54 protein-coding genes (1 of these 54 cut by a window edge) are annotated in these 55120 nt (G+C 60.5%); 37 read left to right on the top strand and 17 right to left on the bottom strand.

Features of this window, described 5'->3' with window-relative positions:
- Nucleotides 1-668, top strand: the 3' portion of a protein-coding gene (locus AC1Q6I_RS22305; protein WP_024076040.1) for an acetoin reductase. It extends 127 nt beyond the left edge of the window; 668 of the gene's 795 nt are visible here — the last part of the coding sequence; the start codon falls outside the window, past its left edge; it ends in the stop codon at nucleotides 666-668.
- A 56-nt stretch (nucleotides 669-724) separates the two neighbouring features.
- Here AC1Q6I_RS22305 and AC1Q6I_RS22300 read toward each other — a convergent pair whose 3' ends face one another.
- Complete coding sequence (locus tag AC1Q6I_RS22300; protein WP_102625626.1) at nucleotides 725-2584, bottom strand: sigma-54-dependent Fis family transcriptional regulator; 1860 nt, start codon at nucleotides 2582-2584, stop codon at nucleotides 725-727.
- Nucleotides 2585-2893: 309 nt separating this feature from the next.
- Between AC1Q6I_RS22300 and AC1Q6I_RS22295 the strand changes: the two genes are divergently transcribed.
- The 3 genes from AC1Q6I_RS22295 to AC1Q6I_RS22285 are packed head-to-tail and all read left to right on the top strand — an operon-like array spanning nucleotide 2894 to nucleotide 6030.
- Nucleotides 2894-3871: a thiamine pyrophosphate-dependent dehydrogenase E1 component subunit alpha gene (locus AC1Q6I_RS22295; protein WP_024076038.1), complete on the top strand. Its 978-nt coding sequence runs from the start codon at nucleotides 2894-2896 to the stop codon at nucleotides 3869-3871.
- Nucleotides 3872-3910: 39 nt separating this feature from the next.
- Nucleotides 3911-4930, top strand: coding sequence for an alpha-ketoacid dehydrogenase subunit beta (locus tag AC1Q6I_RS22290; RefSeq protein WP_024076037.1), 1020 nt, complete (start codon nucleotides 3911-3913; stop codon nucleotides 4928-4930).
- Entirely contained in the window at nucleotides 4927-6030 is a 1104-nt protein-coding gene (locus tag AC1Q6I_RS22285) for an acetoin dehydrogenase dihydrolipoyllysine-residue acetyltransferase subunit (RefSeq protein WP_102625625.1), read from the top strand. Before AC1Q6I_RS22290 ends, AC1Q6I_RS22285 begins: the two co-directional genes overlap by 4 nt.
- A gap of 465 nt (nucleotides 6031-6495) precedes the next feature.
- On the opposite strand, the gene AC1Q6I_RS22280 is transcribed toward AC1Q6I_RS22285, so the two are convergent.
- Complete coding sequence (locus tag AC1Q6I_RS22280; RefSeq protein ID WP_069075791.1) at nucleotides 6496-7392, bottom strand: helix-turn-helix domain-containing protein; 897 nt, start codon at nucleotides 7390-7392, stop codon at nucleotides 6496-6498.
- 139 nt (nucleotides 7393-7531) lie between these two features.
- Between AC1Q6I_RS22280 and AC1Q6I_RS22275 the strand changes: the two genes are divergently transcribed.
- Genes AC1Q6I_RS22275 through AC1Q6I_RS22260 form a run of 4 tightly spaced genes read left to right on the top strand, consistent with a single transcriptional unit; the run spans nucleotide 7532 to nucleotide 11765 of the window.
- Nucleotides 7532-8890: a glutamine synthetase family protein gene (locus AC1Q6I_RS22275; RefSeq protein WP_041161242.1), complete on the top strand. Its 1359-nt coding sequence runs from the start codon at nucleotides 7532-7534 to the stop codon at nucleotides 8888-8890.
- Nucleotides 8891-8912: 22 nt separating this feature from the next.
- Nucleotides 8913-10001: a polyamine ABC transporter substrate-binding protein gene (locus AC1Q6I_RS22270; protein WP_024076033.1), complete on the top strand. Its 1089-nt coding sequence runs from the start codon at nucleotides 8913-8915 to the stop codon at nucleotides 9999-10001.
- Nucleotides 9998-11293, top strand: a complete 1296-nt coding sequence (locus AC1Q6I_RS22265) for an NAD(P)/FAD-dependent oxidoreductase (RefSeq protein WP_069075790.1) — start codon at nucleotides 9998-10000, stop codon at nucleotides 11291-11293. Before AC1Q6I_RS22270 ends, AC1Q6I_RS22265 begins: the two co-directional genes overlap by 4 nt.
- Before the next feature lie 55 nt (nucleotides 11294-11348).
- Nucleotides 11349-11765 (top strand): SRPBCC family protein, encoded by a 417-nt coding sequence (locus tag AC1Q6I_RS22260; protein ID WP_069075789.1) that lies wholly within the window; start codon nucleotides 11349-11351, stop codon nucleotides 11763-11765.
- A gap of 294 nt (nucleotides 11766-12059) precedes the next feature.
- Here AC1Q6I_RS22260 and AC1Q6I_RS22255 read toward each other — a convergent pair whose 3' ends face one another.
- Nucleotides 12060-13454 carry a sensor histidine kinase gene (locus AC1Q6I_RS22255; protein WP_069075812.1) on the bottom strand — a complete coding sequence of 465 codons (1395 nt, stop codon included), beginning with the start codon at nucleotides 13452-13454 and terminating at the stop codon, nucleotides 12060-12062.
- A complete protein-coding gene (locus AC1Q6I_RS22250; RefSeq protein WP_003219726.1) occupies nucleotides 13432-14115 on the bottom strand; it encodes a response regulator transcription factor in 684 nt (227 codons plus the stop codon). Before AC1Q6I_RS22250 ends, AC1Q6I_RS22255 begins: the two co-directional genes overlap by 23 nt.
- Nucleotides 14116-14620: 505 nt before the next feature.
- On the opposite strand from AC1Q6I_RS22250, the gene AC1Q6I_RS22245 reads away from it, so the two are divergent.
- Nucleotides 14621-15526: a hypothetical protein gene (locus AC1Q6I_RS22245; RefSeq protein WP_024076029.1), complete on the top strand. Its 906-nt coding sequence runs from the start codon at nucleotides 14621-14623 to the stop codon at nucleotides 15524-15526.
- Nucleotides 15527-15739: 213 nt separating this feature from the next.
- Here AC1Q6I_RS22245 and AC1Q6I_RS22240 read toward each other — a convergent pair whose 3' ends face one another.
- The gene (locus AC1Q6I_RS22240) at nucleotides 15740-16660 is read right to left on the bottom strand and encodes a MurR/RpiR family transcriptional regulator (RefSeq protein ID WP_024076028.1); all 921 of its coding nucleotides are present in this window, start codon (nucleotides 16658-16660) and stop codon (nucleotides 15740-15742) included.
- A gap of 284 nt (nucleotides 16661-16944) precedes the next feature.
- Between AC1Q6I_RS22240 and AC1Q6I_RS22235 the strand changes: the two genes are divergently transcribed.
- The 14 genes from AC1Q6I_RS22235 to AC1Q6I_RS22170 all read left to right on the top strand — a co-directional run bounded on the left by AC1Q6I_RS22235 (nucleotide 16945) and on the right by AC1Q6I_RS22170 (nucleotide 32561).
- Nucleotides 16945-18882 (top strand): bifunctional 5-dehydro-2-deoxygluconokinase/5-dehydro-2-deoxyphosphogluconate aldolase, encoded by a 1938-nt coding sequence (locus AC1Q6I_RS22235; RefSeq protein WP_102625582.1) that lies wholly within the window; start codon nucleotides 16945-16947, stop codon nucleotides 18880-18882.
- Between the two features lie 110 nt (nucleotides 18883-18992).
- Nucleotides 18993-19883 (top strand): myo-inosose-2 dehydratase, encoded by an 891-nt coding sequence (iolE, locus tag AC1Q6I_RS22230; protein ID WP_069075810.1) that lies wholly within the window; start codon nucleotides 18993-18995, stop codon nucleotides 19881-19883.
- Complete coding sequence (gene iolB, locus AC1Q6I_RS22225; RefSeq protein WP_102625583.1) at nucleotides 19883-20671, top strand: 5-deoxy-glucuronate isomerase; 789 nt, start codon at nucleotides 19883-19885, stop codon at nucleotides 20669-20671. The genes iolE and iolB overlap by 1 nt, the downstream gene beginning before the upstream one ends.
- A 23-nt stretch (nucleotides 20672-20694) precedes the next feature.
- Entirely contained in the window at nucleotides 20695-21510 is an 816-nt protein-coding gene (locus tag AC1Q6I_RS22220) for a TIM barrel protein (RefSeq protein WP_102625584.1), read from the top strand.
- A gap of 10 nt (nucleotides 21511-21520) precedes the next feature.
- Complete coding sequence (gene iolD / locus AC1Q6I_RS22215) at nucleotides 21521-23452, top strand: 3D-(3,5/4)-trihydroxycyclohexane-1,2-dione acylhydrolase (decyclizing) (RefSeq protein ID WP_102625585.1); 1932 nt, start codon at nucleotides 21521-21523, stop codon at nucleotides 23450-23452.
- 19 nt (nucleotides 23453-23471) lie between these two features.
- Nucleotides 23472-24482 (top strand): bifunctional inositol 2-dehydrogenase/D-chiro-inositol 1-dehydrogenase, encoded by a 1011-nt coding sequence (gene iolG / locus AC1Q6I_RS22210; protein WP_024076022.1) that lies wholly within the window; start codon nucleotides 23472-23474, stop codon nucleotides 24480-24482.
- Nucleotides 24483-24680: 198 nt separating this feature from the next.
- Nucleotides 24681-25709, top strand: coding sequence for a Gfo/Idh/MocA family protein (locus tag AC1Q6I_RS22205; RefSeq protein ID WP_102625586.1), 1029 nt, complete (start codon nucleotides 24681-24683; stop codon nucleotides 25707-25709).
- Between the two features lie 127 nt (nucleotides 25710-25836).
- Complete coding sequence (locus AC1Q6I_RS22200; protein ID WP_081730344.1) at nucleotides 25837-26016, top strand: hypothetical protein; 180 nt, start codon at nucleotides 25837-25839, stop codon at nucleotides 26014-26016.
- 48 nt (nucleotides 26017-26064) lie between these two features.
- Nucleotides 26065-27000, top strand: a complete 936-nt coding sequence (locus tag AC1Q6I_RS22195; protein ID WP_102625609.1) for a sugar ABC transporter substrate-binding protein — start codon at nucleotides 26065-26067, stop codon at nucleotides 26998-27000.
- A gap of 64 nt (nucleotides 27001-27064) precedes the next feature.
- Complete coding sequence (locus tag AC1Q6I_RS22190) at nucleotides 27065-28618, top strand: sugar ABC transporter ATP-binding protein (RefSeq protein ID WP_069075806.1); 1554 nt, start codon at nucleotides 27065-27067, stop codon at nucleotides 28616-28618.
- 58 nt (nucleotides 28619-28676) lie between these two features.
- The gene (locus AC1Q6I_RS22185; RefSeq protein ID WP_024076018.1) at nucleotides 28677-29699 is read left to right on the top strand and encodes an ABC transporter permease; all 1023 of its coding nucleotides are present in this window, start codon (nucleotides 28677-28679) and stop codon (nucleotides 29697-29699) included.
- 360 nt (nucleotides 29700-30059) lie between these two features.
- Nucleotides 30060-30464 carry a TraR/DksA family transcriptional regulator gene (locus AC1Q6I_RS22180; RefSeq protein WP_003191666.1) on the top strand — a complete coding sequence of 135 codons (405 nt, stop codon included), beginning with the start codon at nucleotides 30060-30062 and terminating at the stop codon, nucleotides 30462-30464.
- Nucleotides 30465-30559: 95 nt separating this feature from the next.
- A complete protein-coding gene (locus tag AC1Q6I_RS22175; protein ID WP_370531076.1) occupies nucleotides 30560-32242 on the top strand; it encodes a methyl-accepting chemotaxis protein in 1683 nt (560 codons plus the stop codon).
- Between the two features lie 115 nt (nucleotides 32243-32357).
- Nucleotides 32358-32561, top strand: coding sequence for a hypothetical protein (locus AC1Q6I_RS22170; RefSeq protein WP_024076016.1), 204 nt, complete (start codon nucleotides 32358-32360; stop codon nucleotides 32559-32561).
- 6 nt (nucleotides 32562-32567) lie between these two features.
- On the opposite strand, the gene AC1Q6I_RS22165 is transcribed toward AC1Q6I_RS22170, so the two are convergent.
- Together AC1Q6I_RS22165 and AC1Q6I_RS22160 are read right to left on the bottom strand one after the other, a co-directional pair.
- Nucleotides 32568-32804, bottom strand: a complete 237-nt coding sequence (locus AC1Q6I_RS22165; protein WP_024076015.1) for a DUF2789 domain-containing protein — start codon at nucleotides 32802-32804, stop codon at nucleotides 32568-32570.
- A gap of 74 nt (nucleotides 32805-32878) precedes the next feature.
- Complete coding sequence (locus AC1Q6I_RS22160) at nucleotides 32879-33109, bottom strand: hypothetical protein (RefSeq protein ID WP_069075805.1); 231 nt, start codon at nucleotides 33107-33109, stop codon at nucleotides 32879-32881.
- An 803-nt stretch (nucleotides 33110-33912) separates the two neighbouring features.
- Between AC1Q6I_RS22160 and AC1Q6I_RS22155 the strand changes: the two genes are divergently transcribed.
- Together AC1Q6I_RS22155 and AC1Q6I_RS22150 are read left to right on the top strand one after the other, a co-directional pair.
- Nucleotides 33913-34362 (top strand): hypothetical protein, encoded by a 450-nt coding sequence (locus AC1Q6I_RS22155; RefSeq protein WP_051448895.1) that lies wholly within the window; start codon nucleotides 33913-33915, stop codon nucleotides 34360-34362.
- 133 nt (nucleotides 34363-34495) lie between these two features.
- Nucleotides 34496-35506 (top strand): ABC transporter substrate-binding protein, encoded by a 1011-nt coding sequence (locus AC1Q6I_RS22150; RefSeq protein WP_102625610.1) that lies wholly within the window; start codon nucleotides 34496-34498, stop codon nucleotides 35504-35506.
- Nucleotides 35507-35705: 199 nt separating this feature from the next.
- Here the strand turns inward: AC1Q6I_RS22150 and AC1Q6I_RS22145 are convergent, their stop codons facing one another.
- Nucleotides 35706-37832: a TonB-dependent receptor gene (locus AC1Q6I_RS22145; RefSeq protein ID WP_024076009.1), complete on the bottom strand. Its 2127-nt coding sequence runs from the start codon at nucleotides 37830-37832 to the stop codon at nucleotides 35706-35708.
- Nucleotides 37833-37926: 94 nt separating this feature from the next.
- Nucleotides 37927-38316: a DUF2946 domain-containing protein gene (locus AC1Q6I_RS22140; protein ID WP_041160960.1), complete on the bottom strand. Its 390-nt coding sequence runs from the start codon at nucleotides 38314-38316 to the stop codon at nucleotides 37927-37929.
- Between the two features lie 92 nt (nucleotides 38317-38408).
- Between AC1Q6I_RS22140 and AC1Q6I_RS22135 the strand changes: the two genes are divergently transcribed.
- Nucleotides 38409-38846 (top strand): DUF3995 domain-containing protein, encoded by a 438-nt coding sequence (locus AC1Q6I_RS22135; protein WP_024076007.1) that lies wholly within the window; start codon nucleotides 38409-38411, stop codon nucleotides 38844-38846.
- 276 nt (nucleotides 38847-39122) lie between these two features.
- On the opposite strand, the gene AC1Q6I_RS22130 is transcribed toward AC1Q6I_RS22135, so the two are convergent.
- Together AC1Q6I_RS22130 and AC1Q6I_RS22125 are read right to left on the bottom strand one after the other, a co-directional pair.
- Nucleotides 39123-39542, bottom strand: coding sequence for a hypothetical protein (locus AC1Q6I_RS22130; protein WP_069075802.1), 420 nt, complete (start codon nucleotides 39540-39542; stop codon nucleotides 39123-39125).
- A 3-nt stretch (nucleotides 39543-39545) separates the two neighbouring features.
- The gene (locus AC1Q6I_RS22125; RefSeq protein ID WP_492618403.1) at nucleotides 39546-40307 is read right to left on the bottom strand and encodes a hypothetical protein; all 762 of its coding nucleotides are present in this window, start codon (nucleotides 40305-40307) and stop codon (nucleotides 39546-39548) included.
- Nucleotides 40308-40559: 252 nt separating this feature from the next.
- Here AC1Q6I_RS22125 and AC1Q6I_RS22120 point away from each other — a divergent pair, with 252 nt between their 5' ends.
- The 3 genes from AC1Q6I_RS22120 (at nucleotide 40560) to AC1Q6I_RS22110 (ending at nucleotide 43983) form a co-directional block, all read left to right on the top strand.
- A complete protein-coding gene (locus tag AC1Q6I_RS22120) occupies nucleotides 40560-43052 on the top strand; it encodes a TonB-dependent siderophore receptor (protein ID WP_102625533.1) in 2493 nt (830 codons plus the stop codon).
- Between the two features lie 129 nt (nucleotides 43053-43181).
- Nucleotides 43182-43511, top strand: a complete 330-nt coding sequence (locus tag AC1Q6I_RS22115) for a hypothetical protein (RefSeq protein WP_024076003.1) — start codon at nucleotides 43182-43184, stop codon at nucleotides 43509-43511.
- Nucleotides 43512-43722: 211 nt separating this feature from the next.
- On the top strand, nucleotides 43723-43983 hold the full coding sequence (locus AC1Q6I_RS22110; RefSeq protein WP_024076002.1) for a hypothetical protein: 261 nt from the start codon (nucleotides 43723-43725) through the stop codon (nucleotides 43981-43983).
- A 278-nt stretch (nucleotides 43984-44261) separates the two neighbouring features.
- On the opposite strand, the gene AC1Q6I_RS22105 is transcribed toward AC1Q6I_RS22110, so the two are convergent.
- Both AC1Q6I_RS22105 and AC1Q6I_RS22100 read right to left on the bottom strand, forming a co-directional pair.
- A complete protein-coding gene (locus AC1Q6I_RS22105; protein ID WP_102625532.1) occupies nucleotides 44262-45206 on the bottom strand; it encodes a sensor domain-containing diguanylate cyclase in 945 nt (314 codons plus the stop codon).
- Nucleotides 45207-45416: 210 nt separating this feature from the next.
- Nucleotides 45417-45557, bottom strand: coding sequence for a hypothetical protein (locus AC1Q6I_RS22100; RefSeq protein ID WP_024076000.1), 141 nt, complete (start codon nucleotides 45555-45557; stop codon nucleotides 45417-45419).
- A gap of 223 nt (nucleotides 45558-45780) precedes the next feature.
- Between AC1Q6I_RS22100 and AC1Q6I_RS22095 the strand changes: the two genes are divergently transcribed.
- From AC1Q6I_RS22095 to AC1Q6I_RS22080, 4 genes are read left to right on the top strand one after another with little or no spacing between them, the layout of a single operon-like run.
- Complete coding sequence (locus AC1Q6I_RS22095; protein ID WP_024075999.1) at nucleotides 45781-46092, top strand: YXWGXW repeat-containing protein; 312 nt, start codon at nucleotides 45781-45783, stop codon at nucleotides 46090-46092.
- A 32-nt stretch (nucleotides 46093-46124) separates the two neighbouring features.
- Entirely contained in the window at nucleotides 46125-46703 is a 579-nt protein-coding gene (locus AC1Q6I_RS22090; protein ID WP_024075998.1) for an RNA polymerase sigma factor, read from the top strand.
- Nucleotides 46700-47131: a hypothetical protein gene (locus AC1Q6I_RS22085; RefSeq protein WP_024075997.1), complete on the top strand. Its 432-nt coding sequence runs from the start codon at nucleotides 46700-46702 to the stop codon at nucleotides 47129-47131. The genes AC1Q6I_RS22090 and AC1Q6I_RS22085 overlap by 4 nt, the downstream gene beginning before the upstream one ends.
- The gene (locus AC1Q6I_RS22080; protein ID WP_024075996.1) at nucleotides 47128-47622 is read left to right on the top strand and encodes a periplasmic heavy metal sensor; all 495 of its coding nucleotides are present in this window, start codon (nucleotides 47128-47130) and stop codon (nucleotides 47620-47622) included. Before AC1Q6I_RS22085 ends, AC1Q6I_RS22080 begins: the two co-directional genes overlap by 4 nt.
- A gap of 23 nt (nucleotides 47623-47645) precedes the next feature.
- On the opposite strand, the gene AC1Q6I_RS22075 is transcribed toward AC1Q6I_RS22080, so the two are convergent.
- Both AC1Q6I_RS22075 and AC1Q6I_RS22070 read right to left on the bottom strand, forming a co-directional pair.
- Entirely contained in the window at nucleotides 47646-48179 is a 534-nt protein-coding gene (locus AC1Q6I_RS22075; RefSeq protein WP_024075995.1) for a hypothetical protein, read from the bottom strand.
- Between the two features lie 135 nt (nucleotides 48180-48314).
- Nucleotides 48315-48677, bottom strand: coding sequence for an NUDIX hydrolase (locus AC1Q6I_RS22070; RefSeq protein WP_041161240.1), 363 nt, complete (start codon nucleotides 48675-48677; stop codon nucleotides 48315-48317).
- Nucleotides 48678-48804: 127 nt separating this feature from the next.
- On the opposite strand from AC1Q6I_RS22070, the gene AC1Q6I_RS22065 reads away from it, so the two are divergent.
- The gene (locus AC1Q6I_RS22065; RefSeq protein WP_024075993.1) at nucleotides 48805-49785 is read left to right on the top strand and encodes a Gfo/Idh/MocA family protein; all 981 of its coding nucleotides are present in this window, start codon (nucleotides 48805-48807) and stop codon (nucleotides 49783-49785) included.
- Nucleotides 49786-49874: 89 nt separating this feature from the next.
- Nucleotides 49875-50516 carry a ribonuclease T2 family protein gene (locus AC1Q6I_RS22060; protein ID WP_024075992.1) on the top strand — a complete coding sequence of 214 codons (642 nt, stop codon included), beginning with the start codon at nucleotides 49875-49877 and terminating at the stop codon, nucleotides 50514-50516.
- Here the strand turns inward: AC1Q6I_RS22060 and AC1Q6I_RS22055 are convergent, their stop codons facing one another.
- Nucleotides 50517-51377: an AraC family transcriptional regulator gene (locus tag AC1Q6I_RS22055; protein ID WP_102625531.1), complete on the bottom strand. Its 861-nt coding sequence runs from the start codon at nucleotides 51375-51377 to the stop codon at nucleotides 50517-50519.
- Nucleotides 51378-51486: 109 nt separating this feature from the next.
- Here AC1Q6I_RS22055 and AC1Q6I_RS22050 point away from each other — a divergent pair, with 109 nt between their 5' ends.
- Nucleotides 51487-51897, top strand: a complete 411-nt coding sequence (locus tag AC1Q6I_RS22050; protein ID WP_024075990.1) for a hypothetical protein — start codon at nucleotides 51487-51489, stop codon at nucleotides 51895-51897.
- Nucleotides 51898-52064: 167 nt separating this feature from the next.
- A complete protein-coding gene (gene glsB, locus AC1Q6I_RS22045; RefSeq protein WP_024075989.1) occupies nucleotides 52065-52973 on the top strand; it encodes a glutaminase B in 909 nt (302 codons plus the stop codon).
- A gap of 130 nt (nucleotides 52974-53103) precedes the next feature.
- On the opposite strand, the gene AC1Q6I_RS22040 is transcribed toward glsB, so the two are convergent.
- Entirely contained in the window at nucleotides 53104-54621 is a 1518-nt protein-coding gene (locus AC1Q6I_RS22040; RefSeq protein ID WP_024075988.1) for a DUF2599 domain-containing protein, read from the bottom strand.
- Nucleotides 54622-55120 lie beyond the last annotated feature (499 nt).

The raw sequence follows: 55120 nt of genomic DNA, 5'->3' as shown, positions 1-55120 counted from the left end.
ATGGCGCCAAGCTTGAAGCGGTAGCCGCCGAAGTGGTGGCCCTGGGGCGCAAGGCTTCGGTGTTCATCGCTGATGTGTCCAAGCGCGAGCAGGTGGTGGCGGCCGTGGAGCACGCGCACCAGACCCTGGGTGGCTTCGACATCATCGTCAACAACGCCGGGGTGGCGCAGATCGATTCGCTGTTGGACGTGACCCCGGAACAGGTCGAACGCACCCTGGGCATCAACGTGCAGGGGGTGTTGTGGGGCATCCAGGCGGCCGGCAATAAATTCAAGGCGCTCAAGCAGAAGGGCAAGATCATCAACGCCTGCTCGATTGCCGGGCATGAAGGTTTCGCCCTGCTTGGCGTGTACTCGGCGACCAAGTTCGCCGTGCGCGCCTTGACCCAGGCGGCAGCCAAGGAACTGGCCAGCGTCGGGATCACGGTCAACGCATATTGCCCCGGTGTGGTGGGCACGGACATGTGGGTCGAGATCGACAAGCGCATGGCCGAGATCACCGGTGCCGAGGTGGGGGCCACCTACAAGAAGTACGTGGACGGCATCGCCCTGGGCCGTGCGGAAACCCCAGAGGATGTGGCGGGGCTGGTGGCTTACCTGGCGGGGCCGGATGCGGATTACATGACCGGGCAGTCCCCGTTGATCGATGGTGGCCTGGTCTACCGCTGATACCTCGGGGTCTGCATCGGTCCGGTGTGGGAGGGGGGCAAGCCCCTCCCACAGGTTCAGTGTTTGCCCGGCATGTCGATGCCCAACTGGTTGACGCGTCGGTAGAGTGTCGCTCTGGAAATCCCCAATGCCTGCGCCGTCGGCAATGGCTTCCAGCGATGCCGAATCAACGCATCCAGCACCACCTGGCGCTCCGGGCTGACAGGGGCTTGCACATCGGCCTCGGCCCGCTCGCCGCGCACTTCCACGGGTAAATCCGCCAGCTGGATCGTACCGCCCTCGCACACCGCACAGGCATACGCCAGTACATGGCGCAGTTGCCGCACATTGCCCGGCCAGGCATAGCCCAGCAGCAACTCCAGCGCGGCCGGGGCGATGCCCACCGAGATGCCACCGCTGCGGGCTTCCTGCGTCACCAGCCGGTTGATCAAGGCCAGCTTGTCACTGCGTTCGCGCAGGGGCGGCAGGCAGAAGCGCGCACAGCCCAGGCGAAAGTACAGGTCCTCGCGAAACCGCCCCTCGCTCACCAGTGCGGCCAGGTCACGGTGGCTGGCGCAGATCACTTGGATATTCACTGCGCGGGTTTTCGCGGCGCCCAGCGGGGCCACTTCACCTTCGGCCATGACCCGCAGCAAGCGGGTCTGCAGGGCCAGCGGCATGTCGCCAATTTCATCGAGAAACAGCGTGCCGCCATCGGCCTGCACCAGTAACCCCGGCATGCCTTTGCTGGAGGCGCCGGTAAAGGCACCGGCCACGTAGCCGAACAGCTCGCTTTCGATCAGGTTTTCCGGGATCGCCGCGCAGTTCACTGCCACGAACGGCCCCGCGCGGCGCGCACTGCGCTCATGCAACTGGCGGGCGAAAACCTCCTTGCCCGCACCGGTTTCACCTTGCACCAGCACCGGCAGGTTACGGTCCTTCACGCGCACAGCCAGGCGCAGGTGTTTTTCCACGCGCGGGTCGACCTGGGTGTTTGCAACCACCCGCGCCGGTTTGCGTCGGGGTGGGTTGACCCGCACGTGTAACGCGCCAGGTTCGCCGAGCCAGTTCAACTGCTGGGTCGATTGATCGGTGACGGCGTGCAAGGCGTCCAGGTCGAAAACCTCGCCGATATGCTCCGGCACTTGGCCAAAGCGCAACCGCAGGGCCTGGCGCGCTTTGCTGTTGAGGGCATGCAGGCGGCCGTCCTGGTCCCAGGCCAGCAACAGGTCGGGCTGGCTGTCGACATACCCTGGCGTGCTGTGGGCCTGGAGCACCCAGTGCTGGCGGGCGCTGTGCATGAAGAAGGCGTTCTCGATGGCCTGGGCGCTCTGCGCCACCATCTGCCGCACCAGGTGCTGGCTGCGCCGGTCATCCGGGGACTTGAGCGCCGAGGCGTCCATCACCCCCAGCAGGTTGCCCTGGGGGTCGAAGATCGGCGCGGCGGAGCAAGTCAGGCTGATAAAGGCTGCACGGAAGTGATCGCGCTTGTGCACCGTGACCGCCGCCTTGCTGGTGAGGACGGTGGCCACGCCACACGTGCCTTCCTCGGCTTCCGACCAGCAGGTGCCCAGGTACAGGCCGGCCTTGCGGCAATCGCTGCGAATGGCCGTGTCTACACGGTGGTCGATGGTCTGGCCCTGGGCGTCGGTGAGCATCACACAGTAGTCGGCCTGGCGCACACGGTGGTGCAGCTGACCGACGGCCTCGCTGGCGATGCGCATGAACAGCTCGGCGCGCTCGCGGCATTCCTTGAGGCGTGGTTCGCTGAGGATGCGCGGGCCTTGCAGTGAGCCAGGGTCGAGGTGGTGTTGTTCCATGGAGCGCCGCCACGAATCGAAAATGAGTGACGGCACTGGCGCCTGGGGCAGGCGATCGGCATTGCGCACCACGCGACTGACGCAGTCGACATGGTCCTTGGAGTTCGCGGCGAGCATAAGGCCTCCGGTTCTCGATCTTTGTTGTTATGCCCGCCATTAAGCGCGCATGTGCGCAGAGGGACAAGGGCGGCCTGACCAACTGCCCGGCGTGAGACGCAGCGTCTCATTCGGGCTGAGACACCACGGGCAGGTTGCAATGGCCCGTCTCATTTTGCGGCTCGGGGGCGTCGCCGCACAACCGCGGGGCACTGCTCTGGATCAAGGCTTTGCGCGGTTTTTTCGCGCCTTGGCACAGGCTGTGCTGAGCAGGTTGCAGCTGGCCGCTGCCAGCCTTTTGTGTGTCGAGACAACCTGGAGAACAACAAGATGTCCACTCACCTGTCCACCGATCAATTGCTGCATGCCTACACCGTGATGCGCACCATCCGTGATTTCGAAGAACGCCTGCATGTGGAATTCGCCACCGGCGAGATCCCCGGTTTCGTGCACCTGTATGCCGGCCAGGAAGCCAGCGCAGCGGGAGTGATGGCGCACCTCAACGATGAAGATTGCATCGCCTCCAACCACCGTGGCCACGGCCATTGCATCGCCAAGGGCGTGGATGTGTTCGGCATGATGGCCGAGATCTACGGCAAGAAAACCGGCGTGTGCGGCGGCAAGGGCGGCTCCATGCACATCGCCGACCAGGAGAAAGGCATGCTCGGCGCCAACGGCATTGTCGGTGCCGGTGCGCCGTTGGCGGCCGGTGCGGCGCTGGCCTCCAAGCTCAAGGGCAGCCAGGGTGTGGCCGTGGCGTTTTTCGGCGACGGCGGCTCCAACGAGGGGGCGGTGTTCGAAGCCATGAACCTGGCCTCGATCATGAAGCTGCCGTGCCTGTTCGTCGCGGAAAACAACGGCTATGCCGAAGCCACCGGTTCAGGCTGGTCGGTGGCGTGCAAGGACATTGCCGAGCGCGCCGTGGGCTTTGGCATGCCGGGGGTGATTGTCGATGGCAATGATTTCTTCGCCGTGCACGCAGCCCTTGGCGTGGCCGTGGAGCGCGCACGCAATGGCCAGGGGCCGACCCTGGTGGAGGTCAAGCTGAGCCGTTTCTACGGCCATTTCGAAGGCGATGCGCAAACCTATCGCGGCCCGGATGAAGTCAAGAACCTGCGCGAATCCCACGATTGCCTGGCGCTGTTTCGTCAACGCTGCAACGCCGAAGGCTGGCTCGATGCGGCGCAATTCGAGCGCATCGACGCAGAGGTCGCACAACTGATCGAAGACGCCGTGCGCCTGGCCAAGTCCGATCCCAAGCCCCAGGCCGCCGACCTGCTCAGCGATGTCTACGTGGCTTACCGCTAATCGCCACCCACTACAAAAACAATTCGTGGAGAGACCGTCATGGCTCGCAAAATCAGTTATCAGCAAGCTATCAACGAAGCCCTGGCCCAGGAAATGCGCCGGGACCAGAGTGTGTTCATCATCGGCCAGGACGTCTCCGGCGGCACCGGTTCCCCCGGCGAGCAGGATGCCTGGGGGGGCGTGCTCGGCGTGACCAAGGGCCTGTACCCGCAGTTTCCCGACCGCGTACTCGATGCGCCATTGTCCGAAGTCGGCTACGTCGGCATGGCGGTCGGCGCGGCGACCCGCGGCATGCGCCCCGTGTGCGAATTGATGTTCGTCGACTTTATTGGCTGCTGCCTCGACCAGTTGCTCAACCAGGCCGCCAAGTTTCGCTATATGTTCGGTGGCAAGACCACCACGCCGCTGGTGGTGCGCGCCATGTACGGCGCCGGCCTGCGCGCCGCGGCCCAGCATTCGCAGATGCTCACCTCGATGTGGACGCACATCCCCGGCCTCAAGGTGGTGTGCCCGGCCACGCCGTATGATGCCAAGGGCATGCTGATCCAGGCGATCCGCGACAACGACCCGGTGATCTTCCTCGAACACAAGATGCTCTACAGCCTGCAGGGCGAGGTGCCGGAAGAGCTGTACACCGTACCCTTTGGCGAAGCCAACTTTGTACGCGAAGGCAATGACGTCACCCTGGTGACCTACGGGCGCATGGTGCATATCGCCCTGGAAGCCGCGGCCAACCTGGCGCGCCAGGGCATCGACTGCGAAGTCTTGGACCTGCGCACCACCAGCCCGCTGGACGAAGACAGCATCCTCGAAAGCGTGGAGAAAACCGGGCGCCTGGTGGTGATCGACGAATCCAACCCACGTTGCTCCATCGCCACCGATATCAGCGCCTTGGTTGCACAGCGCGGGTTTTCGTTCCTGCGCGCGCCCATCGAAATGGTCACCGCGCCACACACACCGGTGCCGTTCTCCGATGCGCTGGAAGACCTGTACATCCCCAATGCCGCGAAGATCGAGGCCGCTGTGCTGAAGATCGCCGACAAGAGGACTGCCGCATGATCCATACCTTGACCATGCCCAAGTGGGGGTTGTCGATGACCGAGGGCCGCATTGATGTGTGGCTGAAACAACCCGGCGACTCGGTGGAGAAGGGGGAGGAAGTGCTGGATGTGGAGACCGACAAGATTTCCAGCAGTGTCGAGGCGCCGTTCAGCGGTGTGCTGCGCCGGGTGCTGGCGCTGAGCGACGAGACCTTGCCGGTGGGGGCGTTGCTCGGGATCGTGGTGGAGGGCGAGGCCACGGAAGCCGAGATTGACGCGGTGATCGAAGGCTTCCAGGCCGGGTTCGTGTCCAGTGCGGCCGAGGCGGAAGCCTCGGGGCCCCGCGCGCAGAAAGTCGAGGTGGGCGGGCGCCTGCTGCGCTACCTCGACCTCGGCGAGGGCGGCACGCCGCTGGTGCTGGTGCATGGCTTTGGCGGCGACTTGAACAACTGGTTGTTCAATCACGCGACCCTGGCCGCCGAGCGGCGGGTGATCGCCCTGGACCTGCCGGGGCACGGCGAGTCGGGCAAGGCCCTGCAAAACGGCGACGCCGACGAGCTGGGCCAGGCGCTGCTGGCGTTGCTCGATCACCTTGAACTCGACCGCGTGCACCTGGCCGGGCACTCCATGGGTGGGTTGGTCAGCCTGACAGTGGCGCGGCAAGCGCCGGCGCGGATCGCCTCGCTGACCCTGATTGCCAGCGCCGGGCTGGGTGAAGCGATCAACGGGGACTACCTGCAAGGGTTTACCGAGGCCAACAACCGCAACGCGCTCAAGCCGCAGTTGGTGCAACTGTTCAGCGACCCGGCACTGGTCACGCGGCAGATGCTGGAGGACATGCTCAAGTTCAAGCGCCTCGAAGGCGTGGACCAGGCATTACGCCAACTCAATGCCCAACTGTTCGATGGCGGGCGGCAGCGCCTGGATCTGCGCAACGTGGTGGGGCAGCAGCCGAGCCTGGTGATCTGGGGCGATGACGATGCAATCATCCCGGCCAGCCATGCCCAGGGGCTGGAGGCCCAGGTGGAGATATTGCCGGGGCAGGGGCATATGGTGCAGTTGGAGGCGGCGGAGCGGGTGAACCAGTTGATGGCAGCCTTCCTCAACTCCCAAGCCTGATAGCGAACCCAATGTGGGAGGCCTCACGACCTCTTCGACGTAGCGCTGTCGCGCAGCGAACTGTAACCCCTCCTGTGGCGAGCGGGCTGGTTGTGGCAAGCGGGCTTGCCCTAATGCCGTTCAGTTAAGGTTTTTTTGTAGGAGCGAGCTTGCTCGCGAAGAACTCACAGACGCCGCGTTCATTCAGGAAACACGCGTTATCGTTGACGTTTTTCGCGAGCAAGCTCGCTCCTACAGAAGGCGATGTCCGCTTAACTGAACGGCATTAGGGCTTGCCCCGCGTTGGGCTGCGAAGCGGCCCCAATGAAGGACTAATGCGGTGTACCAGATATTCCGCAGAGACTGGTTTTGGGGCTGCTGCGCAGCCCAACGCGGGGCAAGCCCGCTCGCCACAAGGCTCTAGTTTGCTGTGCGACAGTGCTAAGTCGGGGATTTAGTGAGACCTCCCACATTGTCGAATGCATTTCAAAGTGAGCGCTTGAGGGTCTCGCTCGGCAGTTCCTTGAACAGCGCTCTATAGCTGTTAGAGAACCGCCCCAAATGCCAGAACGACCAGTTCATCGCCACTTCGGCCACGGTCGTTCCGCTACCGCTCAACAACTCCCGCCGCGCGCCGTTCAAGCGCCGCAAGCGCAACCACTGCGCCGGGCTCATCCCGGTGTAGGTCTTGAAGCCCTGCTGCAACTGGCGCAGCGGCACGCCGGCGATACGCGCCAGTTCCAGCAGGTTGACGCTTTCATCGGGTGCATCCGCCGCCCATTCGCCAATGCGTGCCATCAACTGGCGTTCTTGGCTGCGCCGCTGCAATGAACTGCGGTCCAGGCACACGCACGCGTTATCGAGAATGAACAGGCAATCGTCGAGCAACTGTTGGGTGAGGGTGTCGCGGCTGGCCGGGTCGATCGTGCTGGACAAGCGCGTCAGGGTTCCACTGAGCCAGCGACTGAACAACGCATTCTGTTGGCAGAGCAGCGGCGCCATGAACAGCCCTTCGAGTTTTGCCACATCCAGCCCATGGCGCTGCACGAACTGCGGGCCGAACACCACCGCCACTTCACGGTAGTTCTCCGGGGTGATCCACGTGTTGCGGCTTTCACCATTCAGCAGGTACAGCGCGTTGTCGCTGCCATCGAAACAGAACGCCAGGGACCCCGGCGGCGCATTGAAATGCTGCTCCACACGGGTGTTCATGCACTCTTCGTAGACCTCGACGCCTTGCAGGTCGAGGTAGCGGATGCGGCCGGCGAAATGCCCCGGGGACATCTGCTGGTACTGCTGTACCCAGCCGGGTGTCGCACGGCATTGAGCGGCCACATCACCGGTGGTGAAGGCCTGTACGCGCAAGGCGGTTGCCTGTGTCATGGGGTGATCCGTACGCACTCTATTGGTGCGTTGTGGTTCGTGCAAAGTGGATAGATGCCGTTCGACGGCTGGCCCAAGATAGACCTCAATGCGCCAGGAGTACAAGCCGGCGCAGCACTCCACCCATGACGAGGTCCTTATGAACGCCCCCTTCGATCAGCTGTCCGCCTGGCTGAAAGAACACAAGATTACCGAGGTCGAATGCGTGATCAGTGATTTGACTGGCATTGCACGCGGCAAGATCGCACCCACCAACAAGTTCCTGCATGAGCGAGGCATGCGCCTGCCGGAAAGTGTGTTGCTGCAAACGGTAACCGGGGACTTTGTCGACGACGATATCTACTACGACCTGCTCGACCCGGCCGACATCGACATGGTCTGCCGCCCGGTGGCCAATGCCACCTATGTGGTGCCGTGGGCGATTGAACCCACCGCCATCGTGATCCACGACACCTTCGACAAACAGGGTAACCCCATCGAACTGTCGCCGCGCAATGTGCTCAAGAAGGTCCTGCAGCTCTATACCGAGCAAGGCTGGCAGCCGATTGTCGCGCCGGAAATGGAGTTCTACCTGACTCAGCGCTGCGAAGACCCGGACCTGCCGCTGAAAACCCCGGTGGGCCGTTCCGGCCGTGCCGAGACTGGTCGGCAGTCGTTTTCCATCGACGCGGCCAACGAGTTCGACCCGCTGTTCGAGGACGTCTATGACTGGTGCGAAGCCCAGGGCCTGGACCTCGATACGCTGATCCACGAAGACGGCCCGGCGCAGATGGAAATCAACTTCCGCCATGGCGACGCGTTGGACCTCGCTGACCAGATCACCGTGTTCAAGCGCACCCTGCGCGAGGCCGCGCTCAAGCACAATGTGGCCGCGACCTTCATGGCCAAGCCCGTGGCCGATGAGCCGGGCAGCGCCATGCACCTCCACCAGAGCGTGGTGGAGATCGCCACGGGCAAGCCGGTGTTTGTCGACGCCGACGGCAAGATGAGCCAACTGTTCCTGCATCACATTGGCGGGTTGCAGAAGTACATCCCCAAGCTGTTGCCGATGTTCGCGCCGAACGTGAACTCGTTCCGCCGCTTTTTGCCGGACACATCGGCACCGGTCAATGTGGAGTGGGGCGAAGAAAACCGCACGGTCGGCCTGCGCGTGCCCACCTCGAACCCCGACGCCATGCGCGTGGAAAACCGCCTGCCCGGCGCGGATGCCAACCCTTACCTTGCGATCGCCGCCAGCCTGCTGTGTGGCTACCTGGGCATGATCGAACGGATCGAACCCAGCGCCCCGGTGGAGGGCCGCGCCTACGAGCGGCGCAACCTGCGCCTGCCCATCACCCTCGAAGACGCCCTGGTGCGCATGGAGGAGTGCGCGACGGTCAAGCAGTACCTGGGCGACAAGTTCGTGCGTGGCTACGTCGCGGTCAAACGCGCCGAACATGAGAATTTCAAGCGGGTGATCAGTTCCTGGGAGCGTGAGTTCCTGTTGTTGAGCGTCTAAATAATCATAAAGGGGTGTCGATATGCGTCTCGTGAAAAAGCTTCTCCCGCTGGCCCTGGTGGCGGCGTTCAGCAGTGCCAGCCAGGCGGCGCCAACCGTCAGCGTCTACAACTGGACCGACTACATCGGCGAAACCACCCTGGCCGATTTCCAGGCCAAGACGGGGATCAAGGTGATCTACGACGTGTTCGACTCCAACGAAACCCTGGAGGGCAAGTTGCTGGCGGGGCGCACCGGGTATGACGTGGTGGTGCCGTCCAACCACTTCCTCGCGCGCCAGGTGAAGGCCGGCGCGTTCCTCAAGCTGGACCGTGCGCAGTTGCCCAACTTCAAGAACCTCGACCCCAAGCTGCTCAAGCTGCTGGAGAAAAACGACCCCGGCAACGCGCACTCGGTGCCGTACCTGTGGGGCACCAATGGCATCGGCTATAACGTCGACAAGGTCAAGCAGGTGCTGGGCATCGACCATATCGATTCGTGGGCGGTACTGTTCGAGCCGGAGAACCTCAAGAAGCTCAACCAGTGCGGCGTGGCCTTCCTTGACTCGGCGGACGAGCTGTTCCCGGCGATCCTCAATTACATGGGCAAGGACCCCCGCAGCGAGAATCCCAAGGACTACCAGGAAGCCGAGGCCAAGTTGCTGACGCTGCGCCCCTACATCACCTACTTCCATTCTTCCAAGTACATCTCGGACTTGGCCAACGGTGATATCTGCGTAGCCTTTGGTTATTCCGGCGACGTATTCCAGGCCGCCAACCGCGCCAAGGAAGCCAAGAACGGAGTGAACATTGCCTACTCGATTCCCAAGGAAGGCTCCAACCTGTGGTTTGACCTGCTGGCGATTCCGGCCGATGCGAGCAACCCGAAAGAAGCCCACGCGTTTATCAACTACCTGCTGGATCCCGAAGTGATTGCCAAGGTCAGTGCCTCGGTCGGCTATGCCAACGCCAACCCGGCGGCGAAGGCGTTCATGGACCCGGAACTGGTGAACAACCCTGAGGTGTATCCGTCCCAGGAAGTCCTCGACAAACTCTATATTTCCACCACGCCGACCCCGGCGACCATGCGCCTGATGACCCGCGCGTGGAGCAAAGTGAAGACCAATAAATGATGCAGTCCCGTGACCACGCCCGTTCCTATTACCGAGCCACGGCCAACGCGGTTGTCGAGCGCCCTTCACTGGGCGCCGACTTGACCGCCGACGTGTGTGTGATCGGCGGCGGGTTCACTGGCGTCAACACGGCCATCGAGCTGGCGCAGCGCGGGCTCTCGGTGATCCTGCTGGAGGCCCGACGCATCGGTTGGGGCGCCAGCGGGCGTAATGGCGGGCAGTTGATTCGCGGTATCGGCCATGACGTGGCGGGGTTTGCCAAGTACGTGGGCGAGGAGGGCGTGCGTTACCTGGAGCGTGCCGGGATCGATTCGGTGGCGTTGGTGGGTGAACGCATTATCGAGCACGGCATCGACTGCGACTTGCGCTGGGGCTTTTGTGAACTGGCCAATACCCCGGCGCAGTTTGCTGCGTTCAACGGCGAGCAGGAGCACCTGGCGGCATTGGGGTATGCCCATGAAACCCGCCTGGTGGGCCCTCTGGATATACAACAGGTGGTGGGTTCGACGGTCTATGCCGGTGGCCTGGTGGACATGGGGTCCGGGCATTTGCACCCACTCAATCTGGTGCTGGGTGAGGCGAAGGTCGCCGAGTCCCTCGGCGTGCAGATCTTTGAACACACCGAGGTGGTGGAACTGATCCACGGCGACACGGTTAAGGTGCGTTGCGCCGCCGGCACGGTGCGTGCTGCCAACCTGGTGCTGGCGTGCAATGCACATCTGGAAGAACTGGAGCCGCGCTTGAGTGGCAAGGTGCTGCCCGCTGGCAGCTACATCATCGCCACTGAGCCGTTGTCGCCGGCGCTGGCCCGTCAACTGATCCCACAGAACCTGGCGCTGTGCGACCAGAAAGTCGGCCTGGATTACTACCGGCTATCCGCAGACCGTCGCCTGTTGTTCGGCGGCGCCTGCCATTACTCCGGACGCGATCCGGTGGACATCGCGGCCTATATGCGGCCGAAAATGCTCAAGGTGTTCCCACAGCTGGCCACCACCGCCATCGAGTTCCAATGGGGCGGCAAGATCGGCATTACCGCCAACCGCTTCCCGCAGGTCGGGCGCTTGAAGCAGTACCCCAACGTGTTCTACGCCCAGGGGTATTCCGGGCACGGGCTGAACGTCACCCATTGGTGCGCGCGACTGCTGGCCGAAGGCATTCACGCCGGTACAAGCCCAGGCCTGGATATTTTCAGCCAGGTGCCCCACATGACCTTCCCCGGCGGCAAGGCATTGCGTTCGCCGCTGCTGGCACTGGGGATGCTGTGGTATCGGTTGAGGGAATTGATGCATTGACGTGCAGGGCGTGGCAGTCTGGGCGACGTTTTCCTATGACTTCTGGAGATTTACCGTGCCAAAAGCAGCCGCAGTAATTGAAATTCCGGTATCGGCCGATCAGGTCTGGCAACTGGTGGGTGGCTTCAACAGCCTGCCGGACTGGCTGCCGCTGATCACCAAGAGTGAGCTCGGTGAAGGCGGCCGCCTACGTCACCTGCAAACCGCTGACGGCGGCGTGGTGGTCGAGCGTTTGCAGACTTTCGATAACGTGGCGCGCACCTACAGCTATACGATTGAACAGTCACCGTTTCCGGTGAGTGCGTACCTGTCGACGCTGCAGGTCGAGGCGCTGACGGAGTCGTCGGCCAAGGTGACCTGGTCGGGCGTGTTTACCCCGGCGGCGGGTACCACGGATGCCGCGGTGGAAGCGTTGTTTGCCGGGGTTTACAAAGGCGGGGTCGAGGCGTTGCGGGCGAATTTCCCGGGCTGATCCGCTCTATCAGGGTAGCGTTGTGGCGCATCAAGCTGCCCCCCTCTGTGGCGAGCGGGCCTGTTGTGGTGAGCGTGCTTGTTGTGGCGAGCGGGCTTGCCCCGCGTTGGGCTGCGAAGCAGCCCCAATAAGGCCACCGCATTTCTTCTGGTAGAACCGGGAGACTGGTTTTAGGGCCGCTTCGCGCCCCAACGCGGGGCAAGCCCGCTCGCCACAACAGGTCCGCTAGCCACAACAGGTCCGCTCGCCACAACAAGCCCCCTCGCCACAGGGAGGGGAATCTCCCACAGGCTCTCAGGCTTCGGGCATCAGTTGCTGGCGGCATTCAAGGACCAGGCGCGCACCGCCTTGCTCGCTGGTACCGACTTCCAACTTGAACCCATGCAAGTTGATGATCGCCGCGACAATCGACAAGCCCAGCCCGAAGCCTCCTCGCTGGTCGCCTTCGTCCACGCGATAGAAACGTTGGAACACCGCATCACGCTCCGCTGCCGGTATGCCTGGCCCGGAGTCGTGCACTTCGATGCGTGTGCTGCCGGCGTCATTGAGCCCGCGCAAAATCACTTCACCACCCGGTGGGGAGAACTTGATCGAGTTGCTCAGCAAGTTGGACAGGGCTTCGAACAACAGGGCACGGTCGCCGGTGATCCACGGCAGGGACTCCGGAACATCCAGCCTGAGGTGCAATTCGCCTTCCTCGGCCAAGGGCAGGTAGAAGTCATGTAGTTCGCGTAACAGGGGCAGGGGGTCCATCACCAGGAAGCCGGAGCGGCGCTGGTGGTCTTCCAGTTCCGAGATGCGCAACAGCCCGCGAAAGCGCGCCATCAGGGTATCGGTCTCGGCAATCGCGTCGTCCAGTTTCACGGCGTAGCCCGAGTCTTTCTCTGCCTCCTGCCGGATACGGTAGAGCTGCGCCCGCAGGCGGGTCAGCGGGGTGCGCAGGTCGTGGGCGATGTTGTCGCACACGCCCTTGACCTCGTTCATCAGCTTCTCGATACGGTCGAGCATGGCGTTGACGATGGCGGCGAGCATATCGAGCTCGTCACGCCGATTCGACAGCGGCAAACGGTGGGTGAGGTCGCCGGCGACGATGGCTTCGGCGCTGGCCTGGATCCCGCGGATTCGCCGTAACGGGCGGCGGCGCAACAGGTGCCAGCCGGCCGCGCCGGGGATGATGGTCAGGGACAGCGCCCACAACAACGCATGCCAGATGATCCGGGTCACGCCGAACAGCGAACCGTTGGCGCGCACCAGCACCAGCCAGCGGCCGTCGTCGGTATGGGTCACCACGGCGTCGCAGCTGTCCTTGGGCAGTTTCGGGTCGTCAGAGTCGACGCAATTAACCAGGGCGTGGATCTTGCCGTCCCTCGGAAGGTCTGGCGGGATCGCGCGGATCGGTCCGCTCAACGGGCGAAATTGCTCGTCGAACAGGCCATAGGCGTCCACGCCCTTCATGTCGAAGGTCATGCTGGTGGTCAGGGCTTCGACCAGTTCTTCGCCGTCGAAGCGTTGGAACAGATGCTGGCGCTGCATCAGCGAATGGCGCGACAGGTCGCCCAGGTAACCCGACACCTCGTAGTACAGCACCCCCATGAGGATGCAACTCCAGGCCACGAACAGCGAACTGTACAGCGCCAGCAAGCGGCTGCTGGAAGAACGCCAGCCCTTAGAGGGGTTCAGCAATGACATAACCGGAACCTCGTACCGTGCGGATCAGCGGCGTGAGGCCCGGTGGATCGATTTTCTTGCGCAGGCGACCGATGTGGACATCGATCAGGTTGGTGCCCGGGTCGAAGTGATAACCCCAGACTTCCTCGAAGATCATCATCCGCGACAGGATCTGCCCGGTGTTGCGCATCAGGAATTCCAGCAGTTTGTATTCGGTGGGCAGCAGGCTCAGGGGTTGCTCGGCGCGGCTGGCTTCACGGCTGATCAGGTTGAGTTCGAGGTCGGCCACGCGCAACGCGGTTTCAAATTCCTTGACCGTGCTTTTGCGTCGCAGCAGCACCTCGACGCGGGCGGCCATTTCGTCGGAGGCGAAGGGTTTGGTCAGGTAGTCGTCGCCACCGGCGCGCAGGCCGCGCACGCGTTCGTCCACATCGGAGAGCGCGCTGATCATCAGGATCGGTGTCGACACGCCGATGGTGCGCAGGGTGGTGACGATGGCCAGGCCATCGAGTTCCGGCAGCATACGGTCGAGGGTGATCAGATCGTAATCACCACTCACAGCGCGGACCAGGCCTTCACGGCCGTTGTCCACCCAATCTACGTCCAGTCCATGGCTACTCAGCTCGGCGACGATCTCGCGGGCCGTTACGGCGTCATCCTCGATAGTCAAAATGCGGGTCATAGGATTACCTGGTGAGCGATTCACACTAGAAGTGGGGGCATTTTGCCAAGAAATGGCTGAATGCTTCCTAAATAAAACTTCATATTGGCAAAACTGACACAAGTTTCATGGCTGGCATCGGCCGGTGAGGGCGGGGGGAAGGCCCTAACGCCAGTCGGTCAAGGCATTTTTGTAGGAGCGAGCTTGCTCGCGAAAAACTCACGGGCGCCGCGTTGATTCAGGAAACACGCGTTATCGTTGAGGTTCTTCGCGAGCAAGAACTAGGCGTCCCCCTCGCTCCTACACAAGCGGCTGTACGTTGGCATTAGGGCCAGCCCCTCCCACAGGGAATGCATAACGCCCGCCTGAAACAGTCATTTATTGCAAGTTGCATGGTTCAAGGGAGTTCAATTTTGTTAACTGTTTGAAAACTATGAATTTTATTTTTCCAACTGCCTGGCACGCTGGCTGCACTGTCCCTTTTGAGACTTGTAACACTTAATTTCCTGCCGGGAGCTGAACAACAATGATTACATCCTCATCCACGCTGCAAGAGTCGAGCACGCTCTCCGGGGTTTCCTGGGGGGCGATTTTCGCCGGGGCCGCTGCCGCGGCTGCGTTGTCCCTGATCCTGGTGCTGCTGGGCTTCGGCCTGGGCTTTTCGGCGGTGTCGCCGTGGGCCGACAGCGGTATCAGCGCCAAGGGCCTTGGCATTTCCACCATTGTCTGGCTGGCCTTTACCCAGATCGTCGCCTCGGGCCTGGGCGGCTACATCGCCGGCCGGTTGCGGGTGAAGTGGGCCAATATGCATGGCGATGAGGTGTACTTTCGCGACACGGCCCATGGCTTCCTGGCCTGGGCGGTCGCCACGCTGATCACCGCAGTGCTGGTGGTCGGTTCGGTCAGCAGTGTCGTGAGCGGTGGTGTAAAAGCCGGTGCCAGTGTGGCAGCAGGCGCGGCCAACGGTATCACTCAAGCCGCGGGCAGTGCAGCCAAAGGCGTTAACGGCGGCGACTTCGACTACTACGTCGACAGCCTGTTTCGTGATGATCGCCCGGTCGCCGTCAGTGATGACGCTGCCCATGGCGTGGTTGCACGCATCTTCACCCGCACCCTGAGCAATGATGGCCAACTCGCCGCAGACGACCGTGCCTACCTGGCCCAGTTGATCAGCCAGCGCACCAACCTCAGCCAGGCCGATGCCGAAGCGCGTATCGACAAAGTCTACGGCGATGCCCGTAAAGCGGTCGAAGACGCCAAGCTCAAAGCCAAGCAAGCCGCGGATACGGCCGCCAAAGTCGCCGCCTATACCTCACTGTGGACCTTTGTCGCCCTGTTGATCGGCGCCTTCTTTGCCAGCTTCGCCGCGACCTTTGGTGGCCGTCGCCGCGATGCCGTGGTGTACGTCGAAACCGAAACCTACGTTCGTTAATTCAAGGAGAACACCATGCGCTCATTACTTCTGTGGTTCCTCGGCGTGCCGATCCCGGTGATCATCCTGATCGCGATCTTCATGCACTGATCCGGGTTATTTGTGGGAGGGGGCTTGCTCCCGATGGCAGAGTGACAGTCGGCTGATCAGGCGACTGATACACCGCTATCGGGGGCAAGCCCCCTCCCACATTTGATTTGGGGTGTTTGAGGGTCAGTCGTCGAATCCGACTTGCTCGTGAATTTCGTCCACCTTCAATTCCAGTCGATACGCCACGGCAATGAATAACGCCTGGCACAGGCACAAGGTGGCGCTCAATGAACGGAAGGCAAACGAAGAGCCCTCATTGACCAGCAGCACCGCATTCGCCCGCTTGGCCAGGGGCGAGAGGTTGCTATCGGTGATGATCAGGGTCTTGGCCTGGTGGTGCTGGGCGATGCGCAGGCAGTGCTGGGTCTCTTTACCGTAGGGGGTGAAACTGATGGCGATCACCAGGTCGTTGGCGCGTACGCTGCGCATCTGCTCGCGGTAGCTGCCACCCAGGCCGGAAATCAGGTGAATGCGCTTGTTGGTGTGTTGCAGGTTGTAGACCAGGTAATCGGCCACCGCGAAGGAGCGCCGTACGCCCACCACGTAGATATTGTCAGCGTTGACCACCAGGTCCACGGCTTTCTCGAAGGCTGCATCATCGAGCTCCAGCCCCAGGCGTTCGATCCCCGAAAGGGTGGCGTTGACGCACTCGCGCGCCAGGTCACCGCCACTGGCTTTCTGCGACTTGTTGGCGATCATGCTGCGGATGCGCTGCTGGTAGTTCTGCACCGGCGTGGTCTTGTGGGTGTAGGCCTCGCGAAACAGCGCCTGCATCTCACTGAACCCACTGAAGCCGAAGCGCTGGGAGAACCGCACGATGGCTGACGGGTGCACTTCGCATTCGCGGGCGATGTCGCTGATGCGGTCGACCATGATCCGGTCGCTCTGCTGGCTCATATAACTGGCAATGCGCTTGAGCTGGCGCGGCAGGCTTTCGTACTCATCGGTGATCAGCTGCAACAAGCGTTCGGCATTGATCGGAGGGCTGGCGAGAGTGTCTTGGGAAGCGGTCTCGGGCGTGGCCGGCTGATCGGTGCGGGACATGGGCAATCCTTCTGGCTTGTTCTTCGGTGCGCTGATGGGTGGACGCAAGTCTACAGGGTAGGCGCAAAAAAATACCCCGGCATCACCGGGCCCGTGGTCTGCTGAAACGATCCACGCGGGCTGGCAGGCCCCTATGCTGACGTATTGGAAAAAATATTCCACTAAAAATAATTCTGGAATAAATATTGATTGAGGGCGCTGAACGTTCTAGTCTGCTTCCACCAAGAGCGTTTGCCGTCGCTACGGCGGCACAACGCAGGCTGATAAAAATAACAGGAGCCAGCATGGGCCAGACTCGTTTTGCCAGTGGGCGTCAATTGGATTTGATTTGCCTCGGGCGCCTGGGCGTCGACCTCTATGCACAGCAAGTCGGTGCACGGCTTGAGGACGTGTCCAGTTTCGCCAAATACCTCGGCGGTTCCTCCGCCAATATCGCCTTCGGCACCGCCCGGCTGGGGCTCAAGTCGGCCATGCTCAGCCGGGTGGGCGACGACCATATGGGGCGTTTCCTGGTGGAGTCCCTGGCACGTGAGGGCTGCGATGTCAGCGGCATCAAGGTCGACCCGGAGCGCCTCACCGCGCTGGTGCTGCTCGGCCTCAAGGACCGCGAGACCTTCCCCCTGGTGTTCTACCGTGAAAACTGCGCCGACATGGCCCTGCGCGGCGAAGACATCAACGAAGCCTTTATCGCCTCCAGCAAGGCGTTGCTGATCACCGGCACGCATTTCTCCACCGACGGCGTGTACAAGGCCAGCATCCAGGCCCTGGACTATGCAGCCAAGCACAACGTCCAGCGGGTGCTGGATATCGACTACCGTCCGGTGCTGTGGGGCCTGGCGGGCAAGGCCGATGGCGAGACCCGTTTCGTCGCGGACCAGAAGGTCAGCCAGCATGTGCAGAAAATCCTGCCGCGCTTCGACCTGATCGTCGGTACGGAAGAAGAATTTCTGATCGCCGGTGGCAGTGAAGATCTGCTCACCGCCCTGCGCACCGTGCGCGAACTGACCCCGGCGACCCTGGTGCTCAAGCTCGGCCCCCAGGGTTGCACGGTGATTCACGGTGCGATCCCTGCGCGGCTGGAAGACGGTGCGATCTACCCCGGCGTGCGCGTTGAAGTGCTCAATGTGCTGGGCGCCGGCGATGCCTTTATGTCGGGCTTCCTCAGCGGTTGGCTGAACGACGCCAGCGACGAGCGTTGCAGCCAGTTGGCCAATGCCTGCGGCGGCCTGGTGGTCTCCCGCCACGCCTGCGCCCCGGCCATGCCGACGCCGGCCGAACTGGATTACCTGTTCAACAGCCCGGTACCGATTACCCGCCCGGACCAGGACGCAACCCTGCAACGCCTGCACCGCGTCAGCGTGCCCCGCAAGGCGTGGAAACAGCTGTTCATTTTCGCCTTCGACCACCGCTGGCAGTTGGTCGACCTGGCACAACGCGGCGGGCAGGATCTGACGCGCATCAGTGCGATCAAGCAACTGTTTATCCAGGCGGTGGAGCGGGTGGAACACAAGCTGCGCGAGCAGGGCGTGGCGGCCGATGTGGGCCTGCTCGCCGACCAGCGCTTCGGCCAGGACGCGCTCAACGCCGCCAGCGGTCGTGGTTGGTGGATCGCGCGTCCGGTGGAGGTGCAGAACTCGCGGCCCCTGGCGTTCGAGCATGGGCGGTCGATCGGCAGCAACCTGATCGCCTGGCCCCAGGAGCAGATCATCAAGTGCCTGGTGCAATACCACCCCGATGACGAGCCATTGCTGCGCCTGGAACAGGAAGCCCAGCTCAAGGCGGTGTATGAGGCATCCCTGGTCAGCGGTCATGAACTGCTGCTGGAAGTCATCCCGCCCAAGGATCATCCGTCCACCTACCCGGACGTGCTCTACCGCAGCCTCAAGCGCCTGTACAACCTGGGTATCTACCCGGCGTGGTGGAAGATCGAGGCGCAGCCGGCCGAGGATTGGAAAAAGCTCGATGCGCTGATCCAGGAACGCGACCCGTACTGCCGTGGCGTGGTACTGCTGGGCCTGAATGCGTCAGCCGAAAGCCTGGCCGAGGGGTTCCGCAACGCCAGTCAGAGCAGCACCTGCCGTGGGTTTGCCGTGGGCCGTACGATCTTCCAGGAACCGAGTCGTTTGTGGATGGCGGGGGAGATCGATGATGAGACGTTGATTCAGCAGGTACAGGCGACCTTTGAGCAACTCATCGGCGCCTGGCGCAGTGCCCGAACCTGATCACCGTTCTCAATGTTCAATGCAATTCCAATGTGGGAGGGGGCAAGCCCCCTCCCACATAAAAGCAAATCTCACCAGGCTTAAGTCAGATAAAAACAATAGGTGCAGCCATGCCCGCAATCCGAATTGGCATCAACCCGATCTCCTGGAGCAACGACGACCTGCCGGCCCTGGGCGGTGAAACGCCCCTGAGCACTGCCTTGAGCGAAGGTAAGGAAATCGGCTACGAAGGGTTTGAACTCAACGGCAAATTCCCCAAGGACGCCAAGGGCGTCGGCGACGTATTGCGTCCCTATGACCTGGCGCTGGTCTCCGGCTGGTATTCCAGCCGCCTGGCCCGCCGCTCGGTGGCGGAAGAAATCGAGGCCATCGCCGGCCACGTCGAACTGCTGAAACAAAACGGCGCCACCGTACTGGTGTACGGCGAAGTCGCCGATTCGATCCAGGGCTCACGCATCCGCCTGATTGAACGCCCGCGTTTCCACAGTGAGCAGGCGTGGCAGGACTACGCCGACAAACTCACGGAACTCGCACGCTTCACCCTGTCCCAGGGCGTGCGCCTGGCCTACCACCACCATATGGGCGCCTACGTCGAATCCCCGCAAGACATCGACGAATTGATGCGCCGCACCGGCCCGGAAGTCGGCCTGCTGTTCGATTCGGGCCACTGCTACATGGGCGGCGGCGAACCCCTCGAGGTGCTGCGCAAGCATATCGACCGCGTCTGCCACGTGCATTTCAAGGACGTGCGCAAGCCGGTGGTGCAACTGGCGCGCAACCAGATGTGGAGCTTTCCCGACTGCATCGTCAACGGCACCTTCACCGTGCCCGGCGATGGCGATATTGACTTTGCCGCGCTGCTCGACGTGCTGCTGGCGGCCCGATACGAAGGGTGGCTGGTGGTGGAAGCCGAGCAGGACCCGGCGGTGGCGCCCAGTTATATCTATGCCAAAAAGGGCTACGACACCTTGCGAGCCCTTCTCAGCGAGAGGACCCGGTGATGAGCTTGTTGGTCAAAAGCAGCAAACGCGGCCAAACCATGGTCGCCCTGGAAGCCGGCCGCCTGGAATACGTGGGCTTTGCCGCCTACCGCTTGAGCCTGGGCGAAACCCTGCCTGTCACCGCCGGCGATCAGGAGCTGTGCCTGGTGCTGCTCAGCGGTCGCGTGACGATCCAGGGCGAAGGTTTCAACTGGCAGAACCTCGGGGATCGCCAATCGGTGTTCGAAGACAAATCGCCGTTCGCCGCTTACTTGCCGCCGGGCACCGACGCCCAGGTGACAGCCCTGAGCGACGTGCAAATTGCGGTCTGCGCCGCGCCCGGTTCGGCGGGTTACGAACCTCGCCTGATCCGCCCCGAGCAGTGCAAGCGCAGCGTGCGTGGCAAAGGCGCCAACACCCGCTACGTGTGCGACATCCTGCCGGACAGCGAGCCGGCCCATTCCCTGCTGGTGGTGGAAGTGCGCACGCCGTCCGGGCACTCGTCCAGCTACCCGCCGCACAAGCACGACACCGACGACCTGCCGCACCAAAGCTTTCTCGAAGAGACCTACTACCACCAGGTCAACCCGCCCCAGGGGTTCGTGTTCCAGCGGGTGTACACCGACGACCGCAGCATCGACCAGGCCATGGCCGTGGAAAACAGCGACCTGGTGGTGGTGCCCAAGGGGTATCACCCGGTCAGCGTTCCGTATGGCTACGAGTCCTACTACCTGAACGTGATGGCCGGCCCCAAGCGGGCCTGGCATTTCCATAACGACCCGCAGCACAGCTGGCTGCTGGACCTTTAACCGGTTTTGGACGGAGAACAACAATGAAGTCGCCTCTACGCTTTGCCCTTAACCGTATGGTCGCACCCAACCTGTCCCTACCGGATTTCATCCAGCTGGCCGTGGCCTTGAAATGCGATGCCATCGAGCTTCGCAACGACCTCAAGGACCGTCAAATCGAATACGGCACCCCGGCCAGCCGCGTGCGCGAAATGTGCGCGGCACAGGGCATCACGGTGCTGTCGATCAACGCGATGTACCCCTTTGATGTGTGGAACGCCGAACGCCGCGCCCAGGCGATCGAGCTCGCCACCTACGCCCGTGAATGCGGGGCCCAGGGCCTGGTGATGTGCCCGTTCAATGAGCGCGGCGATACCCGCGACGAGGCCCAGCGCGCTGCCGGTTTGCGCACGGCACTGAGCGAACTGGCGCCGATCCTGCGCGAATACGGGATTCTCGGTTTTATCGAGCCGCTGGGTTTCCAGGCGTGTGCCCTGCGCCACAAACGCGTGGCGGTGGACGCGATCCAGTCCATCGGTGGCCTGGATGTGTTCCGCCTGGTGCACGACACCTTCCATCACCACCTGGCCGGCGAGCAGGCGTTTTTCCCCGAACTGACCGGCCTGGTGCATATCTCCGGCGTGGAAGAGGCCGAGGCCCCGCTGAGTTCGATCCGCGACGGCCACCGCGTGCTGGTGGGCGAGGGCGACATTCTCGGCAATGCGGCCCAGATCGACACCTTGCTCAGCACCGGCTACAGCGGCTATCTGTCGTTCGAGCCGTTTGCCGAAAGCGTGCATGCGCTGACGGATATCCAGCAGGCGTTGGGGGCAAGCATCGCCCACCTGCAAAAACGATAAGGGACGCCACATGACCACTACCCGATTGACCATGGCCCAGGCCCTGGTGAAGTTCCTGGACAACCAATACATCGAAGTCGACGGCGTGCAGAGCAAGTTCGTCGCCGGTGTGTTCACCATTTTCGGCCACGGCAACGTGCTCGGCCTGGGCCAGGCCCTGGAGCAGGACAGCGGCGACCTGGTCGTGCACCAGGGCCGTAACGAGCAAGGCATGGCTCACGCCGCTATCGGTTTTGCCAAGCAACACCTGCGCCGCAAGATCTATGCGTGCACCGCCTCCGTCGGCCCAGGCGCGGCGAATATGCTGACCGCCGCCGCGACCGCCACCGCCAACCGTATCCCGTTGCTGCTGTTGCCCGGTGATGTCTACGCCAGCCGCCAGCCCGACCCGGTGTTGCAACAGATCGAGCAGTTCCACGACCTGAGCATCAGCACCAACGATGCGTTTCGCTCCGTGAGCAAATACTGGGACCGCATCAACCGCCCTGAGCAGTTGATGACCGCGGCGATTCATGCCATGCGCGTGCTGACCGACCCGGCCGAGACCGGCGCGGTGACCCTGGCATTGCCGCAGGATGTGCAGGCTGAAGCCTGGGACTACCCCGACTACTTCCTGCAAAAACGTGTGCACCGTATCGACCGCCGCCCGGCCACCGTCGCGATGATCGGCGATGCGTTGGCGGCTTTCCGGGGCAAGCGCAAACCGCTGATCATCTGCGGTGGCGGCGTGAAGTACTCCGGCGCGAATGCCGCGCTGCAAGCCTTTGCCGAGCGTTTTGACATTCCGTTCGCCGAAACCCAGGCGGGCAAGAGTGCGGTGGTGTCCAGCCACCCGCTTAACGTTGGCGGTATCGGCGAAACCGGCTGCCTGGCGGCCAACCTGCTGGCGCCCGAGGCTGATCTGATCATCGGTATCGGTACGCGCTATACCGACTTCACGACCTCGTCGAAATCGCTGTTCAAGCATGCCGAGGTGACGTTTCTCAACCTCAATATCAGCCCCTGCGACGCGGTGAAACTCGACGGCGTGCAAGTGCTGGGCGATGCCAAAGTCGCCCTGGAAGCGCTGGCCGATGCCCTCGGCGACTACCGCGCCGGCTGGGGCGAGCAGGTCCGCGAGGCCAAGGCCCGGTTGGCGGCGGAAGTCGACCGCGTGCATTCGGTGGAATACCAGGGCGATGCCTTCGTGCCTGAGGTCGATGACCACCTGGACCGCGCCGTGCTGCGTGAATTTATCGAACTGACCGGCTCGTGCCTGACCCAAAGCCGAGTGCTCGGCGTACTCAACGAGCGCCTGGCCGACGACGCGATCATCGTCGCCGCGGCCGGCAGCCTGCCCGGCGATTTGCAGCGGGCCTGGCGCAGCAAGGGGGTCAACACCTACCACGTCGAGTACGGCTATTCGTGCATGGGCTACGAGATCAATGCCGCCCTTGGCGTGAAACTCGCCGAGCCGACCAAGGAGGTCTACGCCCTGGTCGGCGATGGCTCCTACATGATGCTGCACTCGGAGCTGGCCACCTCGATCCAGGAGCGGCGCAAGATCAATGTGGTGCTGCTCGACAACATGGCCTTCGGCTGCATCAACAACCTGCAAATCGGCAATGGCATGGACAGCTTCGGCACCGAGTTCCGCTTCCGCAACCCCGAGAGCGGCAAGCTCGACGGCGGCCTGGTACCGGTGGACTTCGCCATGAGCGCGGCGGCCTATGGCTGCAAGACCTACAAGGTCAGCACGGTGGAACAGCTGGAAGCCGCCCTGGCTGACGCGCGCAAGCAGACGGTCTCGACCCTGATCGATATCAAGGTGCTGCCCAAGACCATGGTTCACGGCTACCTGTCGTGGTGGCGGGTCGGCGTGGCGCAGGTGTCTACCAGCGAGCGCACCAACGCCGCCGCGAAAAAACTCAATGAACACCTGGCCAAGGCCCGGCAGTACTAATAACAAGAGGAGTGTTTGTATGTCTTTGAAGCTAGGTGTAATCGGTACCGGCGCCATCGGCCGCGACCATATTCGTCGTTGCAGCCAGACCCTGCTCAACAGCCAGGTGGTAGCGGTGACCGACATCAACCTTGAGCAGGCCGCCAAGGTGGTGGCCGATTTGAAGCTGGACGCCGAGGTGTATGCCGATGGCCACGCGCTGATCCGTTCACCTGAAGTTCAAGCCGTTCTCGTGACCTCCTGGGGCCCGAGCCACGAAGAGTTCGTGCTCGCCGCCATCGCCGCCGGTAAACCGGTGTTCTGCGAAAAACCCCTGGCGGTCACCGCCGAAGGTTGCCGCAAGATCGTCGAGGCCGAAGTGGCCTGCGGCAAGCGTCTGGTGCAAGTGGGCTTCATGCGCCCGTATGACGAAGGCTATCGCGCCCTCAAGGCGGTGATCGACAGTGGCCAGATCGGTGAACCGTTGATGCTGCACTGCGCCCACCGCAACCCGACGGTGGGTGAGAACTACAAGACCGATATGGCGATCACCGATACCTTGATCCATGAGCTGGATGTGCTGCGTTGGCTGCTCGACGACGATTATGTTTCCGTGCAAGTGGTGTTCCCGCGCAAGACCAGTAAAGCCTTGGCCCACCTGCGCGACCCGCAGATCGTGTTGCTGGAAACCGCCAAGGGCACGCGCATCGACGTCGAAGTGTTTGTGAACTGCCAGTACGGCTACGACATCCAGTGCGAAGTGGTGGGGGAGACTGGCATCGCCAAGCTGCCGGAACCGTCCCAGGTGCAATTGCGCAGTGGCGCCAAACTGTCCAATGCGATTCTGATGGATTGGAAAGACCGGTTTATCGGCGCTTATGACGTGGAATTGCAGGCCTTCATTGATAGCGTGCTGGCGGGGCACGTCGGCGGGCCGTCGGCGTGGGATGGCTTTGCGGCTGCGGTGGCGGCGGATGCGTGTATCGAAGCGCAGGGCAGTGGGCAGATCGTCAAGGTCAGCCTGCCGGATCGCCCACGCTTCTACGGCTAACACTCGGTCAATGTGGGAGGTGTAGGAGCGAGTTTGCTCGCGAAGAACGTCAACGATAACGCGTGTTTCCTGAATGAACGCGGCGCCTGTGAGTTTTTCGCGAGTAAGCTCGCTCCTACAAAAAAGCCTTAATGACTGGCATTAGGGCAAGCCCCTCCCACCGTTGATTGGGTTTCCAATTCAACTCAGGAGTTGATCATGCGAATCGGACTAGTCGGCTACGGCCACGGCGGACGCTTCTTTCATGCGCCGCTGATTGCAACGCTGCCAGGCGCCACGTTTGTCGGCGTGGTGACGCGTTCACCCGAGCGCCGCCAGCAATTGAGCACTGATCTTCCAGGGGGCAAGGCCTTTGACAGCATCGGCCAGATCGTCGAAGCCGGTGTCGACGCCCTGGTGATTTCCACCACCCTCAAGGGCCGTCCGGCCCTGGTGCTGGAAGCCATCGAGCATGGCGTGGCGGTGGTCAGCGACAAGCCCTTCGCCGCCAACGCCGAGCAGGCCCAGGCGCTGATCACCGCCGCCGAACGCCAGGGCGTGTTACTCAGCGTCTACCAGAACCGGCGCTGGGACTCGGACTACCTGACCCTGCGCAAACTGATCGATGCCGGTGCGCTGGGTACCATCACCCGCTTCGAGTCCCGTGTGGAGCGCTACAGCCCGCAAGCGGTGGGCAATGCCAGCGGTGGCGGCTGGTTGCGCGACCTGGGTAGCCACCTGGTGGACCAGGCACTGCAACTGTTCGGCCCGGTGGATCGGGTATTCGCACAGTTGCAGTTCACCCCGCAACATCCCACCCTCGACCATGGCTTCTTCCTTTCCCTGACCCACGCCAACGGGGTGATTTCCCACTTATGGGGCAGCGCCCTGCAAAATAGCCAGGCGCCGCGCTTTCGCGTCAGTGGCACCTTGGGTTGCTACACCGTCGATGGTTTGGATGGCCAGGAAGAGGCGCTGATGGCCGGTAAGTCGCCGAAAACCGAAGGCGAGCACTGGGGCGCCGAGGAGCATCGACGCTGGGGGTGGTTCGAACAGGGGCCGGAGCGCGAGCGGGTACCGTCGGAGAAGGGCTGCTGGACCCACTTCTATCGGCAGTTGCAAGCCGCCGTGCAAGGCCGGGGACCGCTGCCGGTGGACGCCTATGACGCACTGGAAACCACCCGGCTACTGGATGCCGCACGCCTCAGTGCCGAGCGCCAGCAGGTGGTTTCAACAAAAATGGAATAAAATTCTAAAACAGGTTGATATGGAAATTATTTTCTAATAAAGTCTTTTCCAGGTTGCAGAAAGTACGTTCGGACTCGATTCGGGCGACTCAACAAAAACAAGATCAAAAACAACCAGGTACCGTCAGATGAAAATCTTCAGCGCTGTACTGCGAGTTTTACGCCCCGTCCTTGCGCCACGCGGCCTGCCCCGCGCCCGGCCATTCTACTTCTCCTTCCTTAATGTGCTGTGCGTCGAAAACAAAGGCGCCCTGGTCTGCTGTATTCCCGGGGCCCCGATTGTGCGACTGCCCTCGAATTCGCTCTGATAAACGCAACGTCCACAAAACCAACAAGAAATTGGAGACAGACCGTTCATGAAGACCACGATCCGTTTTACCGCGCTGGCCCTGTCCATGATGCTGGCCAGCGGTTTTGCCACGGCTGCCGATCTCAAGGTGGGTGTGAGCATGTCCGCATTCGATGACACCTTCCTGACCTACCTGCGCGAAGACATGGACAAGCAAGCCAAGTCCTATCCCAAGGGCGATGGCGTGCAACTGCAATTCGAAGACGCTCGCGCCGACGTGGTCAAGCAACTGAGCCAGGTCGAGAACTTCATCAGCCAGAACGTCGACGCCATTATCGTTAACCCGGTCGACACCGCGTCGACCGCCAACATCATCAAGGCCGCCACCGCCGCGAAGATTCCGCTGGTGTTCGTCAACCGTCGTCCGGACCAGAAAGACCTGCCCAAGGACGTCGTCGCCGTCACCTCCGATGATGTCGAGGCCGGTAAGCTGCAAATGCAGTACATCGCCGAAAAGCTTGGTGGCAAGGGCAAGATCGTGATCCTGCTGGGCGACCTGGCGAACAACTCCACCACCAACCGCACCAAGGGTGTGAAGGAAGTGCTGGCCAAGTACCCGGGGATCAAGATCGAACAGGAGCAGACCGGCATCTGGCTGCGTGACAAGGGCATGACCCTGGTCAACGACTGGCTGACCCAGGGCCGCGAATTCAATGCCGTGCTGGCCAACAATGATGAGATGGCCATCGGTGCGTCCATGGCCCTGAAGTCGGCCGGTAAGGAAAAGGGCAGTGTGCTGATCGCGGGTGTCGACGGCACGCCGGACGGCTTGAACGCGATCACCAAGGGCGACATGACCGTATCGGCGTTCCAGGATGCCAAGGGCCAGGCGGTGGGTTCGGTGGAAGCGGCGCGCAAGATGGCCAAGCACGAGCCGGTGGAGCAGAACGTGGTGATCCCTTTCCAGTTGATCACCCCGGACAACGTCAAAGACTTCAAGTAGCCCTGACATAACAACAATAAGCCGGCAGGGCGGTTACGGCCGCCCTGCAGATGGAGTACCCCTTATGCTCGCTCAAGCCACTGTCTCGCAGTCTCCGGGTATCCAGCCCCTGCCGCTGGACGAACCCTACCTGCTGGAAATCGTCAACATCAGCAAAGGCTTTCCCGGCGTCGTGGCCCTGGCCGATGTGCAATTGCGTGTACGCCCCGGGTCGGTGCTGGCGTTGATGGGCGAGAACGGCGCGGGCAAGTCGACGCTGATGAAAATCATCGCCGGTATCTACCAGCCCGACAGCGGGGAAATCCGCCTGCGGGGCCAGCCGATTGTGTTCGAGACACCGTTGGCCGCGCAGAAGGCCGGGATCGCGATGATCCACCAGGAACTCAACCTGATGCCCCATATGAGCATCGCCGAGAATATCTGGATCGGCCGTGAGCAGCTCAACAGCCTGCACATGGTCAACCACCGCGAAATGCACCGCTGCACCGCCGAATTGCTGGCGCGCCTGCGTATTAATCTGGACCCCGAGGAACACGTCGGCAACCTGAGCATCGCCGAGCGGCAGATGGTGGAGATCGCCAAGGCGGTGTCCTATGACTCCGATATCCTGATCATGGATGAACCGACGTCGGCGATTACCGAGAAAGAAGTCGAGCACCTGTTTTCGATCATTGCCGACCTCAAGTCCCAGGGCAAAGGCATTGTCTATATCACCCACAAGATGAACGAAGTGTTCGCCATCGCCGACGAGGTGGCGGTGTTCCGCGACGGTCACTATATCGGCCTGCAGCGGGCCGACAGCATGAACAGCGACAGCCTGATCTCGATGATGGTCGGCCGTGAACTCAGCCAGTTGTTCCCGGTGCGCGAAGCGCCGATCGGCGAGCTGCTGCTGTCGGTGCGCGACTTGAGCCTGGACGGCGTGTTCAAGGACGTGTCGTTCGACCTGCATGCCGGCGAGATCCTCGGCATCGCCGGGTTGATGGGCTCGGGCCGCACCAATGTGGCGGAAACCCTTTTCGGGATCACCCCAAGCTCCAGCGGCCAGATCACCCTGGATGGCCAGCCGGTGCGTATCACCGACCCGCACATGGCCATCGAGAAAGGCTTTGCCCTGTTGACCGAGGACCGCAAGCTCAGCGGCCTGTTCCCGTGCCTGTCGGTGCTGGAAAACATGGAGATGGCGGTGCTGCCGCTGTATTCGGGCAATGGGTTTATCCAGCAGAAAGCCTTGCGCGCGCTGTGCGAAGACATGTGCAAGAAGCTGCGGGTGAAGACCCCGTCCCTGGAACAGTGCATCGACACCCTGTCGGGCGGCAACCAGCAAAAGGCACTGCTGGCACGCTGGCTGATGACCAACCCTCGGTTGTTGATCCTTGATGAGCCGACCCGCGGTATCGATGTGGGGGCCAAGGCCGAGATTTACCGTCTGATTTCCTTTCTCGCCAGTGAAGGCATGGCCGTGATCATGATCTCCTCGGAGCTGCCCGAAGTGCTCGGCATGAGCGACCGGGTCATGGTGATGCACGAGGGTGAACTGATGGGCACCCTGGACCGTGCGGACGCGACCCAGGAAAAAGTCATGCATCTGGCTTCCGGTTTGCCGGTGGTCCACTGACGAACAGCCGCGCGGGCCTGCGGTTGGTCCGCGCCATAGAATAAGAAGGTGATTGGCTATGAACGCAATAACAGATAACAAGCCTGCCACGGCGCCGGTCAAGCACCGTCGACGTTTGCCAACCGAACTGAGCATCTTCCTGGTGCTGATCGGTATCGGCCTGGTGTTTGAGCTGTTCGGCTGGATCGTGCGCGACCAGAGCTTCCTGATGAACTCCCAGCGCCTGGTGCTGATGATTCTGCAGGTATCGATCATCGGCCTGCTGGCCATCGGTGTGACCCAGGTGATCATCACCACCGGCATCGACCTGTCTTCCGGCTCGGTGCTCGCATTATCGGCGATGATCGCCGCCAGCCTGGCACAGACTTCCGATTTTTCCCGGGCGGTGTTTCCGTCCCTGACCGACCTGCCGGTCTGGATCCCGGTGGCGATGGGCCTCGGGGTGGGGCTGCTGGCGGGGGCGATCAACGGCAGCATTATTGCCGTCACCGGTATCCCGCCGTTTATCGCCACCCTGGGCATGATGGTCTCGGCCCGTGGCCTGGCGCGTTACTACACCGAAGGCCAGCCAGTGAGCATGCTTTCGGACTCCTACACGGCCATCGGCCATGGCGCGATGCCGGTGATCATCTTCCTGGTCGTGGCGGTGATTTTCCATATCGCCCTGCGCTACACCAAGTACGGCAAGTACACCTATGCCATCGGCGGCAATATGCAGGCGGCGCGTACCTCGGGGATCAACGTCAAGCGTCACTTGATCATCGTCTACAGCATTGCCGGGTTGCTGGCGGGCCTGGCCGGCGTGGTCGCTTCGGCGCGTGCGGCCACCGGCCAGGCCGGCATGGGGATGTCTTATGAGCTGGACGCGATTGCCGCTGCGGTGATCGGCGGCACGAGCCTGGCAGGCGGCGTAGGGCGCATTACCGGCACCGTGATCGGCGCGCTGATCCTTGGGGTGATGGCCAGCGGGTTTACTTTCGTCGGGGTGGATGCGTACATCCAGGACATCATCAAGGGCCTGATCATCGTGGTCGCGGTGGTGATCGACCAATACCGCAACAAGCGCAAGCTTAAGCGCTAAATGAACGTGTGACTGTTGAGCACTGAATGCAGGAGGGGGGAAGCCCTCTCCCATATTTTATGATTAACAGTCTGTTTCAACCGTTTGTCTTCTATATAGCTCCACAACATTGAATTTCTTGCTATAAACACACTCCGATGACCCGTTCACCAAGCCCGTCCTGGTGCCTTTGGGGGTTGTCCCGGAAAAAATGCCTGTCTTTTCAGTTGCTGAGCCCTCAAGTCGGCCTTAGACTGCCGCCCCTCGTAAATTGAGTGCCGGGTGGCGCTTGAAATGGACGGCGCCTTTCCGAGACTTGCACAGGTCGACCGGAACGCTCCCTTATTCGCCTTAATGCACGTATTTTTTATAGAGAAATCAATGACAAAGGAAAAGTTGCTGGCCATGCCGGCGGATGACTACATGAATGCCGAACAGCACGCTTTTTTCGAGAAGTTGCTGCAGGACATGAAAGTCGAACACCACGAGCGCATTGAACAGAACCGTATCGCCATTGAAAGCCTGGACACCCCGGCGGACCCGGCTGACGCCGCTTCCGTCGAGGAAGAGCGCACTTGGCTGGTGAACGCCATCGACCGCGACCAGCGCATGCTGCCGCAACTGGAGCGCGCACTGGAACGCATCAAGGAAGATTCCTTTGGCTGGTGTGATGACAGCGGCGAGCCTATCGGCCTCAAGCGCCTGCTGATCAGCCCGACCACCAAATACTGCATCGAAGCGCAAGAGCGCCACGAGCAGATCGACAAGCACCAGCGCCAAGCCTGATGCATTGAAGCCGGGGACCGCGACTGCGGTGCCCCGGGGAAATACCGTTACGCCCCCGTCTATTGATCTGCTGCAAGCTACCCCACTAAAGGCCCATGGATAATGGCTGGATAGTGGCGTTTAATGCAGGGACAACAATGACAAACAGCGGGGTGACGAAGATGGCTGGAGACGGATCTCTGATGGGCGCAGCAGTGCCTCCGCAAGCGGTGGTGCGCGGGCTGCCCGGCTGGTTGACGCCGCTTCTGCAGAGCACCGCCCTGGTGCTGGTACTGCTGGGCCTTGCGTTCGCCAGCCTGCCGATATACCTGTGCGTGCCACTGGCCTTGCTGGTGATCTGGCTGCCGCGCCTGAAAAAACCTGCCCTTAGCCTTTCGTCGTCCGACGCCGCCGATGCCATCGGTGACCTGACGCGCGATCTTTCCTATACCACCAGCCATAACGCGTTGTCCGCTGCCGGCGTGGCCTATTCGGTCAAGCAATTGGCCGCTCGCGTGCAATCACAATTGAGTGCCGCCAAGCAGATCGTCAGCAACGCCGAAGTGATGATTGATACTGAAAAAGTCACTTCCCAGCTCAGCCGCCAAGCCCTGGGCGCGGCCAGTCAGGCCCATCAGCGCAGCACGGAGGGGCGTGAGGTCCTGACTCAGTCGATCACACGCATGCGCCAACTCAGCCAGCGCGCCAATGCCAGCCGCGAGCTGATCGAAGCGCTGAGCCAGCGCAGCGAGGAAATCCAGCGTGTGACCCTGGTGATCCAATCCATCGCCAGCCAGACCAACCTGCTGGCGTTGAATGCGGCCATTGAGGCGGCGCGGGCCGGTGAGCATGGCCGCGGGTTTGCCGTGGTCGCCGACGAAGTGCGCGGCCTGGCCGGCCGTACTGCCACGGCCACCGATGAAGTCGGGCTGATGGTTGCGGATATCCAGCAACGTACGACACAGGTGGTGGAGCAGATTCGCCAACTGTCGGTGGACTTGCACACCGGCGTCGAACAGGTGGAACACGCCGGTGAGCAGTTGGAGAGCATCGCCAGCCTGGCGGCGGACGTGGAAGGGCAGGTCAATGAAATCGCCCAGGGCACCGACACCAACCGCGCACAATTGGACAGCCTGTTCCATGCGGTGGAACAGATGCGCAGCGACCTGGACGTGAGCGACCAGCAAACCCGTGAATTGGCCGGCGCCGCCGTGCAGATGGAAGGGCAGGCCGAAACCATCAGCGAGCGCCTGGCCGCCGTCGGGCTGGATGACTATCACCAGCGTGTTTATGACCTGGCGCGCGAGGGTGCGAGCCGGATTGCCGAGCAGTTCGAGGCGGATGTGCTGCAAAACCGCATCACCCTGGACGACTTGTTCGACCGCAGCTACACGCTGATCCCCAACACCAGCCCCAGCAAATACCACACGCGGTTCGACGGTTACACCGACCAGGTCCTGCCGGCGATCCAGGAAGCATTGCTGCCGCGTCATGAAGGCTTGGTGTTTGCGATCGCCTGCACCCAACAAGGTTATGTGCCAACCCACAACAAGGCGTTTTCTCAGGCCTTGACGGGCGATGCCCAGGTCGATGCGGTGCAGAACCGCACCAAGCGCAAGTTCGATGACCGTACCGGAATTCGCTGCGGCAGCCATCAGCAAGCGGTGCTGCTCCAGACCTACACCCGCGATACCGGCGAGCTGATGCACGACCTGTCGGTGCCGATCATGGTCCGGGGCCGGCATTGGGGCGGTTTGCGCCTGGGCTACAAGCCCGAAGGCACCAAGGCCGCGCGCTAGGGATTATTGCGGTTTATGCAAGGAAGCTGTTCCGAAGATGGCTTTTTCCAACGGGAGGAAAACCGTAGCATGGGCAATATTGTTAGCCAGCTAACTAATGTTGCGGAGAAGCTTCATGCAAAACAAAGTCGATGTGGCCGTGATGATTGGCAGTGGCGTGCCGCCAAGCCTGCGTGCGCTGGGCCAGAATGCGTGTTGGGTGGTGCTGGTCAACGGTGAGCCGCGTGGCACCGCCTTCGCCAGCCGGGATGAAGCGCAAGCGTGCAGGGCTGCCTGGCAAGCGTTGTTGCGCCTGGAACAATCAGGCAGCCTGCATTGAGGGAGGTTATTGCGACTGATGCAGGCGCTGGTTCAGTTCATCCACCGCGATCGCCCATTCGGCGTCTTCGCGCAGCTCTTCCTTGAGAAACTGTGCCTGCCGGTCCGACCAGAAAGGCGCATCGATGAGTTTCACGCCCGCGGGCAAAGGATGCCCGGCGATGAATTCGTCAATGCCTTCCGGGGTTGAATCCAGGCCCAGTTGTGCAAATAGGGTTTCCAGCGTAGGTATCGGCGCGTCCATATCGTTCTCCGTGCAGGTTTTTCAGGTGGGGTATGCATCGGAGGCTTGGGGCGCGGTAGAGTTCGATCGGATTGTCAGGAGGTCAATGCCCCGCAATCGACGGCGGTCTTGAGGGCCTTGGCGGCTTCCTTGGCCGCGATCGCGGCAGTGTCGAGTGTCTTGAACCAGCGGTCTTTTTCGACTTGGTGCGTTGTAACGGTGGTCAAGGGCGGCTTGGCGCGCATCACGATAACTGCTTGAAACTCCCCGTCTACTTCCCTGGCATCGCCATGAATAAAAAATTCGCCAATATCAAATTCCGTCACGTATAGCCTTCCCTTCAAGGTAACTGCACTGATGAAACCTGACCCGCGGGGGGCAAACTTCAATGGACGGGCCAGTATGGCAGTTGTTGAAGGGCGGTGGCGCAGTAAAGTCATCCAGGTGACGAAACGATTCCGCCGTGCAGGGCGTGCAGGGCGCTCTCCAGTTGCTTGGCCAATTCGCAGGCCTGGTTGTGGTCGCTGCGAAATCCTCGGATCCTGCCACTGGTGACTTCGAGGATATGAAAGAAATTCCTGCCGGCCGGAACAACTTGGTAAAGAACCGAATTCGAGTACCCGTTGGAGCTGTGCAAGCAGTAGTATTGGCGCTCGTCGTGACATGATGAACGAGTGCGGGAAGACGTAGCGTCGTGTTGTTGTCGTAGCATGGTCAGCTCCTGTCGATCTATCTTGTGGACTCACCACCAGCGTTTCGGGTGGTTTTGACCCGTGTTGCTGTTTTAGTATTGTCGCCAGTGGCCGCTGCCTGGTTCCATGCCAAGGTGTGTGTGTTTGTATGAGTTGTCGGAAACTGCGTTTTTAATGGGGTTATTCTCTGAAGCTGGTCGGCGCGTATTCTCGTGTCGTTGAACCTGTGATTTCCTGTGACGCCTGATGACCTTGCAAGAGGTCCATCGTGCACGCCTGTACTAGTCTTACGGCGCAGCAGCGGGATTTTCTTCAGTTTTTTTCAAAGAATGTGTTGTGTGATCGTGCCGTTACGGCCGTTTTTTCGTGCTGCCCGCTCTGGCGGACGGTGCTTTTTTCGATGTGGGGGCGTTTCCTTGGCAGTCAGTAATCTGGATATGCACGCGTTATTCGTGCTGGGTGATTTGCGCGCAAAGTTGGTCAAGCAGTTTCAATCCCGTTTCGTCTACATCACTGAGCAGACGCCGGAAGGTATCTATATCGCCGAGATCGATACCGAAACCGCACTGGTGGTGGATGATAAACCGCGTTTGGAACTCAAGGTCGGTGACCATTTCCGCGCCGCGGTATTACCCAGTCGCGAAGGCGGCAAGTTTGAATTGAAGTTCCGCGATATCAAGTTGACGGTGTATGGCCTGGGTGATTACGCCTTTGTGTCCTGCGCCGAGGGCCAGGGCATTGTCTTCAAGGAAGGCCACAGCGTGATGCTGGTATTTGCCGCCCATGAGCAACTGCAGGAGGGCCTGACCAAGACCCTGAAGGCCGTGACCGGCAAGGCCGCCAAATGGCGCAAGGGTGAGCTGGTGACCTTCAAGGCCAGTGAGTAATCGGTCAATACCACGAACATCCTTTGTCCCTCGGAACCTCTACTACAGTTGAGTTGACTTAACTATTCAGAGGCTTCGCGCATTGCAGCAAAGCCGTCCGCCATGGCTGCAAGAAAATGCGAGGTGCAAAGGCATGAAAGGATTGAAATCGCTGTTGGCCGCGTCCCTGACCACCCTGGGACTATCCGTGGTCTCGGTATCGGCTGCCGAGGCGCCGGTACACTTTGCCGACCTGAACTGGGAAAGCGGCAGCCTGATCACCGAGGTCCTGCGGTTTATCGTCGAGAAGGGCTATGACCTGCCCACCGACACCTTGCCAGGCACCACCATCACCCTGGAAACCGCCCTGGCCAAGAACGATATCCAGGTGATCGGCGAAGAGTGGGCAGGGCGCAGCCCGGTGTGGGTCAAGGCCGAGGCTGAAGGCAAGGTGGTGGGCCTGGGCGATACGGTCAAGGGGGCCACCGAAGGTTGGTGGGTGCCGGAATACGTGGTCAAGGGTGATCCTGCCAAAGGCCTCAAGCCCCTGGCACCGGACCTCAAGAGCGTGAAGGACCTGGCGCGTTACAAGGACGTGTTCAAAGACCCGGAATCACCCGGCAAGGGTCGTTTTCTCAACAGCCCGATTGGCTGGACCTCCGAAGTGGTGAACAAGCAGAAGCTCAAGGCCTATGGCCTGGACGACAGTTATGTGAATTTCCGCAGCGGCTCGGGCGCGGCGCTGGACGCCGAGATCGCTTCGTCGATTCGCCGTGGCAAGCCGGTGTTGTTCTACTACTGGTCGCCGACGCCGCTGATGGGGCGCTACAAGCTGATCCAGCTCGAAGAGCCGCCATTTGATGCCGAGGCCTGGAAGACCCTGACCGACGCGGACAATCCCGATCCGAAACCGACACGTTCGCTGGCGTCCAAATTGAGCATTGGCGTATCCACGCCATTCCAGAAGGCGCATCCGCAGATCGCCGGGTTCTTCGAGAAGGTCGAGTTCCCCATTGAACCGCTGAACAAGGCCTTGGCGACGATGAGCGAGAATCACACCGCGCCGCGGGAGGTCGCCCAAGCGTTCCTCAAGGAACACCCAGAGGTGTGGAAGGCGTGGTTGACGGAGGATGTGGCGCAGAAAGTCGAAGCCAGCTTGAGGTAACGTTCCCTCTCTCGACCGCGGGAGTGCTAAAAATGTGGGGAGCGGGCCTGTTGTGGCGAGCCCGCTCGCCACAACAGGCCCGCTCGCTACGACAGTTCGCTCGCCACAAAGAATGCGGTCGTGTAAGGACTATTCCATATCCAGCTGATGCACCGCTGTCGGGAGCAAGCCCCTTTTACATTTTGTTCGCATTACAGCGTTAGAACCGGGTCTGTACCGCCACCTCAAACGTCCTCGGCGCCCCCAGGTAATACGCTGGCGACACATGGGCAAATTCGGCATACACCGCATTGGTCAGGTTGCGCACCCGGCCCGTCACCGAGGTGCGCGCGTCCACCTTGTAGCGCAGGAAGGTGCCGAACAACGTGTAGGCCGGTACCGTCTGGGTATTGGCATTGTCCGCGTACACTTCGGCGACGTAGCGCGCATCCACGCCACCCTGCCAATCTTCGGCAAAATCGTATGTCAGCCACAGGTTGCCCACGCGCTTGGGCACATTGGTGGGCGTATTGCCCTTGCGCGACACCACCGCACCGCTGGCGATCTTCTCGTTGAACTCCTCATACTCGGCATCTACCCAGGCGAAGTTGCCTTCGGCGAGCAGCCTGGGTGTGATGCGTAATGAACTGGCCAACTCGATCCCCTTGGACGATTGCGCGCCGACCGGGATGCTGTTGTTCGGGTCCAGCGGATCGGTGACGGCAAAGTCCTTGCGCTCGATCTTGTAGGCGGCGACGGTGGCCGAACCGCGACCGTCCAGGTAGTCGAACTTGCTGCCCACTTCCCACTGCTTGCCTGTCGACACGTCAAACACTTGAGTCGTGGTACTCGGCTGCTCGGCGGCGGTGCTGTATTGCACATACACGTTGGCTGAGGGGATGAACTGGTAAGTCAGGCCAACCCGGCCGGTCACCGGCTCCCAACTGCGCGTGAAGTGGCGTGGGTTAGTGGTCGTCACGCTGCCGTGGTTGGTCACGTCCAGGTCGATCGCGTCGTAACGCAGGCCAGTGAGCAGTGACAATTTATCGGTCAGGCCCAGGCGGTTTTCCACGAACAGTGCCTTGGTCGTGACCTCGTTGGTCTTGTCCCTGATAAAGCCGGGTCGTGTACCTGGGATGTCGTAGAAGTGCCCAGGGTCGTAGTGATCAGGGTCCACTGTGCTATTGCCGGCCGCCCTGAGCGGGCTGTTGGTGGTGCTATTGACCTTGTACTCGAAGCCCCCGGACCAAGTGGTCGACAGGCCAAAGACGCGGTCTTCATGACGCAGCTCGAACTGGTTACCGTGCTGTTCGCCCTGATGGCGCACCTGGTAGGCGGTTGAACGGTTCACCGCACTGTTGTCGGCGTTGTACTGGTAGGTTTCCAGGTTGCGGTAATCGCGTTGGCTGTCCAGGTGGTAAAGGGTGTTTTTCAACGTGGTGCTGTCGTTGATCCGGTAGTCGATGATCGAGCGTGCCCAGAGGGTGCGTTGTTCGTAACGACCGTCGGCGACGTTGTAGTTATTGAAGCGGTTGTGTGTGTCGATCTTCAACTCACCGGCCTTGGGGTTGAGCACGGGCGTGCCCCAGTAAGGACTGTCTTCGTGTTCATCCTGGTATTCCAGGGCCAGGGTGTGGGACAGGTTGGGGGTCAAGTCGCTGAGCAGGGAAAACGCCACGCTCCAGGCGTCGCGCTGGTCGCGGTCGATATAGCTGTGGTTGGTGTTGCGGCTGACGTCCAGGCGGGCATAGTGCTGCACGTCGGCGCCTGGCTCGGTGAGCGCATGGTTCAGGCCGAAGGCCATGCCGGCGGTATCGTAGCTGCCATAGGTCAGTTGGCCTTCGGCGGCCTGTTCCTCGCGGCTGGCCAGCTTGGTCACATAGTTCAGCGATCCCCCCACGGAGCCGGCACCGTTGATCAGCGAGGAGGGGCCGCCGACCAGTTCCACGCGATCATAAATCCACGCATCCACTGGCCGCGCCAGGCCGGTCGCCACATTGATACCGTTGAACATCTGGGTGATCTGGCTGCTGGTAAATCCCCGATACGACACAAAACCACCAAACCCTGGCGGTGCACTGGCGTTGACACCGGGCAAGGTGTTGGCGGCGTCGCGGAAGGTCCTGGCGCCATGGCGCTCGATGTCGTTGCGTGTGGCGATGGCCACCGAGGCCGGGGTTTCCCGCACGCTCAGGCCCAGCCGCGACGCCATGCCGCTGGGTTGGTCCAAGGCCAGGCCGGGCTCGGCGGTTTGTTCGCCATCAATAGTGGTTGGGGCCAGCTCAACGGCCCAGCCGCAGACAGGCAGGCAGCCGAACAGGCCTGCTAACAGGGGTAAATGTTTCATGAGTTGAATCCTGAAAAACTTGGCTTGAAACAACGCACGGCCGCCGTACTTCCTCGCGGAAACGGTGGTCAGTGCAGATCAGAAAGCAAAGGGATCAGGCAAAGGCGGGCGGCGCGCGAGGATGGGCCGTTGGCCAGGTAAAGCGGGCGGGGAGGTCAGCGGTGGCGACAATGGCCGGAGGGGGGGCATGAGGCTGTGGCAATACCGCCACATTCAGGCTGGAACTGAATGCCGGGCCCATGCCGCCGGTCGAACACAGCGGGCAACCAAACGCCTTGGACAGGGTTGGCAGGCTTTCATCGGTGGAGTTGGACGGCGTGGGCGCCTGGGTGCGCGGGTCCACCGTACAGAACTGACCGCCGAGGCCATTGAGCTGCATCCCGACCATCTGCCCATGCCCGATACTGCACGCGAACACATTGAACAGGACGCAGCAGTAGAGCATCCAGGCAATGATCGAGCGGTCGGCACGGGCAAGTTTCATGGGGCGGCACTTTACCATCAGCCGCCGACGAAATGCCTGCAAAAAATTTCAGGGGGGCTATCCTACTTCGCATCTTTTCAGGGAGAACCACCATGAGCTTCGTCGTTGCACGATGGGTCGTCGGCATTTTTACCTGCATCAGCATGGTCCACCTGTATTGGGCCGCCGGCGGCAAACTTGGCAGTCTCGCCGCCATCCCCCAACTGCCCGGCGAATTTGCCAGCGGGCCACGCCCGGCGTTCAAGCCCTCGGCGTTGGGCACTTTCTTGGTGGCGATGGGGTTGGTCGCGATTGCATTGCTGGTGTGCCTGCGGGCAGGGCTGTATTTCTCGCCGGTGTCCCATGGCGCATTGCAATGGGGGATCAGCGCGATTGCCGTGCTCATGTTTGCCAGGGCGATTGGGGATTCGGAGTTGGTGGGGTTTTTCAAGAAAGTCAGTGGGTCGCGGTTTGCGCGGTTGGATACGTGGTTTTATTCGCCGTTGTGTTTGGTGTTGGGGGTGGGGTTGTTGGTGGTGGCGTGGGGGTGATGGGGGGAAGGTTGTGAATCTCGCATCATTTATTGGGTGTATGCTTTCCCCTGGCCTCACATCCAGTTTCGTTTATATGTACGATTTTAATTTTTTATCTCTTGGGAGACGGGGAAGGATTTGTTTAATCAAATAGTGAATCGAACCTTTAGCCTGTAAGTAGTTCTGTACCCTTTCTACTCCTGTCCCCTTTTTTCCTTTTTCTGACTGGGGTCGCTTAGACACCCAGTGCGAGCAAGCTTGCACAAAAGGAAGTGGTCTGGGAAAGTGGTGGCGTTACCACTCTGATTGGTCTTCGAGGCTAGCTTTTTGGAGGTCATCTTTCCAGGCATCGCTGGCTAACCGGTAGATATCAACGAAGAAACCCCGTGGATCGGCTATTTCTGTTTCGTCCCATGCCATTGTTGAGTATTTCTCTGGGTCATTCTCGAAATAAGAGTGAAAGTTAAAGTTTTCGGTTTTTAGTGCGCTGAGTAAACTTTCCATTAATTTATATCTGTGGCGATATGAAAACTTGCTGGAAGGACCCAGACAGTATTTAAGTATGAGGGCTTCTCTGTCTTTATTGTTGTTGGGGTTGTAGTGTGCGAGCTCTTCCCCCTTGGTTTCCTCTCTGTCGTAAATGTCAAAGACGCCTACGAAATAGTACAAGCTGGCGTCGAAAGGGATATGGTCAGAGTTTGGGTGAAATAACATTTTTTATTCCGAGATTGGAAACAGAGTGAAAGGCGTGCCCTCTTCACGAAATTTCATTTCTGCGCCGTTCATGGATGGATTAAAAATTGGATTGTCTGGGTCCTTTTTATTTGGTCTGTAGCCACTTCCAGCTCCTAGTAGCTTTAAACGCACGATGTTGTTTTTTTGTCGTCGACGCCAGTATGCCGCCCAACTGCCAGCCAATATCCCGCTGCCAATCGCGCTGGCCGTCGACTGTTGCCAATGCGGCTTGAACCCTTCCCACTGCGACCGCAGCCATTGCTCCAGGTCTGCGGTCAACCCGGCGTAGGACACAAACAACGCGTCCACCTGTTGCGCCGACACGCCGCCTTGCACCCGTACCTGGTAGCGCGCGCCCGCGACGCATGGGTGTGAGCCTTTACCCTGTTCATCGAGCATGACCACGGTAGAACTGCCGTCATCCAGGCCGATCACCTCAACCGGGATATCGCCGATCGGCACGTCATGCACCGACTCGAACTTGCTTTCGATCTGCAACATACCGCCCGCCGGGCAGCGGGCCACGGTGGAGAAGTCGGTATCGGAAAGGCTCACGGAACGTTGCGAATTCCCCGCGCGCAACACCCGATCCATCCCCAGCAACGACGGTAAATCAGCGGCGTGGCTCACCGAATCCAGCGCGCGCGAATACCAGGCCCCCAGTTGCTGGCGATACGTCACCAGGCTCTGATGGAAGCTATCCAGCTCATGTTCGATATGGGCAATGTGGGAAGCGTTGGTCATCCGTGACGTCTCGGCAGAAGGCAAGGCGTCGGAGTCTGCCGCAGCGAAAAGCGGCTGGATGAACGGTTTTGAAAATCAGAATGGGCTCACCACAGTCAGGAAAAAGACGCGAAAAACCTACCCAAAGGGCTACACAAAAAAGCGATCCAACCGATTGCAGTACACCACTCAAATAAAAACTGCTCTCATCCTTGCCCGATTTTCCTGCGTGCCCGTCATGGTTAATAGAACCTCCATTACGCAGGATTTCCCATGTCGCGCCTTGCTCGTCCCTTGCACCCACTGGCCCTGTCCGTGGCGATTGCCTTTGCCGCCGTGCCGCTGCTGATCGTGCCGTCCGCCTTCGCTGAAGAAAGCCGCAGCGCCTTGCGCCGTTTCCAGATTCCGGCCGGCGAATTGAGCCAGGCACTCAATAGCCTGGCCGAACAGGCGGGCCTGGTGCTGGCTTTCGATGCAAGCCTGGCCCGTGGCAAACGCAGCAATGGCTTGAGCGGGCAATACGACACTGAGGTAGCGCTGAATCATGTGCTCGCCGGTAGCGGCTTGCAGGCGCTGAAGATCTCTGCCGACCGCTACCGTCTGGAAGCTATCCCGGATAACGGCGGGGCCATGGAGTTACAGGCCACGACCATCAGCGCGGCCGACCGGGCCGACAGTCCGACCGGGCCGGTGGCCGGCTACGTGGCCACGCGCAGCCTGTCAGGAACCAAGACCGACACCGCAGTGATTGAAACCCCGCAGTCGATTTCTATCGTCACTAAAGACCAGATGCGCGCACAGAACGCCGAGAGCCTTAATCAGATCCTGCGCTACAGCGCCGCTGTCGTTCCGGAAACCCGTGGCGCCACGGCCTCGCGGCTGGACCAACTGACCATCCGTGGCTTCGCCCCATCCACTTACCTCGATGGCCTGCGCGTGCCTTCCAGCCGTGACGCCTTGCCGCAAAAGGATGCTTTCGACCTGGAGCGCGTCGAAGTACTGCGCGGCCCGGCTTCGGTGCTGTATGGCCAGGGCACGCCGAGCGGGGTGATCAATATGGTCACCAAGCGCCCGCTGGACACGCCGTTTCATGAAGTGGGCGTCGAATACGGCACCTTCAACAAGAAGCGCACCACCTTCGACCTCAGTGGCCCGATCGACGATCAGGGTGTGTATGCCTACCGTGTGGCGGGATTGTTCGACGAGGCCGACGGCCAGGTCGAACACACCGAGACCCGCCGCCAGTCGCTGTCCAGTGCATTCACCTGGCGCCCCGACGAGGCCACCTCGCTGACCTTGCTCGGGCATTTCCAGAAGGACCCCCAGGGCGCATCCTACGGCTCGGTGCCGGCCTGGGGCTCGGTGCTGCACAGTCCGACCGGGCGCAAGATCGACGTGGACTTCTACGATGGCGAAAAGAATTTCGAGAAGAGTGACCGTGAGTATTACTCCCTTGGCTACGCGTTCGAACATCATGTCGACGATGTCTGGACCGTGCGCCAGAACGCGCGTTACCTGCGTGCCGAAGGTGTCTATCGGAGCCTCTACAACAGCTACCTCAGGGCGGATTACCGCACGTCCAAGCGTTCGACCATTGCCACCGATGTCGACATGGACGCCTACAACCTCGACAACCAACTGCAAGCCAAATTCGACACCGGGCCATTGCAGCACACGTTGTTGATGGGCCTCGATTACCAGAACACCAGCACCGACACCAAGGCCGGTTACGGCTCGGGGCCGGACCTGGATATCTTCGACCCGGTCTACGGCGCGCCCGTGGCCACGCCAGCGTTCACCACCGATGCGACCTCGCGCAGCGAACAGACGGGGGTCTACCTGCAGGAGCAAATGAAGTGGGACCAATGGGTGCTGTTGCTCGGCGGTCGCTATGACTGGGCCAGCACCGACAGCACTACCAAGACCCTGAGCAGTGGCGCCAAGAGCAAATCCTCCCTGGACAGCAAGGCGTTTACCGGGCGTGTGGGCCTGGTCTATCTGTTTGAAAACGGTCTGGCGCCTTACGCCAGCTATGCCGAGTCGTTCAACCCGCAATCGGGCACCGGTTACGGTGGTTCGGTGTTCAAGCCGACCGAGGGCAAGCAGTATGAAATCGGTATCAAGTACCAACCGCCAGGCAGCAACAGCTTTATCACGGCGGCGATTTTCGACCTGCGCCAGAGCAACGTGCCTACCATCGACCCAGACCCGACCCACCTGTGTGGCAATGGCCGTTGCAACATCCAGGACGGCGAACAGCAATCCCGTGGTTTTGAACTGGAAGGCAAGGCCAGTCTCAACGACAACCTGGACATCACCGCCGCCTACGCGTACCTGGATAACCGTGCGAGCAAGTCCAACAGCACCGCGCAGTACGCGCCGGTCAGCGATGTGGGCGTAGGGCCGGCGATCCCGGTCAAAGGCACGACCACGTACGGCCTGCCGCGCCATACGGCCTCGGCCTGGGCTGACTACACCTTCCATGATGGCCAGTTGAAAGGATTCGGTGCCGGTGCTGGCGCACGCTATGTCGGATCGTCCTGGGGGGATACTGCCAACACCCTGAAAGTCCCGGGCTACACCTTGTTTGACGCGGCGGTGCACTACGACATTGCGAATATCGCCAACCCCAAGGACAACCTGCGCCTGGCGCTGAACGCCACCAACCTGGCGAATAAAGAATACGTGGCGTCCTGCTTGTCCTACTCCTGGTGCTGGTATGGCTCGCAACGCACCGTGCAGGCGAGCGCCACTTATCGGTGGTGAACCCATGCAGTCCCTGTAGTGCGATAGAACTCACTCCTACCGTGTGCAATAAGGCAATTTAGTGGCCCCTTTGTAACAAAATTCTCGCCAGAATCGCTTTTATTTTCAGGTGGTTAGGTGAGGGAACAAATGCGCACTGTTGGAATCATGCTGTTCGCCTGCTCCCTGGCCGGCGGCGCGGCTACCGTGCAGGCACGGGAGTTGCGCGAGGGGGACAAGTACATGTGCAGTTGGGGCGCAGGTACTGCCGCCAGGGCCCAGGAACTCAAGCTGTCAGGGGTTTCGCTGTATGCCGCGCGACAAAAGATCCAGACCATCAAGTTCAATAAATCGTGGATGCGCATGATGGCCATGGGCATCACCGAGCAGACCTATGACAGCCGCTCTCGGCTCAAGCCCGAGGCGATTCGCCAGACGTTCTATCAGGACTGCCTGCGCTACAAAGTGGCGCGTAAATAAACGACTGGCCAGCAGCGCCTGTGCTCTTGATCTGCCCCTGCGGGGCAGGCGCTTTACAAATCCACCACAATCCCATGTTTCATTTTGCATACAATTGCGTCCTGCATGGAGGAGGCAAGTATGCAAACGCTTTATGCCATTGGCACCTTGGTGGTGGCCAACGAGATGGGTGACGACGTCCGCTACGAAAAGAGCAGGGCGCTATAACCTCATGAACCCGCCAGCGGCTGAATCGTCCAACAGCTTGCGTTATTTCGCGTTCGGGGTGCTGTGTGTCGCAGGGGCACTGGGGATCTATTTCGTGCAGTTCAATGCCGAGGTCGACCGCCAACGCGAAGCGGCGGCCGAGCGCATTGCCTTGTGCCGGCAAGTGGAGCGTGTGGCCAGTGCGGCATCGTCTAACAGTGTCGAACTTCGAGAAACCTGCAAACGGTTGAACGGGCAATCCTCTAAAAGTGTCACGCCGCTTTAATTAATAACCATTGTTTATAAAGGGATATATGGGGTGGAAGTAATCGCGATACTTGCACCAAAAAGTGGCATTCATATACCCCTCTACCTTAAAAAATATGTGGTTATTGAATGACTTACGACGCTTTTAATCCGACGAAAGGATTAAAATAATCTTGTTACAGCTTTTTACACTGGGTATTATTGCCGGGCGTTCACCTCCCACGGTTTATGCATTTTTAAATCCCAAGTTTCCATCAGCTACTTGGGATTTTTTTTGCCCGCGTTTTGACCTCGGTATCACACTTCTATTTCGGCAAACTCTGCACGCATCCGTCCATTGTGCTTGGCCTGGTACAGCAATTTGTCGACGCTTTCGACAAACCCCAGCATCGCACTGTTCGGCGTCACGATATGCGTGCCGACCCCCAGGCTCAGGCTCAGCAGGTTTGATACCGGTGAAAACCCATGTTCGATCTGTTGCTGGCAAATCAGATGCAGGCAACGTTGCGCCACTTGCCTGGCCGATGCGGCGTCGGTTTCCGGCAATAACCAAACGAATTCCTCGCCGCCGATGCGCGCGATGAAGTCCCGCGGTCGGTTGGCCGCCAATGACAGCGTGCGTGCCACCTGGCGCAGGCATTCATCACCCTTGATATGGCCGTAGTGGTCGTTGTACTGCTTGAAAAAATCGATATCCAAGATGATTAACGACAGCGGCAACTGGCTACGCTGGGCGCTGGCCCATTCGCGTTCCAGCACGGTATCGAACATGCGGCGGTTGGCGATACCGGTGAGGCCGTCCTGGAAGGAGTATTCCTCCAGCTGTTTTTGCAGGCGAGTGAGGTGCTCTTCGGTCTTTTTGCGCTCGCTGATATCGAACATGAAGCCGATCAGCGCTTCGACCTCGCCATCCTTGCGTACCACATGCACCACGTCGCGAATCCACACATAGTCGCCGTTGACCGTCAGCGCGCGGTAATCGGCCTCGTGGTCCACCCCGGCACGGGATTGCGAGACACAGAAATTCACAACGTATTCGCGGTCATCCGGGTGCATGCGCTCCACCCAGTCATCCACGCTGACCCAGCTTTTCGGCGTCCAACCCAGCAGCGCTTCGATCTGCGGGCCGATATAACTGAAGGTCATGGTCTGCCAGTCGATGCGCCAGGGGATGGCCTTGGTCGATTCGAGCAGCGTCTTGTACACATCGCTATCGGGCAGGCTTGGGAGTTCGGTGCTCATGATTGGGCGGCTCGCGATGATGGCTAAACGCCAACAGCGTCATTTGATCATGGGCTGGAGTCAAGCGCTGGGTGTAGCAGCAGACGGGAGGTCGAGTGATGGGCATTCTGGCGTCAGCCGTGGGGCATTTACGCGGTGAAAAGCGGCAGGGTCGATACGTTTGCATCCCCCCGCGCTCCAGGCCGGACGCGGAGGGGTTAGCGCGCGGGATCAGCCGTTGACGGTGTCGGTCGGTGTCGCGGCGGCGCCGTAATAGCGCCAGCAGCAATGCCGATGCTCCGGCACGATCACGCAGCCGCTGAGGCTGACGATCAACAAGGCGGCGACCAGCATGGATAGGCGACGAGACATGGTATTTCCTCATGGGTGTGTTGTGCGTACTGGTTAAACGCCGTCACCCGTGTAAATCCGTCGCGAAGCTTTCAAACATTTCATCAAGCCTTGCCATCCCCTGCGCAATACTGCGTTTGACCACTGCCTGAAAAAAAACGCCGCGGCCTGCGACGGATTTTCCGGCACACGCCGTTCAACCCATCAGCAGCGTGTATTCCTGCACGCCAATGAAGGAGTTGCCATGAGACCCCTGGCCCATTTGCGTTATGCCGTGCTGATCCCGCTGGCCTTCGCCGCGTTCGTCAGTACCCCGACCTTTGCCCAGACCGACATCATCATCCAGCAGGCGCCACCCCCGCAGCGCGTGGAAATGATTCCCGCCGAGCGCCCCGGTTATGCCTGGGACCCTGGCCACTGGCGCTGGGAAGGACGCGGTTACGCCTGGGTGCCGGGTCACTGGCAGCCGGTGATGCGCCATGCCCGCTGGGAGCCTGGGCACTGGGAAGCCCATGGCCCGAACTGGTATTGGCGTGAAGGGCACTGGATTCGCTGAAACCTCTTAGCCCCGGACCGAGACTTGCCCGATTGAAAGACACTGATCCGGACGTTGAGCTGCTGGCTCGTATCGGCAATAACGAACCTGCGGCCGTCAACGAAATGGTGACCCGCAAGCTACCCCGGTTGCTTGCGCTCGCCGGTCGAATACTGGGCGATGCCGACGAGGCCAAGGACGTGGCCCAGGAAAGTTTCCTGCGCATCTGGCGCCAGGCTGCCAATTGGCGCAGTGGTGAGGCGCGTTTCGATACTTGGCTGCACCGGGTGGTGCTCAACTTGTGCCGTGACCGCCTGCGCCGGCGCAAGGAGCGCCCGTTGAGCGACGAAGAGGCGCTGGAGGTGGCAGACAGCTCGCCATCGCCTGAAGAGCAATTGGAAACCCAGGACCGCAGTGCACGCATGGCCGCCGCGTTGGCGGCCTTGCCCGAGCGCCAGCGCGAAGCCATCGTGTTGCAGTACTACCAGGAGCTGTCGAACATCGACGCCGCGGCCCTGATGAATATCAGCGTCGAGGCACTGGAGAGCCTGCTGTCGAGGGCCCGACGCCAGTTGCGCAGCCAACTTGCCGACACACCCGGGCTTGCCCGCCCAGGAAGGGGAACACCATGACACCCGAACGCTTTGCTTATCTGGCCGACGCCTACGGGGCGGACCTGCGGCGTTGGCCCGATGCTGAACAGGCACCGGCCCAGGCATTGCTCCGCAGCGGCAATGTGCATGCGCGCGAAACCTTGCAGCAGGCGCGTTGGCTCGACAGCCAGCTGGACAGCTATCAGCCGCTCGTCGCCGACGCGGCGTTGGTCAGGCAGATTCGCCGATCCGCAGTGGGCGGTGAGTCTTTCTGGTCGCGTTACGCCGGTTGGTTATCGCCGGCCGGCCTTGTGGGCGTAGGGATCGCAGGCGTCGTCACGGGAATGCTGGTGGCGTCCATGAGCGTGCCGCTGCCCATGCGGTCATCCGACGTGCTGCCCAGCGTCTTCGACCAGGGCGACGCGGAAGTCGTCTTTACCGTCAATGCCGAGGAAGCCGAGCAATGACAAGCAGATCCCTCAAGCCGTGGTTGCTCGTTTCGGTGTTGCTCAACGTGTTTCTTATCGGCGGCGTCGGTGGCGGCCTCTACCATTGGATGGCCAACACGCCGACCGCCGCAGCGGTGGTCAATCAGCACGGCTTGCGCCAGGCGATGTTGAAGCTGCCGGTGGAGCGACGCAGGGAGCTGCGCCAGTTGTTGCGCCACAATCGCGACGACAGCCAGCCGCTGATCATGGCGGGGCGTGAAGCGCGATTGGGTGTGATCAAGCAATTGGAAGCGCCAAGCCTGGACCGTGAGGCATTGGTGGCAGAGCTGGCCAAGGCACGGGAGGCCGATATGGCCCTTCGGGCACTGGTGGACAGCACCCTGGCGCAGTTCGCCGGTAACCTGCCCCAGGATGAGCGGCAGAAGCTGGTCGAGGCGTTGTACATGCGCGGGCAGGCAAAAAACAAATCGATGCCCCTGGAGTCGGTAGGGAGTAAGCCTCGATCCTGAGCTGTTTCATCCTGACAGACCTGCTACGGGCGCGGGTCTGTCATTGACGCAAACGATGTGGCCAGCGTCCGGTAAATCAGACGGTCATTGCTGTCTGCGTCGCCATCGCCATCGGCGTCGATGAGGTCCTTGACTTTTCGATACTTACCGTAGCGGTCGGGGTCTGTTACCGTCACGATAAAGTCAGCTGCAGAGATGATGTTGTTGCCGTCTTTGAAATGCAGGATCTCGATATCCGTTGTTGAGCCAGGTTTGAATCTTATCAATATGCGACTAAAGCGCTTCTTATCACCGATGTCGCTCAAGGTGACCAAGTCGGTTACCAGCTTGGCGGCCAGCTCATAGTAGGACGCGTCATTTTTGTCACCTTTACCGTTACCATCCACATCTTCCGGCTTGCTGATAACGTAATACTTCCCGTCATTGTTGAGTGAAGACACACGTACGGTGAAGTCTGGCTTATCAAGTTCGTTATTTTCATCGCTGAGGCGAGATATCAGGACTTCGGGTATGTCATCGTCCCCGAACACTTCTTTGAATTCGTAGAGTAGCTTCATGGCATTGCATCCTTCCTGTGGCAGCGAAACCTGCGTCTACGACCGTAAGCCGATGACGTCGATCGGTCTACTGTCAACATTGACAGGTGATTGCCCGTTCAGTGTTGGCGACCGCGAAGGATGCTGAGTGCGGCGCTACAGGCGCCGCAGGAAGGATTTGACGATGTGCCGGGTGGCGTCGGTGGTGTCCAGTTCGTCCACAGCGCCGTAGGCATGCCACTGGCAGTCGACGATCTCGTTGCAGGGCCGTGCATCGGCGATATTCACCACTGAGGCTTCGAACACATGGTGCAGCGTGTCGCGGGCCTTCAGTTCCTGCAGGTACAGCAGGCCGTCCACGTTCAACCCGGTTTCTTCTTCCAGCTCCCGCTCGGCCGCGCCGACGGGGCGTTCATGCTGTTCGACCTTGCCACCTGGCAGTGCCCATTTCGACCTGGCCTTGCGTACGAAGAGGATATGCCCTTCGTGTTCGCAAATGACGGTTGCGCGTATTTTCATCATCTGTGCTCCCACGGCGCAATGTCTGTCACAAAAGTGTAATGCAATTGTCATGCTAGGTGGTTGTAGCGCGTCGGGTTAGGTACGTGGATACTGCCTGATTGATGAAAACGGACGAGGAAAACTGATGACGACCGTACGTTGGGGCATGATCGGCTGTGGCAGTGTCACTGAGTTAAAGAGTGGACCGGCTTTCTACAAAGCGCCAGGCTCAGCCCTGGTAGCGGTGATGGGGCGCCGCGAAGCGGTTGTGCGCGATTATGCAGCACGTCATGGCATTGCGCGCTTCTACACCGACGCCCAAGCGCTGATCAACGACCCCGAAGTGGACGCGGTGTACATCGCCACGCCGCCCGACAGCCACCTGGAGTACAGCCTGATGGTCGCGGCGGCGGGCAAGCATTGCTGCGTCGAAAAACCCATGGCCCTCAACGCCGAGCAGAGCGCGTTGATGCAGCGCACTTTCGAACGTGCTGGCTTGCACCTGTTCGTTTCCTACTACCGCCGCTCGTTGCCGCGTTTCCAGCAAGTGCGTGACTGGTTGCGGTCCGGGCGTATCGGCGAGTTGCGCCAGGTCAACTGGAGCCTCTGCAAGCCGCCAGCCGCCGAAGACGCCAGCGCCGCCAATTGGCGCACCGACCCGGCCATTGCCGGCGGTGGTTATTTTGTCGACCTGGCCAGCCACGGGTTCGATCTGTTCCAGTTCCTGGCCGGGGACATTGTCGAGGTCAGCGGGTTTACCGCGCGGCAGGCCGGGGAGTACACGGCTGAAGATGCGGTGACCGCCTGCTGGACGTTTGGCTCGGGGGCGTTGGGGATGGGCTGCTGGAACTTCGTCGCGGACCGTCGTGAAGACCGCGTCGAGCTGATCGGCAGTCGCGGCCGCATAACGTTTGCGGTGTTCGAAGACCAGCCGCTGCACCTTGAGAGCGACGTGGACGAGGTGCTGGAAGTGCCGTGCCACGAGCACATCCAGTGGCATCACGTGCTGGCGATGAACGCACACATTCGTGGCGAAGCCGAGCATCCGTCGCTGGCGATCGAGGCGTTGAAGACCGACCGCATCCTGGACAAAGTGTTGAAGCGTAATCCCTACCATCCTGAGTAGTTTTCCCCAAGGCCGCGTGGCTTCGGCGCCTATCGCCGGGGACACCCGCGGGCCGACAATGGTCGCCTCTTTTTTCAAGGAACAGACGGATGAACTACAAGGCAGCCTGGATGGCTATGGGGTGGGTGCTGGCATGTATGGTGGCGCAAGCGGCACCGCGTGAGCAGCGGCCAGCCGGGGATTTTGATTTTTATGTGTTGTCGCTGTCGTGGTCGCCGACCTTCTGCCTGACGCACCCGGACAACGAGCAATGTTCGGGCAAGGGCTATGGGTTTGTGCTGCATGGGCTATGGCCGCAGTACGCAAAGGGCGGGTGGCCGGCATCGTGTGATCCACAATCGCGATTGTCGGCGCAAGACCTGGCCAAAGGCGCGTTGATATTCCCGACACGGGCATTGCTCAAACACGAATGGACCAAGCACGGTACCTGCAGCGGCCTCGACGCTTCGCGCTATCTGGAGGCGACCGATGCGGCCTTGGGCGCGGTACAGATTCCGCAACAGCTGCAGCCGTTCGATGCCCCGGCCTACCTGCAGGCGCGCGACATCGAAAACCTGTTTCGCCAGAGCAATCCCGCCATGGGCGACCACAGCGTGGCGGTGATCTGCAAGGGCAAGGTGTTATCGGAAGTGCGGGTGTGCCTGAGCAAGGAACTGCGGTTTGCCGGCTGCCCCCGGAGTGTGAAGACCCAGTGCCGCGACGGCGATATTCGGATTCCACTGCAGCGCTGATCAACTGCCTGGGTGCAATGCAATGGCGGCAGGTGCCAACGCGGCGTTGGCACTCGAGGCTCCGGCACGGTCGGCCAGGTAACGCGCTGGCGGCTGGCCCATTGCCTTGCGGAACATGGTGATAAACCCGCTGGCGTTTTCATAGCCCAGGTCCAGGGCGACCCGCTGCACGCTTTCACCCTTGGCCAGGCGTTGCAGGGACAGGATCACATGCAACTGCCGGCGCCAGCGGCCGAAACTCAGGCCAAACTCCTCCAGCAGCAGGCGCGTCATGCTGCGTTCGCTCATGCCGATGCGTACCGCCCACTGGGCGAGGGTGGCCTTGTCCGCGGGATTGGCCAGCAGGCTGTCAGCCAGGCGGCGCAGCCTTGGGTCCTGGGGCATCGGCAGGTGCAGGTGTTCGATCGGGGCCATGGCCAGTTCGTCCAGCAGCGTGTTGATCAAGCGCCCCTGGGCCCCGTCCACTTCATATAACGGCGGGAAGCTCACCGCTTTGCTGATCAGCTCATGCAGCAGCCCGGACACTGCCAGGGTGCACGCCTGCGGGGGCAGGGCGTTGGCGGCGTGCGGGTCGACCAGCAGGCAATACACCTCCGCCGCCCCGGAGCCACGGGCCGCGTGGGGCATGCCACCGGGAATCCACAGCGCGCATTGCGGCGGCACGATCCAGATACCGGCCTCGATTTCACAATGAATCGCCCCGCGCAGGGTGTACATCAACTGGCCCTTGCGGTGGGTGTGTGGAGCGTGCTCCCAATTCTGTGATGCGCTGCTGGCGCTCACTGCCACCACGGCACGTGGGATCAGGTCGGCATCCTTGGCGCGCGAGGGGTCATGCAGGTCGAGACGATGGCGCTTCATGGCAGTGCCGCGGCTTGGCTGAGTTGCGAAACATTCTGGCTATTCTGTGCAATGTCGTCCAGCGGTTCGGCGCCTATAGTGAGATCCACTCTCATTCAGGAGCTTTGCCATGCGACTCGACAGTTCAACCTTCCCTGTGGTGAAAATCGTCTTTGACGCGCCCAACGAAGGCGGGCCGGACGATACCTTTGTGATCTTCGAAAGCCTGTTGGCGCGTCAGCAACCCTTCCTGCTACTGCATGAAAAAGCCGTGGATGAGAACAATCACGAACACTCCCACGAGGAGCGCAAACAAGCCTCGATCTGGATGAAGAAAAACAAACCGGCCCTGCGCGCGTTCGTCAAAGGCATGATCCAGGTGGAACCGAGCGCGGCCAAACGCCTGGCGCTCAAACCGTTCACCATCACGTTCAGCAAGGCGTGGGGCTATCCGCTGCTGGTGGTAGGGTCCCGGGAGCAGGCGTGGGCACTGGCGCGGGACGTGCTCGATGAGCGGGTTTGCGATGTGGCGCAATTTTGAAATGTGCACCGGGCGGGGGGGCGTCAGTCACTGTAGACAGTCCGCCCCGGCTGATTTCCTTCACCTTTGCCGAACCGGAGAGGGAGATTGTGTGGGGCTTGCTAGCACATTGAAGTATCCTCCGCGCCCCGCTATCACTGATTCAACGAACGATGACCTCACACGCTATGCAGGCGATGCTATCGGCGATCCTCGACGAAGTGCGCCCACTGATCGGCCTCGGCAAAGTCGCCGACTATATCCCCGCATTGGCCGATGTACCGGCCAACCAACTCGGTATTGCGGTGTACGGCAACGACGGCTCAGCCTACTGCGCCGGCGATGCCGACACCCTGTTCTCGGTGCAAAGCATCTCCAAGGTATTCAGCCTGGTGCAGGCCATCGACCACGGTGGCGAAACCATCTGGGAACGCCTGGGCCACGAGCCTTCGGGGCAACCGTTCAACTCCATGGTGCAACTGGAATTCGAACGCGGGCGACCCCGTAACCCCTTCATCAATGCCGGCGCGCTGGTGATCTGCGACATCAACCAATCACGCTTTGCCGTGCCGATTTTGTCGATGCGTGACTTTGTTCGGCGTCTGTCGGGCAACCCGCAGATCCTGGTCAACAGCGTCGTTGCCGAATCCGAAGCCCAGCACGGCGCACGCAACGCGGCCATGGCTTACTTGATGAAGTCGTTCGGCAACTTCCATAACGATGTGGACGCGGTGCTGCACAGTTACTTCAACTACTGCGCGTTGCAGATGAGCTGCCTGGATCTGGCCCGGGCATTCAGCTTCCTGGCTAACGCGGGGGTGAGCGCCCACAGCGGCGAGCAGATCTTGACCGCGCGCCAGACCAAGCAGGTGAACTCGATCATGGCCACCAGTGGGCTGTATGACGAGGCGGGCAACTTTGCCTACCGCGTGGGCTTGCCGGGCAAGAGCGGGGTCGGCGGCGGGATTGTCGCGGTGGTGCCGGGGCAGTTCACCGTGTGCGTATGGTCGCCGGAGTTGAACGCAGCGGGGAATTCGCTGGCGGGGATGAAGGCGTTGGAGTTGTTGAGCGAGCGGATTGGGTGGTCGGTGTTTTGAGATTAACGCGACCCTGTGCACGGTTAAATGAATGACTCAACAGGCTCTAAGCTCATGGAACCCGCAGATAACACTGCTAGGTCCATGAGCTTGATCCAGGTGAGTGGCTTTCACGTTAATCAATCGGGTTTCAGATTGGATTGCATTTTTCGGCGACAGCGGTCTCGTGAGACACATTCGGCCGGAAGGGTTCCAAGTTCCACTCCGCTTTGTTTTTTGCGATGGCGAGGTGACAGACAAATTGTCGACGCATGCCGCCGCCGTCGTTATTTTTCCATTGTGGGTCGTTGGCATATTTCTGAACGAGTTCTTGATAAGCCGCGTCGGTTTTATCTGGGCCAATGAGCCTGCCGCAAGCGGTAGGGATTACCGAAAGAGTCCATTGTTCTTTGTTGGTGCCAGGGTCATAACGTAACAACCAGGAAGCGGAAGCAATATAGGACGTGCAGGTCGAGGTGTTCAGTGAAAAGTTACGATCGTCGGCCCAATTTGACGTTTGACCGTTGAGGGTCTGCCTGGCAGTGATCGGATCATAACTGGCCATCGTTGCAGCAGGGATTCTCCAGGTGCCATCTGATCCGGCAGTCGTCTTACCAAGCAAGTACGCACCCTCTTTTGGATATACCTCAATTTCGGCATACGGTGCGCTCTTACCGGAAATAGTGAAGGGGGAGGAAACCGTGGCGCCTTCCGCCGGTTCTACAATCGTAGGACGGGTAAGGGCAGTGGTGGGCGCCCCCGGGCCAGTGACGGCCTGGTTCGAGGAACTGAAACCAAACACTACCTCCTCTTGTGCCGAGGTGGGGAGTTTTAGACTGAGTATTGGAACAATAATGCCGGTGTCTGTATAGAACTCTTGTTGATTGGCTTGGGCGTCAGCTAGGCTCGCGGCGGTTGTGAAAAAAAAGGCTTGAATCGGTAAAGTACTGCCGCTTTTGGGGGGCCAGGCGGTAACTTGCAGATCATTCCAATCGGGGGCAAAACCCAGCAGGTTCTTCGCCTTGATCGACTCCATGAACGGGATACTGCCTCCCGGTACTGTTTTTCTCACATCGAATCCGCACTGAGATAGATAGGGGTCAGAGAATGAAGCGCTGTCATTCCAGTGTTGTAACCATTGTTGGGCGGTCGTGATTCCTTGTAGGGCGCATAAACGACTGGCTTGAAAGTATTTCCCATTCTCCAGGGTGATGCTGCCGCAAGGAACATCGCGATACCAGTCCCAGGAGTCTTTCGGGAATGAACAAAGAACATCAACCGGGATCTTGCCGGGCGGTGCCAGAAGATTGGGATAGATTATATAGCCATTCGCATCGGGCAGATTCCAGGCAAAGTTTGAGAATTTGGCGTCTGCTCTTAAAAAAGAAAATGAAATTGAGTGTCTGGCGATTGATGTTGGGCTAGGGTCCCAGACTCTATAGGCATTGGATTTTTTGGTCACCCTTAACAAGAGGCCATTGCACAAAAAAGCCGGGCGGTTAACGGTTCCGCAGTCGACGGCAGTATCGTGGTATTGATTTTGAATGGCGATCAATGTGTTTTGGCCGTCGGTAATGGAGTCAATAGGCGAACCTGAACTCCATTGCGCATTGGCATGGCTGAATAGAAAGGAGAGGCTTAAGAGTATTAGATGCCTTATGCGTTTCATGATGTGCCTCTTTTTATACCTATAAAATGGGTGGCGAGCCGATGCATTTTTGTCTTTGCATGTAAAGGCTAATCAGTGCGAGGAAAATATGTACCTGTTACTTTTCACAGGTTTTTATATTTTTTAGCTATGGCTGGAGGGGGGCTTATTATCTTGAGTTTTCTAGGTGTTGCGAGCTTTAATGAGAGGGGTGGGATGTCTGTTTAGTTAGTTGTTGGTAGTTGTAATGGCGGGCTCGATATTTTTCATGGGCGAGTGCCAGGTGTTTATTAAGCACGCAACACTTTTGGTCTAAATATCGAGAGTTGATGGGGCTTCAAAAGTGAGAGGTTGCACAGGGGCTGGAAAGCTTCTTTCAATAAACTTTTAAACGTGGGGCTATGTGCATGCAGTTCGCGCATTAAACCCTTATCGGAAAAATCCTAGGGATGGTCTGAAGTAGCCATGTATTTCCCCGGCATACCACCTAGCGCAACTTTTAAACTCGCCAAATGATCAA

The organism is Pseudomonas sp. MPR-R2A5 (assembly GCF_058793055.1).
The sequence above is the reverse complement of the archived record's forward strand: the minus strand, read 5'-3'. Positions and strand labels throughout refer to the sequence as shown.

What these genes read in the sequence shown, in the direction of transcription:
- AC1Q6I_RS22300 (WP_102625626.1), bottom strand. Translation starts at nt 2,584, where the DNA reads ATGCTCGCCGCGAACTCCAAGGACCATGTCGACTGCGTCAGTCGCGTG.
- AC1Q6I_RS22295 (WP_024076038.1), top strand. Translation starts at nt 2,894, where the DNA reads ATGTCCACTCACCTGTCCACCGATCAATTGCTGCATGCCTACACCGTG.
- AC1Q6I_RS22290 (WP_024076037.1), top strand. Translation starts at nt 3,911, where the DNA reads ATGGCTCGCAAAATCAGTTATCAGCAAGCTATCAACGAAGCCCTGGCC.
- AC1Q6I_RS22285 (WP_102625625.1), top strand. Translation starts at nt 4,927, where the DNA reads ATGATCCATACCTTGACCATGCCCAAGTGGGGGTTGTCGATGACCGAG.
- AC1Q6I_RS22280 (WP_069075791.1), bottom strand. Translation starts at nt 7,392, where the DNA reads ATGACACAGGCAACCGCCTTGCGCGTACAGGCCTTCACCACCGGTGAT.
- AC1Q6I_RS22275 (WP_041161242.1), top strand. Translation starts at nt 7,532, where the DNA reads ATGAACGCCCCCTTCGATCAGCTGTCCGCCTGGCTGAAAGAACACAAG.
- AC1Q6I_RS22270 (WP_024076033.1), top strand. Translation starts at nt 8,913, where the DNA reads ATGCGTCTCGTGAAAAAGCTTCTCCCGCTGGCCCTGGTGGCGGCGTTC.
- AC1Q6I_RS22265 (WP_069075790.1), top strand. Translation starts at nt 9,998, where the DNA reads ATGATGCAGTCCCGTGACCACGCCCGTTCCTATTACCGAGCCACGGCC.
- AC1Q6I_RS22255 (WP_069075812.1), bottom strand. Translation starts at nt 13,454, where the DNA reads ATGTCATTGCTGAACCCCTCTAAGGGCTGGCGTTCTTCCAGCAGCCGC.
- AC1Q6I_RS22250 (WP_003219726.1), bottom strand. Translation starts at nt 14,115, where the DNA reads ATGACCCGCATTTTGACTATCGAGGATGACGCCGTAACGGCCCGCGAG.
- AC1Q6I_RS22245 (WP_024076029.1), top strand. Translation starts at nt 14,621, where the DNA reads ATGATTACATCCTCATCCACGCTGCAAGAGTCGAGCACGCTCTCCGGG.
- AC1Q6I_RS22240 (WP_024076028.1), bottom strand. Translation starts at nt 16,660, where the DNA reads ATGTCCCGCACCGATCAGCCGGCCACGCCCGAGACCGCTTCCCAAGAC.
- AC1Q6I_RS22235 (WP_102625582.1), top strand. Translation starts at nt 16,945, where the DNA reads ATGGGCCAGACTCGTTTTGCCAGTGGGCGTCAATTGGATTTGATTTGC.
- iolE (WP_069075810.1), top strand. Translation starts at nt 18,993, where the DNA reads ATGCCCGCAATCCGAATTGGCATCAACCCGATCTCCTGGAGCAACGAC.
- iolB (WP_102625583.1), top strand. Translation starts at nt 19,883, where the DNA reads ATGAGCTTGTTGGTCAAAAGCAGCAAACGCGGCCAAACCATGGTCGCC.
- AC1Q6I_RS22220 (WP_102625584.1), top strand. Translation starts at nt 20,695, where the DNA reads ATGAAGTCGCCTCTACGCTTTGCCCTTAACCGTATGGTCGCACCCAAC.
- iolD (WP_102625585.1), top strand. Translation starts at nt 21,521, where the DNA reads ATGACCACTACCCGATTGACCATGGCCCAGGCCCTGGTGAAGTTCCTG.
- iolG (WP_024076022.1), top strand. Translation starts at nt 23,472, where the DNA reads ATGTCTTTGAAGCTAGGTGTAATCGGTACCGGCGCCATCGGCCGCGAC.
- AC1Q6I_RS22205 (WP_102625586.1), top strand. Translation starts at nt 24,681, where the DNA reads ATGCGAATCGGACTAGTCGGCTACGGCCACGGCGGACGCTTCTTTCAT.
- AC1Q6I_RS22200 (WP_081730344.1), top strand. Translation starts at nt 25,837, where the DNA reads ATGAAAATCTTCAGCGCTGTACTGCGAGTTTTACGCCCCGTCCTTGCG.
- AC1Q6I_RS22195 (WP_102625609.1), top strand. Translation starts at nt 26,065, where the DNA reads ATGAAGACCACGATCCGTTTTACCGCGCTGGCCCTGTCCATGATGCTG.
- AC1Q6I_RS22190 (WP_069075806.1), top strand. Translation starts at nt 27,065, where the DNA reads ATGCTCGCTCAAGCCACTGTCTCGCAGTCTCCGGGTATCCAGCCCCTG.
- AC1Q6I_RS22185 (WP_024076018.1), top strand. Translation starts at nt 28,677, where the DNA reads ATGAACGCAATAACAGATAACAAGCCTGCCACGGCGCCGGTCAAGCAC.
- AC1Q6I_RS22180 (WP_003191666.1), top strand. Translation starts at nt 30,060, where the DNA reads ATGACAAAGGAAAAGTTGCTGGCCATGCCGGCGGATGACTACATGAAT.
- AC1Q6I_RS22175 (WP_370531076.1), top strand. Translation starts at nt 30,560, where the DNA reads ATGGATAATGGCTGGATAGTGGCGTTTAATGCAGGGACAACAATGACA.
- AC1Q6I_RS22170 (WP_024076016.1), top strand. Translation starts at nt 32,358, where the DNA reads ATGCAAAACAAAGTCGATGTGGCCGTGATGATTGGCAGTGGCGTGCCG.
- AC1Q6I_RS22165 (WP_024076015.1), bottom strand. Translation starts at nt 32,804, where the DNA reads ATGGACGCGCCGATACCTACGCTGGAAACCCTATTTGCACAACTGGGC.
- AC1Q6I_RS22155 (WP_051448895.1), top strand. Translation starts at nt 33,913, where the DNA reads ATGCACGCGTTATTCGTGCTGGGTGATTTGCGCGCAAAGTTGGTCAAG.
- AC1Q6I_RS22150 (WP_102625610.1), top strand. Translation starts at nt 34,496, where the DNA reads ATGAAAGGATTGAAATCGCTGTTGGCCGCGTCCCTGACCACCCTGGGA.
- AC1Q6I_RS22145 (WP_024076009.1), bottom strand. Translation starts at nt 37,832, where the DNA reads ATGAAACATTTACCCCTGTTAGCAGGCCTGTTCGGCTGCCTGCCTGTC.
- AC1Q6I_RS22140 (WP_041160960.1), bottom strand. Translation starts at nt 38,316, where the DNA reads ATGAAACTTGCCCGTGCCGACCGCTCGATCATTGCCTGGATGCTCTAC.
- AC1Q6I_RS22135 (WP_024076007.1), top strand. Translation starts at nt 38,409, where the DNA reads ATGAGCTTCGTCGTTGCACGATGGGTCGTCGGCATTTTTACCTGCATC.
- AC1Q6I_RS22130 (WP_069075802.1), bottom strand. Translation starts at nt 39,542, where the DNA reads ATGTTATTTCACCCAAACTCTGACCATATCCCTTTCGACGCCAGCTTG.
- AC1Q6I_RS22125 (WP_492618403.1), bottom strand. Translation starts at nt 40,307, where the DNA reads ATGACCAACGCTTCCCACATTGCCCATATCGAACATGAGCTGGATAGC.
- AC1Q6I_RS22120 (WP_102625533.1), top strand. Translation starts at nt 40,560, where the DNA reads ATGTCGCGCCTTGCTCGTCCCTTGCACCCACTGGCCCTGTCCGTGGCG.
- AC1Q6I_RS22115 (WP_024076003.1), top strand. Translation starts at nt 43,182, where the DNA reads ATGCGCACTGTTGGAATCATGCTGTTCGCCTGCTCCCTGGCCGGCGGC.
- AC1Q6I_RS22110 (WP_024076002.1), top strand. Translation starts at nt 43,723, where the DNA reads ATGAACCCGCCAGCGGCTGAATCGTCCAACAGCTTGCGTTATTTCGCG.
- AC1Q6I_RS22105 (WP_102625532.1), bottom strand. Translation starts at nt 45,206, where the DNA reads ATGAGCACCGAACTCCCAAGCCTGCCCGATAGCGATGTGTACAAGACG.
- AC1Q6I_RS22100 (WP_024076000.1), bottom strand. Translation starts at nt 45,557, where the DNA reads ATGTCTCGTCGCCTATCCATGCTGGTCGCCGCCTTGTTGATCGTCAGC.
- AC1Q6I_RS22095 (WP_024075999.1), top strand. Translation starts at nt 45,781, where the DNA reads ATGAGACCCCTGGCCCATTTGCGTTATGCCGTGCTGATCCCGCTGGCC.
- AC1Q6I_RS22085 (WP_024075997.1), top strand. Translation starts at nt 46,700, where the DNA reads ATGACACCCGAACGCTTTGCTTATCTGGCCGACGCCTACGGGGCGGAC.
- AC1Q6I_RS22080 (WP_024075996.1), top strand. Translation starts at nt 47,128, where the DNA reads ATGACAAGCAGATCCCTCAAGCCGTGGTTGCTCGTTTCGGTGTTGCTC.
- AC1Q6I_RS22075 (WP_024075995.1), bottom strand. Translation starts at nt 48,179, where the DNA reads ATGAAGCTACTCTACGAATTCAAAGAAGTGTTCGGGGACGATGACATA.
- AC1Q6I_RS22070 (WP_041161240.1), bottom strand. Translation starts at nt 48,677, where the DNA reads ATGAAAATACGCGCAACCGTCATTTGCGAACACGAAGGGCATATCCTC.
- AC1Q6I_RS22065 (WP_024075993.1), top strand. Translation starts at nt 48,805, where the DNA reads ATGACGACCGTACGTTGGGGCATGATCGGCTGTGGCAGTGTCACTGAG.
- AC1Q6I_RS22060 (WP_024075992.1), top strand. Translation starts at nt 49,875, where the DNA reads ATGAACTACAAGGCAGCCTGGATGGCTATGGGGTGGGTGCTGGCATGT.
- AC1Q6I_RS22055 (WP_102625531.1), bottom strand. Translation starts at nt 51,377, where the DNA reads ATGAAGCGCCATCGTCTCGACCTGCATGACCCCTCGCGCGCCAAGGAT.
- AC1Q6I_RS22050 (WP_024075990.1), top strand. Translation starts at nt 51,487, where the DNA reads ATGCGACTCGACAGTTCAACCTTCCCTGTGGTGAAAATCGTCTTTGAC.
- glsB (WP_024075989.1), top strand. Translation starts at nt 52,065, where the DNA reads ATGCAGGCGATGCTATCGGCGATCCTCGACGAAGTGCGCCCACTGATC.
- AC1Q6I_RS22040 (WP_024075988.1), bottom strand. Translation starts at nt 54,621, where the DNA reads ATGAAACGCATAAGGCATCTAATACTCTTAAGCCTCTCCTTTCTATTC.